Consider the following 57671-nt stretch of genomic DNA (forward strand, 5'->3'; position numbering starts at 1 on the left):
GCAGATCCGGTTCGAAATCGACCCGGTTAAACCGGTAACAGCGGGTGAGGGATTCAGTTGCCATAACAATCTCTTCTGCCAAACTATTGCCCGAACAGACTCCTTAACCAGTCTGGCAATATACACCATGGGAGAACCTGCGGGGCTGAGCCGTCATCGCATTCCTGTGTTCCGTGACAGACAACACCAGCTGCAGGTCGTCGCGACCTTTTTTAAGTGTTAATGCCCTTCACATGAAGTTCAAACTTCAGGGGATGAAAAGTGTCTGAAAAAAGAAACCCCGGGCACAGAGATGTCCGGGGCCTTGAAAATAGCGGAGAAGATCAGACGCTTACCTTAATGAGCTGCGTCTGCTATCGTGCAGAGTCTTTACACCAGACTGCCCACGTATTCGTACACAGATTTCAGAATTTTCATCTTCCGCTCGTCACTCTGGTGCTCCATCGCGATTGCTTCCAGGTTTTGCATGTAGGCTGGCAGCTTCGATTCGAAGTAATCCTGACAATGGTACTTCCACTGTTGCTGTTCCTGATGATCCAGAGTCAGCGGGAAGTTTCGCGCCCGGTAACGAAACAGGAGCGGCTTCATCCGTTTGTCATCGACTTGCAACGCCAGCTTGCCTAACTCTTCCGGGGCGGTTTCACGAATAATGTCCATCGCTGATTTGTCTGCCGCCGAGAAGAACCCGCTGTACAACTGGGTATCAACATTGTCGCTCGGTGCAAACTCTCTGTCCTGACTGAACACTGTGAGCAGTTTTTCACGGATCTGCGGTTGCGCCTTCAGCGCTTTCAGGTTGACCAGACATTGCTCCCGGTCGATTCCCAGGCGGTCTGCATCGTCAGCCGTCAGTGTTTTTGCAGGCGCCAGCACAGGGCACTTATTGATATGTACCAGCTTCAGCGGCACCGGCAGTTCATCCGGGCCTAAATCAGCACGTTTGGTGTACAGACGCTCGCGCAGGCTGTCGGCATCCAGCTCAAACAACGGCGCCGGGTCCATCGCCAGATTTACACAGATGACGGCATTCTTGTTATCCGGATGCCACGCCATGGGCACAATCCAGCTGGTGTTGCCGCATTCAGAGCCGAACATGCCTGAAATATGAACCAGCGGTGTCATCTCCACGATATCAATGAGTTCCTGTAACTTGCGTTTATGGCGCAGGTTGAACAGATAACTGAACAACTTTGGCTGACTGGTTTTCACTTTCTTCGCCAGTTCAATCGTCGCGTAAACGTCCGCCATGGCATCGTGCGCATTGCTGTGCTCAATGCCGTTCGCGACAGACAGATCTTCCAGCTTAAAACTCGGGAAGCCGTCTTCATTGGTCGGCCAGTTCAGACCGTCCGGACGCAGCGCATAGCAGGTACGCATGATATCCAGCATATCCCAGCGCGAGTTGCCGCTCTGCCAGCTCCAGGCATAAGGATCGTAGAAGTTGCGGTACAGGGTATAGCGCGTGACTTCATCATCAAACCGCACATTGTTGTAGCCAATCACACAGGTATTCGGCTTAGATAACTCTGCATGGATGCGGGCAATGAACTCGTGTTCCGGCAGACCTTTTTCCATGGCTTCCTGCGGTGTGATACCGGTAATCAGACAGGCTTCCGGAGAAGGCAGGTAATCGCTGGGCGGCTGGCAGTAAATCACCAGCGGCTCACCAATCACATTCAAATCCATGTCGGTTCTCACCCCGGCAAACTGGCAGGGCCTGTCTGTCGCCGGGCTGGCACCGAACGTTTCGTAGTCCAGCCAAAACAATGTTGGCATATTTGTATCATTCATCGTTGTTTCCTGAAGCCGCTGAATTCATCGTAACTGTTTGTTCTCTCAGAGGCTTTTCTGTGCTGTGCAGTTTCTCTGCACAGTCGTTCATTCCAGAGCAATCTCGGATTGGGTTTGCATTTGTGTCCAAACTGCGTCCAAAATTTTGCTCTGTGTGTCCAAATCGAACGCTTTCATGATTGTTCAATGAGGGCATGTTCAAGGATGACACCTGACGATTTCAGACTGCCGAATCAACGGAAACAGCCTGTAAATCAAGATAGGTAAGTATCCCGCAACTCCCCTGAAGGAGGCAAGGCGGATACATCAAATCATGACGGAATTGCGGGAATCGGGGAGCAATTCTGCAATGACGAGGGGCGGTGGGAGGGAAATCGTGGTTCTGGAGGATGATTCTGTCTGTATTTTCCAGCAACGGATCTGTCTGAATGATTGGAAAAGCAAGTTCAATCAACAAATGAAAGATAGGGAACATTCCAGACTGTTTAAATTCCTGTGGGCAAGACTGGCTATGACCTATTTCGATTTCTTCAGGCATAGCCGCTTAGGCTTCTCTTCATTTGGATCAATTGAAGATCCTCCGATAAACCTTATAGGATGATTCAAAAATGGAAAAAAATGCTCAAATCGGGCAGATCGACGCTCGTCTGATGCAAGCTGCACGCCTGGTACCGCAACAGGTTGGACAGGTAAAGCTCAGTAAAACACAGCTATTTGTATTACGATCTTTAAGAGCTAGTGAAAATGTAACTGCAGAACAAGTCGCAGCTAGGTGCGGACTGTCAAAAAGTTGGGCTAGTACCCTCTTGAAGCGTATAAACGAAAAAGGGTACTTGGTTCGCGAAAGCTATAGTAAAGATAGTGGCGGGATTGGGTTTATCTATACTCAGCGTTAGTACTTATGGCCATGATATTGGATGTTCATGCCATTAGTATCTACATAGTCAATGCTGAAAGAAATGAGATTCATGTTGAAGTTTGGCTCTTGTTTGTTAGCTTCTACAAGCTTCCTAAATGTTGGAGCGGCGAAATAGAAGCCAATAGCAGATGATGTTAGGAAAGTGAAAAATGCCACTTCAGAATAGTGACCAATCAAAAAAACGAATGCAAGAAACACGCTGTAAAATGCAGTTTTAGTCATTTTGTCAGCAATTGAAGTTTCAGTTAATGCCTGAACGATTTCAGGTGATGTATTGCTTTCTTCAACAAGAATATGGAACAAAGCTAGGATAAAAAACAAAGGAAGGGCAATAGAGAATAGGATGGTGCTTATGGTAAGCATTTTCGACTCTGAAAGCTGCACATAACCACTTAAAAGTACTAAGAAGTATGAAGCAGAAAACCCTAGCATTCCTGAGTATAACCACTTGAGATGCCTTAACGTATTGGTATTAAAGTTGTTGTTAGACATAGCAATCCATGATGTTGTTAAATTGATGTAATGTTATCATGATGTAACTGGCATTGCACAAGAATAGGTTCTTCCTGGGTTCAGTGGTGAACAAACGAGGGCGACCCCCGCGATAGAAAAATTTTTCGGCCGCTATGGTCATCACCAACAGGTGTCCAGAGTGGCCGATTTTGCCATGTGCCTCATAAGCGTTATGCGTAACGTGAGTTGGATAACGTTTTTAACAGATAGGGTTGAATTAGCAGGTTCGTATCCTAAATTTGAAGAAAAGTGGAATAGGGTTTAGATGGGCAATTTCTCAGTATTTATCGTTAAAATATGAGTTGAAAATTAACTCAGTTTTCTAATGGTATTTTTCCTTCATAAAACTTATATCAAATGTGTGAAATGATTTTAATTATTTAACTCTTATGCTGTGGTTATAATGTGCGTGTTTCTATTTAAATGTGGAGTGAAAAAATGAGTGATCAAGTGGTGATTACATCTCAGAGTCAAGTCACAATAGATGTTGATCAATTTTCAAATGGGCTGACAACTTTTCTTGGTGATCTAGGTCTACCTATAAATCAAGTTCTAGTTCCTGTAACGGAAAGAGCTAGAGTTATAAATAATTTACCTGACGTTATTACTCTAATTGAAAACGGGCAACGTGAAAATTCAATTTATCTCTCGAAATTTATTGCTGCTTGTGGAGCGGGGTTATTTGATGCTGCATTAAACTTCATTTGGGATGAAACAGTCGTTAATCTACGTAATAAAGTTATACGGTTTGATATTCAATACTTCTATGATAGTGTAGTCACTGATGAAAGTCGGCGGAAAAAACTCAATGATGAAAATGATTTAGTTAAAATTGAAGAGTGGGAACTAGTTAGAGGATGCCACCTTACAGGAATACTGTCTGATATAGGTTTTAAGCACTTAGATTATATTCGTGATATGCGTAATTGGGCTAGTGCTGCTCACCCTAATCAAAATGAATTAACTGGTTTGCAATTGATAACCTGGTTAGAAACTTGTATCAAAGAAGTTATTGGAAAGGAGCCAGAGGGTGTTGCAATAGAAATTAAAAGATTTCTAGGTAATATCCGTAATAATGTACTTTCCTCTACAGACGCAGATCATATTATAGTTGCTTTAGAGCATATGCCTCAGGATTTAGGAACATCCTTATTAAGAACACTATTTGGTATGTATACAGCCCCAAATGCTTCTGTACAGGTTAAAAGCAACATTCGTCTAATATGCAAGAAATCATGGAGTATAGCTCAAGATTCAGTTCGTTTTGAATGTGGTTTAAAATATGCGACTTATGCATCAAATGGAGAGGTATTAAGGAAGGATGCTGCAAATGATTTTTTAACTATTGTTGGTGGTTTACCATATCTCCCACAAGATACCATATCTCCCACAAGATACCTTATCTGTGGAGTTATCTGAAAAAATTGATAATCTTTATATGGCACATATTGGTCGGAACAACTTCTATAATGAACCAGCACATGCAAGAATTTTAGATTCTTATGTTTCCTCTACAGGTGTGGTGCCTGATCCCGTTCGTAAGAAATACGTAAAAACAGTTGTAATGGCAAAAATAGGCAATGGTCATGGAATTTCCGTAATGTCAGAACAATATTATGACAATATGCTAATTAAGTTTGGGGATGATGAAATTAAGGAGTTTGTTTGTCTTCTCTCTGATAGTGAGTTTTCTTCAAGGGTGTGTTTAAATCCATGTAACCAAGGTTTTAAGAATTTAGCTGACTTTTTTTGGGACAGAACCACAAATCAAATTTCATTGCAAGCAATTGGGTTTATTCAACAGGCTACCAATCAGCAATTACCTAATTTGGGTAAGGATAGTCGTTATCAAGCAATTTTGTCATCATTTTCTTAAATGAAAATTGTTATTTTGTTTGTTGTGTAAAATTTTTCATAAATAGTGTTATTTTTTTATATGAAGCTCATCTAAACACATTGTTCTAGATTATTTCTTTAATTTTCCTGTTTAAGATAAGCCTTAGGTTTTCAGTGTTGACTTAATTGGATTGCATTAAGTAGATAGAATTTTATCTTGTAAGATTCTATCTACTTACCACTATAATTTTATTTCGTATAAAGTGGTTATCGTCCGGCATGGAAGTTTGCTGGTGGAAGGTTTAAAATTTCAGAAATTACATTAATTTAAAGTTGTTTTATGTGTTCAATCTGTGTCCTATCTATTCACTCAATAGCATGATTTTTCCTTTAAAATAATGGGTTGTGGTTGGACTTTTATAGTCCAGCTAGTTAATGGACGAAAATCCTCTTTAACATAAGCTCATTCAGTTATGAATTAGAAAGCCTAATGGGTGTAGACTGTTATTTTTGATCCTGGTGGACCTAAAATTATAGGGGTAATAAAGGTACAAACGTTTCGAAAAAAAACGTTCAAATTTGGCTGATGGGGACAAAAAAGGGCAAATTAAACGGGTGCTAACAATCAAGAACGAAGGGGGAATTCATTTTATATAAATGACTTACGATTAATGCTTTATATCATGCGGCTTCAAGGAAAGTTACTAAGGTATTCAGCCCAATATTTGGGGTACTGTCTATATTATCTTGATATACGGTAGTTCTTATTTTCACTCTCATCAGTTCTGCAATGTGTTTTAAGGTTTGCAATTATGGAAGCTTTGGCAGTTGAAGATAAATCAAGTGATGTCAGCATCGATTGAGTGACAAATTTACGGTATTGGCTCTTCGCAGATGAATGGCCTGTGATCTTCCCAAATCGTTAAGGAGAAAACCGTGCCCATCAAGGATGAACAAGGTAAACAAAACAACTGGCGTCAATTTTACGAGAAAGCCATCGCAAGGAAGCATGCTTTCGCAACTGAACTTGCGGTGAAGCAGAATGAATCGGGTTTGAACGTTGCGGTTGATTGTGGCTGTGGTACAGGAAGTGATATGGCCTTTCTTGTGCAGCAGGGGTATCAGGTGCATGGTTTCGATATCAATGATGAGTCAGTTGCTATCTGCCATGAGCGCTTCGAACACACGCCACAAGTGAATGTTTCACAATCGACCTTTGAGCAATTTATTTACCCGCAGGCTGGGTTGATCATTGCGCATGCCAGTTTGTTTTTTGCCGACCCCATACAATTGAAAGACACCTGGCAAGCAATAACATCGAGCATCGTAGCAGGTGGTGTTTTCTCGGGTGATTTTATGGGAACGGATGACAGCTGGGCATCTGGTTTTCACAGTGCGACAGCGCCTTTGAGCCAACAAGATATACTTCATTTGTTCAAGGGATTTGAAATCGTTCAGTTTCAGGAACGAAATGAACCGGGGACAACGTTGATCGGGAAGGAGAAGCACTGGCATACGTTTTCTGTCGTTGCAATCAAACCACGGTAATGCTGCTGTCATGACGATGTCTGAATCTATATCGCGCAGCGATGCCCCGAAGGTTCAGGTTCACCTGGCTGTTTGAGTTTGATTAGACTTGCTCAAAAATCTCCTTTGGTTGCATTGACCCGCAGCGCTACTCAATATGACTCACATCGAAGTCAATCTCCTGAAATTCGTCTTTATCTGTGTGGTGTACTTTCAGCGTTAAAACTTCGCCAGCCTGGAAAGGCGGTTCATTTTTGTTGGGCCGGAAAAGCAACATTACACGTTCAGAAGCGCTTGAACCTTCACCACGACCATAGAGAACGGCCTGGCTGACAGGATGGTTTTCATCCTGACTTTTGCCTGAGCGGAAGGCATAGACGATCTGGCTTCTGACAGGGATACGGCGCAGCCAGATACGAAGCGCGCCATCCCGGGCGGCATGAGGGGGCACAGTAATTTTCATAAGATCCTGAGTATAGCTCCCCGTGGTTGTGAAACGCTTCAACCACGGGGAAGAATTTTATTGCTTCGCAAATGTCCGTAAGGAGCAGCCGTCATATTTGATGCTGTCCGGGGCAACCACCTTGCCTTTGCCATCAAGTACGATGAGATAAATTTTCAGATCTTCCACCGACTTCTTCCTGCCGATATATCGTCGTAGTCCACGGGTGAGGTCGATCGTGTAGCGGGTATGCTCATACCGTAAGGGATGTTTGGGGCGGATATCGTATTCATCTCTCAGCGCTTGTGCCGGGTTGCAGTGACCGGGAGCGCCGTGGCATTTACCGTGACCAAAAAGCACCAGGCGTCCTGAATAACTGTCATCGTCATAACCTGTTCCAGCGTTGCAGGCTGGATTGTCGATATAAGCACGAATTTCATAGCTGTCTTTCGGCGGATGAAGCCGCAGAAAATCAAGCTGAGCCCGGACAAAGCCGCCTTCAACCAGACCAAACGAAAGCTCTTTCGCATGGCTGGCAGCCGCGGAGAGGGATCGGGCAGGCAGCGTATTGGTGGTCCCCGTGGCTGCAACGGCAGATTCGACGGAGTTCTCGGAGTAGATGTATTTCAGGGAAGTTTCAGCATCGATCAGATCCTTGCCGACTCTGCCGTCGTACACAACTTTTTGCAGCACATGGGGAGGAATATTGGCATCCGGGTGCAATGTCTGCCAGTCGAACCAGACTTTGTCGACCATGCTGTGATGCAGCCAGAATAATGGATCATAGGCGGCGGAGATGACGGCCCACATGTCGCCATTGTTGTCGGGCAAAGGCGAATCGTCGATACCCCCGACGAGTACGTGAATCGCACCATGGGCGCCAAAGTTAAAGTCATCCTGAAAACTCACAAAGTTGGGGTTATCCATATAGCGGTCAACATCATCCTTTAATTGGTTGATGTTGTGTTTAAACGCTGCAGGGAATCGCTGGGTGTATTGTTCTTCACCGGCTAAACCTTGCGAGAGGGTACGATACAAACTTTTGGCACGGTTCAGCGGGTTTTCGACAGTATCGCCGTTCTGATTCTTGTAGCTTGTGTCATTGAGTAATTTCGGCAGTCCATTGGCAGCATGAGTGGATTTGTTGAACTGTGTCCAGTCCCAGTAGGGAAGCGTCAGCTCCAGCTCCTTGTCTTTACGTTTCCACTGTAATGCGGTGTTCAGGGCTTTCTCAAAAGAATAGAGGTAGGAACGATGCCAGGTCAGAAATGTCCGGCTGTCATCGTGACAAAGGTCCTGATCGTATCCATGGCCTCTGGCTAAAGCGTAGTAACCCCGTCGGTCACCAATGGCGAGGTCTGATATTTCATACATGGCTGCGTAAGCATCGCGTAGGTCCTGAACATCCTCCGGATTCAGGCGCAGCAAATTGAAGCGGATAAGCGGAAGTCCTGCCAGCTTTCTCCGGTAGTTGAGTTTCGCGACAGTCGTCATGGTTCACTCCTGCAAGGTGGAATGGGTTGAAATGCAAAATGACTGGTTTGCACAAAAAATAATGCTCGTGTGTAGTTAATATAAGACATGAAAAAGAGGTCTGTTGCCGAAGGTGGAAAATTAGAGGGCAAGAGCAAACATGAAACGGATATTTCAAAGGCGGATCAGCTTGATGGGTTCAGACGGCAAATTGAAAGTGATGAAGTTTCAACTTCAATTCCGGGAAAGAAAAATTGTGAGGCAGAGTGAAACGGGCAGGTGCGTGTTTATTGGCATGGAAAACAAAAAGAGCGCCACAAAGGCGCTCTCAATCATGTTCTTTTACGAAGAGGGCTTATACGCGCTCAACGTTAGCAGCTTGAGGACCTTTTTGGCCTTGCTCGATATCGAACTTCACTTTCTGACCTTCAGCCAGAGATTTGAAGCCTTCACCAGTGATAGCACGGAAGTGAACGAATACGTCAGCACCGCCGTTGTCTTGAGTGATGAAACCAAAACCTTTCTCGTCGTTAAACCACTTAACAGTACCAGTTGCTTTAGACATAGGATGTCTCCTGAAAATATTAGGAACAATAACGCCCAGGGGCGTGCTTCATGCCAACATAATGGATTGCTTATGGACAAGGATGTAGCTCTTCAGGACAACGGCGCTTAAGGTGAAGCGGGTGTAACGAAGTATACTTTTCACTTTGTTGCATAAATAGCGTTGCATTATAGGCAGGCCCATTAGGCCATATTGCAAGGTCGACGGCAAGGAAATAGTGAGTTTCACCTAAAAAAATCTGAGTAATTGTGATGTTAGCTTCACTTATGGTGGATTTTGAAAAGGGATTCAAGTGGTTAGCAGTGATATGAATAACGTAAATTGGTCGGATGACTGACCGGATAACGTGCAGGTACAAAAAAAGGGCCAGTCAGCCCTTTTGGTCGCTAACGTTCTGTTAACTTATATTTTTTCGACATTCGCCGCTTGCAGACCTTTCTGGCCTTGCTCAACGTCATAGGTCACTTTTTGGCCTTCGGCCAGTGTCTTGAATCCATCACCAATAATCGCGCGGAAGTGTACAAATACGTCAGCGCCACCGTTATCCTGAGTGATAAAACCAAATCCTTTTTCTTCGTTAAACCACTTAACGGTACCTGTTGCTTTAGACATGTTGTCTCCTGAATCTCTAACTCTTACGTAGCTAACCAATAATTTTTTAACGTGAATGCCAACGTACTGCTAGCTTCAGGACAACAGCCTTCAGAAAAAACCTTGACGAGAAGTGTTGCACGCGTATTGCATCTTGCCAAATCACTACTGGTATCTGGAAAGAGTAGGCTCTGATATACCAAAAGCAAATAATTAAGCGGAAGTTTGTGAGTCACCTAACAAGAAACTATGCGCATATTTGTTTTTTAACTCCTTGTCTCATAAATGAAAAACAACTGTCATCACATTGGCAAGCTATGATGACATCATTGTCTGGTTAAATATGCGATTCAAACAATGAAGTCCTGAGTGAGATCAATGAAATGAAGGGGGAATTGATTTCATTGAGATCTTACTTGAGAAGCAAGAGGGGTTTCTGATATAACCCAGATTAATTAAGGCTTTCAAGTTTCATAGTAAGGACAAAACATGAACAATATCCTGGAATTGGTTCGGCTTGCCAGACGCAGAAATAAGCTAAAACGAGAAATTCTGGATAATGACCGTAAAATCAGAGACAACCGCAAGCGTGTCGAACTGCTTGAAAACCTGATTGACTATATTCAGCCTGAAATGTCACATGATGAAATTGTCAGCATCATTGAGACAATGAAAGGCGATTATGAAGATCGTGTTGATGACCACATTATTATCAGTGCCGAGTTGTCTAAAGAGCGCCGTGAAGCCAGTAAACTGCTCAAAGAACAAAAACGAACTGAACTGGCGAGTCGCCCAACCAAGTAAATGGGTGAATAACGCGGTTCAAATGAATCATGAAGGAAGCTGCGCTCAGGCGCAGCTTTTTTTATGGCACTTGATTAAAAAGAAAAGCCGCAAAGGCGGCTTTTTTTGAAAAGGCAAGTACGCGTACAAGGACGGTGCTTAAACAGCTAAGGTTTCAATTTGAGCTTTGGCTTGATTCAGGCCTTTGCTTGCCATTTCATCACCCATGTTCAGCGCTTCGGCGTAAACGAACTCAACATCGGTCATGCCAACAAAGCCCAGAATCGTTTTCAGGTAAGGGACCATTGTATCCGTTGCATTCCCTTGGTGCATGCCACCGCGAGAGGTGACAACAATGACTTTTTTGTCGGTCAGCAGGCCAACAGGGCCATTTTCGGTGTAAGAGAAAGTCACACCAGCACGGGCAATTAAGTCAAACCAGTTTTTTAACTGCGTCGGGATACTGAAGTTGTACATTGGCGCACCAATGATCAGCGTATCACTGGCTTCAATTTCTTCAATCAGCTGGTTTGACAGGGCAATGGTCTCTTGCTGACGCTGAGTCAGGTTATCACTGCCGCGTAAACCGCCAGCCAGTTCGCCATCCAGTACAGGCAGTGGATTAGCAACCAGGTCGCGTTCAATAATGGTTGAGATGTCGTCTGCTTTCGTATTAACCAGATGGTCGATCAGTGCATTCGATTGAGAGTAACCACCAAGGATGCTGGATTTCAGAACAAGAATTTTAGACATAACACGCTTCCTTCAATAAAAATGCTGGGGAGTTGCTGAACTTGGGACTCACTATAAAACTTGAAGTACGCAGCTAAAAGCTGAAAAAGTTGTGTAACTTGTTCAACAATTTTGAAGGAAAGGAATATCTGTACAAAGAAGACGAATAACCTGAAAGGCAAGTCTCTGAAAATCAGATAAAAAATAGCCCGAAACGACTCCTGTTTCGGGCTTAGGGGAATGGCTCGTGAGAGCCTTGCGCTAACTGGTTTGTAAATGGAGATCAATTACAATATCAATCTTAGTTCACACAGTATTTTTTGCCAGTTTTAGCCCTGAGACAGCCAAGGCTACTGAGATAGAACCATTAATTAATCATCTGCTCCGAATTTAACAGCGATTCCCAGATAAACCCGTATCTCGGACCAGTTCTCTGGGCATGCCGTTTTTAATGCGGCTGCCGACCCATTTCCCCAATCCGAACGGGAAATCCTGATAGGTAACAATGACTTCACCTTTGCCTGTCATCGTTTCCGGTCGGATATCGCGGCCCATGATCCACTCATTGGCTTGGGCCTCAGTCAGAGCAATACATTGCGGTTCTTTGCCTGTTGCCAGTGTCATGATGGCTTCATGTTGCCAGCGGTAACCTTTTTTATGTTGTTCAGCCAGTTTAATGCCAATACGCTGAAAACGAATATTGTCCAGTAGCGGGCGAAGCCGGGCAGGGAAGAGCCAGATTTCCTGATCACGAAGCCAGAGTTCCCGGTCATCCGGAACCCGGAGTGAAAGATCCTGATTTAACTGGTTCAGAATCTGCTCACTTTCTTTGTGGGAAGCCGGGGAAAAAGGGAATTTGGCTTTCCGTTTTTGGGGCTGCTCGGTTTCAACGGGGGCGAGTTTGCGGATGCGTGCCACGAAAAAGCCTTCACTGTCGTAAACCTGCGGGAAAACATGCAAAAAGCCTTCTTCAGTACAGGTTTTTTCTGCGCCCTCGAAGAGTTCACTCAGCGGTTCAAACGCAACGGCCTCACCAAAGGTCTCTTTCAGATAAAGGCAGACACCCTGGTTTTCTGTCCGGTTCAGGGTACAGGTGGAATACACCATAACCCCCCCAGGTTTCAACGCCTGAAAAGCACTGACAATTAAATCACGCTGGATTGCTGCGATTTCCTCGATATGTGCCAGGCTCCAGTTCGCCATTGCATCTTCATCTTTCCGAATCGCGCCTTCGCCTGAGCATGGTGCGTCCAGCAGGATGCTGTCGAAAGCTTCTGGCGTCCAGCTGCCAAACACTTTGCCGTCGAAATGAGTCAGTGCCGTGTTGGAAACGCCACAGCGTTGCAGGTTTGCATGAAGAACCTTGATGCGGCTGGCAGACAGCTCATTGGCAACCAGCGCTCCCTCATGCTGCATTGCTGCCGCGATCTGAGTGGTTTTTGAACCGGGCGCTGCAGCCATATCGAGCACGCAGCCAATCTGGTCGTTATCCGTCAGCAATGCGGTGACGGGCAACATGGAACTGGCTTCCTGAATATAGAAAAGTCCGGCCAGATGTTCGGGGGTATTGCCGAGTGATTCAGTTCTGGTTTCATCGTAGTCAATCCAGAAGCCTTCCTGACACCATGGGATTGGCGTGAGCTGCCAGTCTTTGTCCCGGATACGCTCCAGAAAATCGGACACTGAAATTTTCAGGGTGTTAACCCGGATACTGCGCCGAAGCGGGGTGCGGCAGCAGGCGAGAAAGCTGTCCATATCCAGACCATCTGGCAAAATCTGGCGAATGTGGTGAATGAAGTCGTCTGGAATATAAATGGACTGATGCACTTGCTTTATCTCAGTTAGAATGCAGAGGCGGCAAGTCTATAACAAACCGGCGGTTGGATATAGCCCGGTCTGGCTGAGATCCGGCAGATACGAAACAGGCAAGCACACCGGCTTGCCTGTGAGGGATGGGTTGTTGACTCCTTACTCAGCTGGAATGGCAGTGCGCCATTTTTTCCACTCAGGATTGGCTTTCTCGTGCAGCAGGAAATGGGTGCCTGTCTGAGCCGGAGCAGAGAGCGGCTGTCCCTCTGGTGTTGCCAGGGCAATCCCGCCCCGAATCAGCGTATCCACTGTTCCTGCCTGAATACTGGCGCCGGTCAGTCCCAGGCTGACATCTAATCCGGAAGTATTCCAGAACACAGTATCGGCCCGGACCAAATGGCGGAAATCAGGTTCGATTTGCGCTTCAATCAAAACCCGGTCTGCCAGCTCACCCAAGGCCACATTACTGACCTGGCCCACCTGAATGTCTCTGAATAACAAGGGCGTGCCGGGACGCACGGATGCGCGGGCAACGCTTTCCAATATGACGGTCAGGCCATTAAAGGTTTCGCTGGCTTGTTCGGAAAGTGTAAACGTCTGGCGATAGTTTCCTTCTCCGGGTTCTACTTCGATATAACTGCGAAGGATACTGTCGAGATTCTTCACTCCGGTGAGGTCAATCTTCGGTGCCACCAGCCAGAAGTGCGTTTCGGTTCGGGTCAGTGAATCTGCAAATTGCGGGAAGAGTCGGGCATTGATGGTCACCAGTCCGGTTTTAAAATCAGGTGTCAGCGTCAGGACTTTACCGACCACAACCCCCTGAAACTGAATATTGGTACCGGCCGAGATGCCTTTTGCATGGCTGGCGGTCAGGCTGATCTGAGTGCCGAATTCCTTGGCATCTTTCAGGCTGGCAAAGAGTTTGAACTGCTTGCCGACCCGGTTTGGAATGCCGCTCATGCTGTCAAAAGCAATGCCGCCTTTAATCAGGGAAGCCAAAGGGCTGGCTTTGATGTTGACGCCGCTCAGGCCAGCCTCAACTTCCACACCAGACTGATTCCAGAATACACTGCTGGCTGTAATTAAATGGCGATACTGGTTTTGAATTGCCAGTTTGATTGTGACACCGTCACGGGTCAGGGCGTATTGCCTGACTTTCCCAACCGGCAGGTTGCGATAGAGAACCGGGCTGCCTTCACTGACTGAAGGCAAGGCATCAGCAAAAAGCTGAATGGTTGTACTGCCTTGTTGCTGATTGCCTGCAAGCCGGGCCAGCGACTGATTTTTGAACAATTGATAATGCCGGCGCATTGGGCTTTGGCCTGCGCTGGTGAAAGCAATGCTGTTGCTGATCAGTTGCTCTGCCGGCGGGACTGACACATTAATCCCTTCCGGGCTGATATCAGCCTGGATGCCACCATCAATATAGAATCGGCTTTGACTGCGGACCAGTGCGGTATATTCAGGCTTGATAATGATGTCAAAACGCACCTTGTCTTTATCCAGAATGACCTGTTTTACGCTGCCGACTGTCATGCCTTTGTGCGTGACTTTGGTGCCTCTGCTGATGCCATAGCTTTGGTCTGCACTCAACTGGATACTGGCTGCACCGGGACGTTTTTCTTCCAGCTGTTCCTGAGTGAAAGCTTGAAACTGACGCGACGGTTCGCCTTCCCCCGGGAGCAGGGTGAGGAAGTTCCCTTTAATCAGATTCCCGAGGTTTTTGACGCCACTCAGGGACAGATCGGCTTCTTCCAGCAGCATGCTGGTGCCCGTTGTGAGCAGGTCGCTCATGCTGGGTTCGATGGCTGCACTGGCAATAATGCGTTTTCGTTGACGATCAAGACGCAGGTCGGAAATCTGACCAATCTGCAATCCCCGGTACACAATGGGTGCACCACTAGCACTGATATTGTTGTTATCCGGTAATTCGATGGTAATGGCGATCCCTCGTCCGGCGGTATTCAGGTCCGGATAGAGCCGAAACAGGTGATTTGGCTGGATCGGTAAACCTTCGTCAGGGGAGTCAAAAGCGATGGCGCCTGCAATCAGCGCAGACAAGCTTTCAAACTGAACATCCACGCCATTTAAGCCAATATTGGCGCTGACACCACTGACGTTCCAGAAGCGGCTTTTGTTCGTCACCAGATTGGCATACTGAGGCTGAATCAGCACATCAATCAGAACACGTTTCTTATTATTACTCAGGGTGTAGTTATAGACTTCACCCACCGGGATTTTTTTATAGTAAACCTGCGCGCCCACTGACACTGAGCCTAAATCGGGCGCCTGAAGCTGAATCGTCAGGCCGTCCCCAGCCGGTGTTTCTGCGGGCTGGCTGTCCAGAGCCGTGAATTCATTGGTTGGTTCCCCTCGTCCGGGCAGCAACGCAATGTAGTTGCCGGAGACCAATGCATCCAGTCCGCTGATACCAGTAATGGAGGCTTTCGGTTTCACCAGCCAGAAACGGGTGCCTTTTCGCAGGATCTGCACCGCTTCCGGGTAGATGTCGGCCGTGACATAGATACTGTGCAGATCTTCAGACAGTTTGACATCCCGGACAATCCCGACTTCCAGACCCTGATAACGAATTGTTGTCCGGCCTGCAATCAGACCGGCGGCATCTTCAAAGTGAATTGTAATCCGCTGTCCGGCTTCACTGACTGCCTGAAAAACAAGCCAGGCGGCCAGTCCCAGCGCCAGAAGCGGGAGAATCCACAGCGGAGAGATTTGCCTGTCTCTTTTGACATTGACCGGCTGTGGTTGCTGCGGGCCGACAGGCGGACCAAACGGAGACTGTGGAGGGTAGTTATTTTTTGTCATAGTTATCCCAAATCAGACGAGGATCCAGACTTTCTGCGGCTAACATGGTCAGTACCACAACCGTAGCAAAGGCAATCGCGCCAGGGCCTGGCGTGAAATCAAGAATTTGGCCACGGTCAATCAGTGCGACCATGATGGAAATGACGAACAGGTCCATCATGGACCATTTACCAATCCATTGAATAATACGGTACATCCTCATTCGGTAAATATGATTGATATTTCTTTTGAAATGAATACACAGAAGGATGAATGCCAGTCCGAGTATTTTCGCGATCGGAACAACGATACTGGCAAAGAATATCAGCGCGGCAATGCCTTCCATGCCGGTATTAATCAGGGTGGCAACTCCGGACAGAATAGTATCTTCGAGACGTTTGCCATTATTGAGGAAAATCGAAATCGGGTAGACGTTGGCCGGGATGATAAAAATTGCACCCGTGATGAGAAATGCCCAGGTCTTCTGAATGGAATGAGGGGCGCGATAGTGAATCGGGCTGTGACAGCGCTGACAATATTCACCTTCGGCCTGACTCATGTGGCAAGTGTGACAATGTAACTTTAGTCTGGTTCCCCGGTGTTCGGTTTCCGGCTGCCAGAGCTCCCAGTACCGTTTCACGTGGATGCGGGTCAGCATGATGACCATGAGCAGTTGCATGCTCACCAGACAAAACAGTCCGGGGCCAGCATAAATGTCGGCGTAATCTTTGACTTTGAAACAGGCAATCCCGAGGCTGACGAGATAAACATCAAACATGGCCCAGTGTTTCAGTTTTTCGATACACCACAATGAACGTTTAAAGAGTGTGAGCTGTCTTTTCGCCAGACCCAGCTGGACGCCGAGTACAGCGAGAAAGACCAAAAAAGGCGCGATTGTACTGCAAAACAGGATCAGAGCTGCCACGGCAGGAAAGTCAGCCGCAAGCGTGAAAGTGCCTGAAGGAATGGTTGCCGGAATCATCACACCGAACAGGCGTATTGTAATCAAGGGATACAGATGGGCTGGCAGAAACAATATCAGCCCAGTGACGGCAATCGCCAGGTCGCCACGCAGGGAGGGCATGCCTCCCCGGTACAGGCGTGATTCGCAGCGAGGACAGAATGCACTTTGGCCCCGGGGTGTCACCATCGGGGTTAAAGGCAAATCACAGCAAGGGCAGAGTCTTACTGTCGACATGGATGGTTCCGTCCTCTTTATTCCGGTTAACTGCTTGAACTGGCGACACTATATTATTTTGTATTGATCCTGGCTACTGTCAGGCCCGCGTTATTCAACGGTTGTTCAGTCTCGCTGGATTGGGCTGAGCCGTACAGGGTCTGATATAGACCGGCTGTATTGACCAGTTCGGAATGCGTACCGGTCTGACTGACCTGTCCGTCTTCCAGAACATAAATGATATCAGCCTGCTTTACTGCCGACAGACGGTGCGCCACGATCAATGTGGTTTTGTCATACAAGAAATCGTTCAGGGCTGTATGCAGGGCAGCTTCTGTGGCCGTATCCAGTGCAGACGTTGCTTCATCCAGAATCACGAAATCCGGGTTGGTCAGGATCATCCGCGCGATTGCCAGACGCTGACGTTGTCCGCCGGATAAGCGAATTCCCTGACGTCCGATCTGAGTTTCCAGTCCTTCACTCAGACGTTGTGTCACATCCGTTAACTGCGCGATTTCAAGCGCCTGCCACAATTGTTCATCTTTGTAATCAGCGCCCAGAGACAGGTTGTTCCGCAGTGTGTCATTGAACAAAACCGGTTGTTGTAACACAACAGCCATTTTTTCCCGCAGCGCTTCATAGCTGACGTCTTCTACCGGATGGCCGTTAATCAGAATATCGCCGCTGTCTTTCTGATAGATGCCAAGCAGCAACTGAATCAGCGTCGATTTACCACCACCGGATGCGCCCACCAAAGCAACTCGTTTCCCGGCCGGCAAAGACAAGTTCAGACCATTCAAAACCTTCTTATCTTCATCATAGGAGAAATCAAGGTTATTGATCTCTATGGCAATGTGTTCACCTGCGCTGAACGGGTCTACTTTCGCAACCGGACGTACTTCTTCTTCGAGAGCAATCAGATGATTCAGCCGTTGCATCGCCGCAGAAGCACCGTACCAGGCAAATTGGATCCCCAATAATTCCTGCACCGGACTCAGCATAAACCAGAGGTAGCCAAAGACGGCGAACATCTGGCCGACGGTTAAATCACTGAACAGGACCATCAGCATCGCAGCGGCCCGAAACAGTTCGAAACCAATCAGAAACAGCAGGAAAGAGACGCGTCCGGCGGCTTCAGACTGCCAGGCATACTTGTCAGCATTGTGGCGGATACTGTTGGCATGTTCTTTCAGATTGGCCAGAAAGTCCCGTTCACGGTTTGCTGCCCGCAGCTGATAAATCCCGTCGAGGGTCTCGACCAGTCGTTGCTGAAATTTTTCAAACGCCTGGTTTTCTTTGCGTTTCAGGTGTTTGACCCGGTTCCCCATTTTTCGCGAAGTATATATGACCACCGGATTGACCAGAAGGATGAACAGCCCGAGTTCCCAGTTCAGCCAGAGCAGCACAACGGCTGTACCGGTGACGGTCAGGATACCAATCAGGAATCGGCTGAGTGTGTCACCGACAAACTTATCAATTGTTTCGACATCGGTGACCAGATGAGACGTGATCCCGCCGCTTCCTCGTTCTTCATACTGGCGCATGCTGATCCGGCCCAGCTTATCAATCAGATGGCGTCGCATCTGATAAGTGATATTTTTCGCGACCAGGGTGAATTGCCGGCTCTGCAAAATGTTCAGTGCCTGGCTTGCGGAACGCATCAGCACGACCATCAGCAGGACCAGTACAATGTAGGCCGCTGATGTTTGCCAGGCTTCAGGAAGAAAGTTGTTGAGGAGAGCGACACCTTTGCCGGGTTGTTGCAGGAGAACTTCATCCACCATCAGCGGCATGAGCAGTGGAATCGGGACGCTGATCAGCGTGGCAACAACTGCGATGATATTGGCAGCGATTAACCTGTTTTTATGATGTTTTGCTTGCTTTATCAGCCATGACCAGTTAATCATTTGATTCGTTGAGTCTTTCACTATGATAATGATTCCTATTTCTATGAAAGGGTGCCATTTTAGCGGCTATATAAGGAGTAAGCCATGGAAAATAAATCTGCATTCTACCGGCGTTTAACCCAACAGGCAGTGGCACTGGTTGACGGGGAAACCGATATCATTGCTAATATTTCTAATATTAGTGCCTTACTCAACATGGAGTTAGAGGATATTAACTGGGTAGGTTTCTATTTACTGAAAGATAATGAATTGGTGCTGGGCCCATTCCAGGGCAATCCTGCTTGTGTTCGTATACCTGTGGGGCGGGGTGTTTGTGGTACCGCAATCGCTGAGAATAAAGTGCTGCGAGTGAGTGATGTTCATCAATTTGAAGGTCACATTGCATGCGATGCGGCCAGTAATTCTGAGATCGTGATTCCATTCTCTGTGAAGGGCCAGTTGTACGGCGTGTTGGATATTGATAGCCCAAGTCTGTCAAGATTTGACCAGGAAGATGAAGACGGACTAGTTTCATTCATTGAGGAACTACAAATTAAGCTCTAATTGTATGCTTTCGGTGGTTTTTCAGTATTAGGTAATTATAATAGCCCGCACTTATTGGTTTTAATTAAAAAGCACTAACAGCGAGATACTCTCGCTTTGTCAGGAAATTCCATGGAAAACTCTGAAAAGTTAACGAACAGTAAAGAAGTGATTGCCTATATTGCTGAGCAATTTCCAAAGTGTTTTACTGTTGAAGGTGAAGCTAAACCATTAAAAATTGGTATCTTCCAAGACCTCGCTGAACGACTGAGTGACGATCCTAAAGTCAGCAAAACTCAGCTGCGAGCAGCGCTTCGTCAGTACACTTCTTCCTGGCGTTATCTTCATGGTGTCAAAGCCGGTGCTAGCCGTATTGACCTTGATGGCAATGAGTGTGGTGTGTTAGAACAGGAACATGTCGAGCACGCACAGAAAGCGCTTGAAGAAAGCAAAGCTAAAGTTCGTGCCCGTCGTAAAGAACAGGCAGCAGCGAAAGCCGCCTCAGAAGGTGACGCTAAGCCAAAGAAAGTTCGAGCAAAATCGCCTAAAGCTAGAAACGTGAAGCCAAAAACGTCTAAGCTAGATAAGAAGCCGGTAGAAACAACTCGCGCTTTGTCTTCTGATGAAGTGAAAGTTGGTAAGGATGTCAGTGTCAATATGGGCAATGGCAACATGCCGGCAACAATTGTGGAAATTAATAAGGACGATGTGCGTGTCCGTCTGACTAATGGCCTGACCATGGTTGTGAAAGCGGAGCACCTTCGTTCGTAAAGGAGAATGCTCGACGTATGAAATGTCGATTCCGTTTCTCACTGATCGCTGCCGGCATCGTGCTGGCAGCATCAGCCCAGGCCCTGGAAGCCACACATACTCAAAGTGAATTGCCTGTTTTAACACCTGAAAAACAGCATGCGACCGCCAGTAAGCGAGTAGCCTCACGGTTTACTCGATCTCACTATCGCCAATTCTCACTTGATGACCAATTCTCAGCCCACATTTTCGATCGTTATCTGGAAATGCTGGACTACAACAAAAGCTTTCTGACAAAGTCTGATATTCAGCAGTTTGACCAATGGAAGTTTCAGCTGGATGATCAACTGAAGCGGGGGGAAACCACCGCAGCCTACGATATCTTCAATACTGTCCTCAAACGTCGTTTTGATCGTTATCAATATGCATTAAGTCTGTTGGATAAACCCATGTCTTTTAGTGTGAACGAAGATATGGTGATTGATCGATCTGAACTGGCATGGCCAAAAGACCGGGCTGAGCTGAATGAGATTTGGCGTGAGCGGGTTAAATCGGATGAACTGAATCTCAAACTGGCGGGCAAAGACTGGAAAGACATCCAGGAGACATTGAGTAAGCGTTATAACAACGCACTGAAGCGTCTGACTCAAAGCCACAGTGAAGACGTATTCCAGCTTTACATGAACGCTTTCGCGCGTGAAGTTGATCCGCATACCAGTTATCTTTCACCTCGCAGCGCTGAGCAATTCCAGTCTGAAATGAACTTGTCTCTTGAAGGGATTGGTGCGGTTCTGCAAGTCGATGACGAATATACGGTGATTCGTTCACTGGTTGCTGGTGGCCCGGCGTCCAACTCGAAAAAACTTGCTGCCGGAGACCGGATTATCGGTGTTGGCCAGGAAGGGAAAGAGATGATCGACGTTGTTGGCTGGCGCCTTGACGACGTTGTGCAGCTGATCAAAGGCCCGAAAGGCAGTAAAGTTCGTCTGGAGATATTGCCTGAGGGCAGTAACGCCAAGAGTTACAGTGTCACAATTGTTCGCGATAAAATTCGCCTTGAAGACAGAGCAGCGAAATCTTCAGTCGAAGTTTATCAGGGACGCAAGATCGGCATTCTTGAAATCCCAAGTTTCTACGTGGGACTTTCCGAAGACACCAAGAAAGAACTGGCCAAGCTGAACAAGCAGCAAGTTGACGGGATCGTGATTGATCTGCGAAATAATGGTGGTGGTGCACTGACTGAAGCCACGGCATTGACCGGACTGTTTATTGACAGTGGTCCTGTGGTGCAGGTTCGCGATAGTTACGGCCGGGTCAAAGTGAATGGCGATTCTGACGATCGTGTGTATTTCGATAGTCCGCTGACGGTTCTGATTAACCGTTACAGTGCTTCTGCATCTGAGATTTTTGCAGCAGCAATGCAGGATTATGGCCGTGCCGTCATTATTGGTGAGCAGTCCTTTGGTAAAGGAACCGTTCAGCAACACCGTTCTCTGAATCATATCTACGATCTGTTTGATAAGCCGCTGGGTCATGTTCAGTACACGATTCAAAAGTTCTATCGCATTAATGGCGGTAGTACTCAGAATCTTGGTGTTGTCCCGGATATTAGCTTCCCGACTGCAGTTGATCCTGCGGATACAGGTGAAAGCGTAGAAGACAATGCTTTACCTTGGGATAGCATTAAGCCTGCGGGCTATCAGAAGATGTATGACTTCTCGCCATTACTGCCTTCTTTGCGTGCGAAGCACATGCAACGCATTAAAAGCGACAGAGAGTTTGGCTTTATCTTTGACGATATTGCGAAGTATAAAGCTGAAAAAGACAACAATACTTTATCGTTGAATGAGAGCAAACGGCGAGCAGAGCAGGATAAAGAAGAAAGAGAACGTCTGGATCGTTTGAATGTCCGTCAAAAAGCACTGGGCAAAAAACCATTCCTGGCACTCAAAGATGTACCGAAGGATTATGAAGCACCTGATGCTTACCTGGACGAAGCAGTTGCCATTACTGCTGACTTAGTCAAGGCTGAGCAGAGTTAATGCTTCACTGATCCGACGCAACATCCTATCAACGGCACACATCAGTTGTGCCGTTTTTTTTGTCTTCTGAAAAGACGAGACATCCATCAACACTTTCTTTCCTGTCAAGGCCTTGTCATCCGCATGCTGTCGTCTCAGATTTGAAACAGGGTGAGGAATACTTGTGACGCTTGTCATATTCTTGCGCGAGAAACAAAAACGAGGGCTAGTTTGAATAGTAGGGGCTGGTATTTGTCAGGGGTACTATCATGCTGCGTTCCATCTTTTTATCATTCATATTGAGTCTGTTTACATGGAGTTACACTGTCACTGCGGATGATCTGACAGAGTTTGACTATCCGCTGTTATTGGGAGACTGGTATTGGTTCAGTACCACGGATGAAGGCGTCGAAAGTGAGGGGATTCACTATCGTGCAATGAATATCAAGTTCAATTCTGCATACCATTTTAAGGTGCGGCTGCTCCGTACAGACGGGCGTATTGATGAGTGGGAAGGGAAGTACGATATTGACGAAACAACACTGACGATGAACTCAGCCGGCCAGCCTGCACAGCAGCATGAATATGTACTCAGTTATAACCAGTTCCTGCTGGATGGGGCCCGTTTTACAAAATTAGCCCCCGAAAATCTGCCGGGCCGTTGGCGCTCGTCCATGATTAAAGGCCAGGATGTCGATAAACGGGTATCGGAACTGAAGTTATCGTTACGGCCTGACTTTCTGTTTTCGGCTCAGGTGATTGGTAAGGACGGGAAGCAAATCGAGCACAAAGGTATCTATTATCTTGAGGACGATCGGATCGTCCTGATTTATGAAGATGGTCAGCACGACAGTCATTTCAAGTTAGGGGGAGATAACACACTCACCCTGACGAATAAACAGTTTGGTATGGAAGCAGTCATGCAACGTCAGTAAGTCAACTTCATTTATCAGAAAGCAAAGAGAGGCTGAAATAGCCTCTCTTTTTTGGGAACGATTTAAGTGCAGTTAATCGTTGGCAATTTTAAATGCTTGTCTCAGCTGATCAAGATAGGCTTCATCATGACAAATACTTTTACCCGGTTCATCTGAAATTTTGGCCACCGGCCGTCCTTCACATTCAGTCAGCTTCAAAACAATGTTTAAAGTTTTCACACCCGGTAAATCACACGTCATGCTGGTGCCAATCCCAAAGCTGACGTTGATACGCTCATAGAAATGCTGGTAAATGGTCAGTGCACGTTCCAGTGTCAGGCTGTCTGAGAACACCAGCGTTTTACTCTTCGGATCCAGACCCAGTGCTTCATAGTGGGCTATGGCTTTTTCACCCCAGGCGATCGGATCGCCACTGTCGTGACGAAGTCCGGTAAATCGCTGGGATAAACGCAGGTCAAAATCGCGCAGGAAAGCATCCATGTTGATGCAGTCGGTGAGGGCAATCCCCAGGCTATCCGGGTATTCCTGTAACCAGCGGTTGAGGGCCAGCTGTTGTGAATCTGCAAGTTCACCCGCCAGTTGCTGATGTGCCTGGAACCATTCATGGGCCTGTGTACCAATGGGTGTCAGGTTGAGTGTCCGGGCAAGATGGTAGTTTGACGTGCCGCTCAGGTGAGGAAAATGCTGTTTCAGGTAATTCACGACTGCGTAGTGCACATCTTTTGAAAAACGGCGCCGGGTACCAAAGTCAACCAGTGAAAAATGACTGGTATCTGTATCACGGCCAAGCTCATCAAAATGGGCCAGTTTATGTTTCAACTGCTCAATGGCATCAGTAACTGACAATTGAGGATAATGGTGATGACAGCGGAGCTCGCAGATGATGGCAAGTAAAGGAACTTCCCACAAAATCAGATCCAGCCATTTACCTTGAATGCGTACCGTGAGTTGTTCATCGTCTTCCCCAACTTCAACCTGCGAAGGATTCAGACGAAAGTCTTTCAGGTAATCCAGATAGTCCTGTTTGAAGAAAGGCAGTGAAGCAAGGTATTCAATTTCTTCCTGGGTAAATTTCAGCTCACCCATATGTTCGATTTGTCTTTTGATTTCAGCCTTGAATGGCCGGAGGTCCTCGCCACTGCGACAACGAAACTCGGCGGCGGCGTCTACATCGGGATAAAGGTGGAAGATTGCCTGCTGCATATGGAGTTTGTAGGCATCGGTATCAAGCAGTGAATCAATGATCCAAGGTTGCATAATGTGGTTCATATTGCAGAGTAATTCCTGTTAAAACGGCTAAAATCAATCTATTTGGGCAGTGTGCATAGGTTGGAATTTTTCAGACTTGCCATTGTTACGCGACATGAGATGGGTAACAAGTAAAAAGATAAGATTTTCAGCTCAAGTGCTATCTGCTAACATTTTGTCTTAATTCAGAGAAAAGACCAAATGTGATCATGCTTAGCTATTACTATTAAGTATAGTTGACGCATTTTTAAGCAAACTTGTCTGCCTTTTTTGTATCACAGGCAGTAAGGATGCAATGAGACTTGTCTTTATCCGCTGAATGGCCAGCTATCATCATCATGAGCTGGTTTTTGTAATGTTTCAGTTTCGCTGCTGGTGTTTCAATGACTGAAACGCATCAGGGCTGATGGCCTTGCATGATTTTGGAAGGCTTCCCCCTGACGGCGAGACTGCCAATATGGATGACTAAGGAAGAATAGAAATGGCTGATCAACCAACTGCCGCACAACCGATTGCAAAATATCGTGCAGATTATCAGGCGCCGGATTTCACAATCACGGATATCGACCTGACATTTGACCTGCACGACACTGCCACCCGCGTGATTGCTGTCAGTCAAGTGAAGCAACAAACAGAAGGGGTGACTTCGCTGGAGCTGGACGGTGATGAGCTCGTGTTGCATCGGCTGGAAATTAACGGCGAAAGCTGGCAGCACTTTGAGCAGACCGAAAGTGGTCTGATTCTTCGCGAACTGCCCGCCGCATTTGAACTGACCATTGAGACCGAGATAAATCCGGAAGCGAATACCTCATTGGAAGGCTTGTACAAATCGGGTGGCGGCTTCTGTACTCAGTGTGAAGCTGAGGGTTTCCGCAGAATTACGTATTACCAGGATCGTCCGGATGTACTGGCCCGTTTTACAACCAAAGTCATCGCCGATAAAGCCAGTTTCCCTTATCTGCTGAGCAACGGAAACAAAGTTGGTCATGGTGATCTGGACAATGGCCGCCACTGGGTTCAGTGGCAGGATCCGTTCCTGAAGCCTTGCTACCTGTTTGCGTTGGTTGCAGGTGATTTCGACGTGCTTCGGGACAGCTATCAAACGGTTAGTGGCCGGGACGTCGCGCTGGAAATTTTTGTCGATAAAGGCAATCTGGATCGCGCAGAGCATGCCATGCAGTCATTGATCAATTCCATGAAATGGGATGAAGAGCGATTTGGTCTTGAGTATGACCTGGATATCTACATGATTGTTGCCGTTGATTTCTTCAACATGGGCGCCATGGAAAACAAGGGGCTGAATATCTTCAACTCCAAATTCGTTCTGGCGAACCCGGCAACAGCGACAGATACCGATTACCTGGGTATTGAGGCCGTGATTGGTCACGAATACTTCCATAACTGGACCGGGAACCGTGTGACCTGCCGCGACTGGTTCCAGCTGAGCCTGAAAGAAGGTCTGACGGTCTTCCGTGATCAGGAGTTCTCTTCAGATCTGGGTTCTCGTCCGGTGAACCGAATCAATAATGTTCGTATCATGCGTGGTCCTCAGTTTGCTGAAGACCGTGGCCCGATGTCTCATCCAATCCGTCCTGAAAAAGTGATTGAGATGAATAACTTTTACACCCTGACCGTTTACGAGAAGGGCAGTGAAGTAATTCGGATGATGCATACGTTGCTGGGCGAAGACGGCTTCCAGGCGGGAATGAAATTATACTTCGAGCGTCACGACGGCACGGCTGCAACCTGTGATGATTTCGTTCAGGCAATGGAAGATGCTTCCGGAGTTGATCTTGGCCAGTTCCGACTGTGGTACAGCCAGTCAGGCACACCGGTGTTGAGCGTCAGCACAGAGTATGACGCTAATGGAAAACGTTACCTTGTCACGGTGAAGCAGCAGACTGCACCGACGCCGGGTCAGAAAGAGAAGCTGCCGCTGCACATTCCGTTTGATATTGAGCTTTACGATAGCAAAGGTGATGTGATTGAGTTACAGCGTAACGGTGAAAAGGTGCACCATGTCCTGAACGTTACTCAGGCTGAGCAAACCTTCGAGTTCGAGCAGGTCAGCGAAAAGCCAGTCATCTCAATGCTGCGTGAGTTCTCTGCGCCGGTTGTGCTTGAATATGATTACAGCGATGAAGAGCTGGTCTTCCTCATGACACATGCCCGCAACGAATTTGCCCGCTGGGATGCTGGTCAGATGCTGCTTGCGAAGTATATCCGCAGCAATGTCCTGGCCGTTCAGGCAGGTAATGCCATAGTCTTCCCGGAAAATGTGGTTGATGCATTCCGTGGTGCACTGCTGGATGAAAAACTGGATCCTGCTTTCATTGCTGAAATGCTGACACTGCCGAGTGAAAATGAAGTCGCCGGCTGGTATGAGCGGGTAGATGTCGATGCGATCCACACAGTGCTGGCTCAGATCGAAGAGATCCTTGCCTCAGCGCTGGAAGATGAGTTGTCTGCTATCTATCACTCTCTGTCACAAAGCGGGTACAACATTACTCATGATGCGATAGCAAAACGTTCGCTGCGCAATCGCTGCCTGGCTTATCTGGCTTATACCGAGCAGGGTGAAAAACTGGTGTCTGCTCAGTACGCTCAAGCCGACAATATGACGGACACAATTGCTGCGATGAGTGCTGCGAATGAAGCGCAACTGGCTTGCCGTGAAGCTCAGATGGCCGATTTCAGCAGCAAATGGAGTCATGATGGTCTGGTCATGGATAAGTGGTTTATTCTGCAGGGTAAAAATCCAGCGGCTGATTCACTGGTCAATGTTCGTGAAACGATGAAGCACCCGGCATTCAGCCTGAAGAACCCGAACCGGACGCGTAGTCTGGTTGCAAGCTTCTGTGCGAATAACCCGGTTCGTTTCCATGCGAAAGACGGCAGCGGTTATCGTTTCCTGACTGAGATTCTGACGGCACTGAACAGTTCGAATCCTCAGGTGGCTTCCCGACTGATTGAACCTTTCCTGAAGTATCGTCTGTACGACGAGGCTCGTCAGGCGCTGATGCGTGCCGAACTGGAACAACTGGCGAAACTGGAAAATCTGGCGAGAGATTTGTTCGAGAAAGTGGAAAAAGCTCTTGAACAATAAGCCTGATTTGCTTTAATCAGAAAGCTCCCCCAAAAAGGGAGCTTTCTTTTTATCTGTCTGATGGCCTGTTTACATGAAGAGATACACCTTTTCAGTCAACATTCCTTACCAAACCTTCCTTCAGCATTACTCTGGTGCTGCCAGTGCTGTGCTGGTGTATACGGATGAAGGCCTGCGTCTTCAGCTTCCAGCCAGCAGACTGCGACCGTTTCTGAGTCAGCTTGGGGTTCGGGGGCGTTTCAGAGTGAGTGTCAGCCTGGAAAATCGCTTGGAAAAATTGGAGAAAATCGCTTAGAACCTTGCTTTAGTCAGAAATTAACAAAAACACTACATAATTATGCGAATGTAGATTTTTTATCTGTTTTGAATAAAGCATATTCTGACGGGAATTCAGTTTTGCTATTTAGTTTTTTTGCTGTGAAAAACCATTGATTTCTAGATGGTTAGACCAGATTAAAGGGTTAACAGCAACAGAGTGCGTCATATTATCCCTTGGCCGTGTCCCCCCGAGCTAAAACATCTACCTTAGTCACATATTCGATTTTTTCTTCTGATTACAGAGTAATTATCGTAACCATTTGGCAACAAAACGCCCTACAATAGCTTCCGAATCAACTATACCTCGCCAGAGAGAAGTTTTTAGTGCTGAACTCGGGGCGTCGTTATCAAACCCTATACTAGATTGATAAAAGTAATAACGATGGAGCATCTGCTATGACCGCACCTGACCCAATAGTGCCGGTACTACTTGAAAAAGTGTATGGCTTAATCCAGGACAAGATAGAAACCCCTCAGCAGTCATTAGTCGAAGTGTTTGCTCAACGATTGTTAGGACAACTGGCAGAAGACGATCTGCTTCAACGGAATGAATCTGATTTGTATGGTGCTGTTCTGAGTCTCTGGCACCATCTCGTGCAAAACCAACCGGACCAGACTTCTGTTCGTGTTTATAACCCGACATTAAGCCGCTATGGCTGGCAGTCAACCCACACGGTTGTGGAAATTGTGACGCCTGACCATCCGTTCCTGGTCGACTCAGTACGTATGACACTCAATCGTCAGGGGATTAACAGTCACCTGATGTTTAATGGTCCTTATTATTTCAAGCGCGATGAACAAGGCACGATCATCGAAGCCTGTGGCGAAGATGGCGACTTACAGACGCTGTTCCACATTGAAGTGGATCGTTTGTCCAGCAAAGAAGAAATGGAAGCGCTGAAAGTTGAACTTGAGCAAGTCTTGCAGGACATTGAGCTGGTTGTGAATGACTGGCAGGCAATGCAGAGCAAGATGATTGCAATTGCTGAAGAATTAAAAACTGCCAGCCTGCCGGTAGAACAGAGTCATTGTGATGAAGCGATTGAATTCCTGGAGTGGGTCACTCGTCACAACTTCACCTTCATGGGTTACCATCAGTATGATTTGATTCCTGTGGAAGGGGACTTTGAACTGCGTCCTTGTGATGAACAAGGTCTGGGTCTGCTGAGTAAGCCGGGTAAAGCCCGCACATTAATGTTGTCCGAATTACCTGAATCAGCTCGAGTTGAAGCAAGAAAACCAAATCTGCTGATTCTGACGAAGAGTAATGCGAGATCAAAAATCCACCGTCCGGCTTATACCGATTACATTGGTATTAAACGCTTTGATAAAGACGGTAATGTCATCGGCGAGCATCGTTTTACCGGTTTGTATGCTGCAACCGCTTATCATCAGACGGCGATGAACATCCCATTGATCCGCAATAAAGTCGTTCGTATTCTCAAGAGCAGCGGCTATTCCGAAGGCTCTCATTCTTGGAAAGCGATGAACAACATCCTGGAAACTTATCCGCGGGATGAGCTGATCCAGGCCAGCGAAAAAGAAATGCAGGAAGTGGCCAGCGGCGTTGTACGTATGCAGGATCGAGATCTGCTGCGTTTGTTTGTCCGCCGGGATCCTTTTGGCCGATTCTTCTCTTGCATGGTGTATGTAACCCGCGAGCGTTACAACACCGAACTGCGTATTAAAACGCAGCAAATTTTCAAGGAGTACTTTGGCTCCGACCAGAACGTGGATTTCACCACTTCTTTCTCTGAAGGCCCACTAGCGAGAACTCATTATATTGTGCGTGTAGATAACAATAACTTTGATGTAGATGTAAAAGCGATCGAACGTAATCTGGTTGAAGCAGCTGTTTCCTGGGAAGATCGTCTGAGTGATTCACTGATCTCCAACTTTGGTGAAAATAAGGGAACGCCGCTGGCGAAGAATTACGCTCGTGCATTCCCGCGTTCATATAAAGAGCAAATGCTGCCAGGTTCTGCAGTTGCAGACATCGAATTGCTGGAAGGCCTGAGTGAAGATAACAAGCTGGGCATGCTGTTCTATCGTCCGCAGGAAGTTGCGACCGATTCACGTTTTGTGAAGCTGAAACTTTATCATCGTGATGAGCCCATCCATCTGTCTGATGTGATGCCAATGCTGGAAAACCTAGGTCTGCGCGTGATTGGTGAATCACCGTATGAGGTTGTTACAGCGAACGGTACGGTTTACTGGATCCTGGACTTCGCTATGCTGGTTACCGGCACTCGCGAGATTGATCTGAGTGATGCACGTGATCGTTTCCAGGACGCATTTGCTGCAATCTGGCACGGTGGACTGGAAAGTGACGGATTTAACCGTCTGCTGCTGTGTGCAGGACTGACCGGCCGTGAAATCACGATTGTCCGGAGTTATGCACGCTACATGCGTCAGGTTGGTTTCCCGTTCAGTCAGCAATACATTGAAGATACGCTGGCAAATCATACGGATCTGGCCCGTGATCTGGTTGAGCTGTTCGCACTGCGCTTTGATCCTGCACGTAATTTCAGCAATAAAGCAGAAGAAGCGCTGATTGCAGACATGCATGCCAAGCTTGAAGAAGTTGAAAGCCTGGATGACGACCGTATCATCCGCCGTTACATGGAAATGATTCAGGCGACACAACGCACGAACTACTATCAGCTTGATGAAAGTGGTCTGCCAAAACCATGGCTGTCTCTGAAACTGCGTCCGTCTGAGATCCCAGAAATTCCTGCACCAGTGCCATTCTTCGAAATTTTCGTGTACGCACCGGATATCGAAGGTGTTCACCTGCGTGGTGGTAAGGTCGCCCGTGGTGGTCTGCGTTGGTCTGATCGCCAGGAAGATTTCCGGACTGAGATCCTGGGTCTGGTGAAAGCGCAACAGGTGAAGAACACCGTGATCGTCCCTGTGGGTGCGAAAGGTGGTTTTGTCTGTAAGCGTCAGCCACAAATGACCACTCGTGAGGAAATTCTGGCTGAAGGTCAGCGTTGCTACAAACGCTTCATCCGTGCGCTGCTGGATGTGACAGATAACATCCATGAAGGTGAGATTATTCCGCCTGCCAGCGTGGTTCGTCATGATGAAGATGACCCGTATCTGGTTGTTGCTGCCGATAAAGGAACGGCGACGTTCTCTGATCTGGCAAACTCAGTATCAGCTGATTACAACTTCTGGCTGGGGGATGCATTTGCTTCTGGCGGTTCGAACGGTTATGACCACAAAGCCATGGGTATCACAGCGAAAGGCGGCTGGGAATCTGTGAAACGTCACTTCCGTGAGCTGGGTATTGACTGCCAGACCACAGATTTCACGTGTGCCGGTGTGGGTGACATGGCTGGTGACGTATTCGGTAATGGTATGTTGCTGTCGAAGCACACCCGACTGGTTGCAGCATTTAACCACATGCACATCTTCCTGGATCCGACGCCGGATGCGGCATCCAGCTGGGAAGAGCGTAACCGCCTGTTTAATCTGCCTCGTTCAAGCTGGGAAGATTACGACAGCAGTCTGATTTCTGAGGGTGGCGGTATTTTCTCCCGTCGCAGTAAGTCAATCAAACTGAGTCCTCAGATCCAGAAACTGCTGGGCACCCGCAAACAGACGCTGACTCCGAATGAAGTGATCAAACTGATCCTGACCATGGACGTGGATCTTCTGTGGAACGGTGGTATCGGAACATATGTGAAGTCCGGAACTGAAACTCACACGGATGTTGGTGACCGTGCGAACGATGCACTGCGTGTGAACGGTAGTGAACTTCGCGCCAAGATTGTTGGTGAAGGCGGTAACCTGGGTATGACTCAGCTGGGCCGTGTTGAGTATGCGAAGAACGGCGGACGCGTAAACACCGACTTCATTGATAACGTGGGTGGTGTTGACTGTTCAGATAACGAAGTAAACATCAAGATCCTGCTGAATGGCTTGGTTGCTGCCGGCGATCTGACCTACAAGCAACGTAATGAACTGCTGGAGCAGATGGAAGATGAAGTGGGTGAGATCGTCCTTGATGATGCGTACACCCAGAGTGAATCTATCTCTGTGACTCAGCACCAGAATGTACAGTTGCTGAAAGAGCAGATCCGCTTTATCCATCACCTGGAGAAAGAAGGCAAACTTGATCGTGCGCTGGAATATCTGCCGGATGATGAAACACTTGCTGAGCGTGAAAAAGACGGTATTGGCCTGACGCGTCCTGAACTGGCGGTACTGGTTGCGTACGGTAAGATGGTTCTGAAAGAAGAGCTGGTGACTGAAGAGATCACTGAAGATCCTTATCATAACCGCTTGCTGCCAGCATATTTCCCGAAAGCACTGCAAGAGAAGTATCGTGCACAGATGGAAAATCACCCGCTGAAAGGTGAGCTGATTGCAACTTCTCTGGCAAACCAGATGTCGAACGAAATGGGCTGCAACTTCGTGACCCGTCTGATGGAAGAAACCGGCTCTACTGTAGCGGAAATCTCTTCTGCATACTCTGTTGGCCGTGCTGTGTTTGGTTTTGAGCAATTCTTCGAGCAGATTCGTGAACTGGATAATCAGGTTCCGGCTCATATCCAGTACGAAATGATGTACCGCTGCCGTCGTATGCTGCGCCGTATCACTCGTTGGTTCCTGCGCAACCGCGACCGTAAGATGGGCATTGAAGAGCAAATTGCTTTCTATCAGCCTACGCTGAACATCCTGCGTGACAACCTGGAGAAATACCTGGTTGCAGAGGAAGTGAAGGAACATGATGATCAGGCGAACAGCATGATCAAAGAGGGTGTTCCGGCTCAACTGGCACACAACATCGCACGCCTGAGCAGCCTGTATTCAGCAATGGATATTGCTCAGATTGCGAAAGAGCTGAACAAAGAGGTTGGTTTCATTGCCCGCGTTTACTTTGTTCTGGGTGCTCAGCTGTCTCTGCACTGGTTCCTGCAGCAGGTACATAACCAGCCTGTAGAAAACCATTGGCAGGCACTGGCTCGTGCTTCTTTCCGTGAAGATCTGGACTGGCAGCAACGTCAGCTGACTTCAGCGGTGATTGGTGCAGGTCAGGGCAGTGAAGCGCCGGAAGCATTGATTGACCTGTGGGTTGATCACCATCATCCTGCGATTCAGCGCTGGGAAAGCGTTCTGACCGAATTCAAAGTGGGGACGACCCATGAATTCGCGAAATTCTCAGTCGCAATGCGTGAATTAGTGCTATTAAATTTGAATTGCAAACCAAATCAGTGAATAATGTGGCCCCGTTTATACGGGGCTTTTTTTTAAGGAGGTATAATGTTTTACCGCCTCGCGCGTTCGGCCATGTTTCAGCTAGACCCTGAAAAAGCGCATGATTTGGCTATTAAGAACTTCTCTCGCATCACCGGTACTCCTCTCGATATTTTTTACCGTCAACACCTCCCGGAACGTCCTGTTGAAGTCATGGGACTTCGCTTTAAAAACCCTGTAGGTCTGGCCGCCGGCCTTGATAAAAACGGCGAATGTATCGATGCTTTTGGTGCAATGGGCTTTGGCTTCGTTGAAGTCGGGACCGTGACTCCAAAACCTCAGCCAGGTAACGATAAGCCGCGTTTATTTCGGGTAAAGCCGGCTGAAGGCATCATCAACCGCTTTGGCTTCAATAATAAAGGGGTTGACCAACTGGTTGAAAACGTCAAGAAAGCCAAGTTCGACGGCATTATTGGTATCAACATTGGTAAAAACAAAGACACGCCACTGGAAAAAGGGGTAGACGATTATCTGATTTGTATGGATAAGGTCTATGATCATGCGGGTTATATTGTTGTCAATATCTCTTCTCCCAACACACCTGGGCTGCGTAACCTGCAGTATGGTGAAGCACTGGATGATCTTCTGACTCAGTTGAAACACAAGCAGAAAGCTCTGGCGGAGAAATTTGGCAAATATGTACCGTTGACACTCAAGATCGCGCCGGATCTTGAGGATCACGAATTGATCCAGATTGCCGACTCTTTGATCCGAAATGAGATCGATGGTGTGATAGGTACCAATACAACCCTGGATCGCACTTTGGTTCAGGGGATGCCGCATTGTGATGAAGCAGGGGGCTTGAGCGGCCGGCCACTGCAGCATCGCAGTACAGAGGTGATTCGAATGCTGAATCACGAGCTGAAAGGGCAGATTCCGATCATTGGTGTCGGTGGTATTGATTCAGCGATTGCAGCGCGTGAGAAGCTGCTGGCTGGTGCGAGTCTGGTACAGATATACTCAGGCTTCATTTACCATGGTCCGCAACTGGTGAAAGACATCGTGATGAATTGCGATATGCGCTAGTGGGTGACACTGTCACTTATCAGTAAACAGCTTCCAATCTGAACGCTCACATTTTATGTGAGCGTTTTTTCATAGATAAGCGTGATAAAAGTAGGAATGTTGTCAAAATTACATTCCTTAAGCGCATGATCTTCTGAGTCTTTTCCCCTTTTAATTTATCACTTGATTAGTACAATTCATTGTGCGTACTCAATTTCTTGCTTTGATGACTGTCCATAGAAGGACATTGGAGCTTATCGTGTTAAAACCAAATAATTCATGGACGTGGTATTACGACCAGAAGAATGACTCTTTGATGCTCGATTTGGGCGAAAAGATGGTTTTCCGCGTTTCCATTCCATGTAAACACCTCATCACCTGTGCGTTCAACCGCAGTGAATTCACTGTGGATGATGCAAGTACCTATCAAACATTCCTGGAAAACATCGCGACGCTGGAGCTGTCAGCCCCACGCAAAGTCGAGTTGGCACTGAATGCGGTCGCTGCAAGCCGGTTTCATAAGCCAATGATGCCGAAAAGTTGGTTCTTCACTCAACAAGATGGGGGATATGAGCCACGAAATGGTGAAATTATTGCTCTGGACACTGAACTGGCCACTGGGAAATACCTGGTGATTGAAAATAGCGGCTGCGCAAGTCTGTGTATGCTGGCCGATGTTGAGCCACACCAGCTGGCAATCGGTAAGGATATCGACTTTTGTGGTGTTATTAAGGTCATGAATGACAGAATGCAGTCTGTCCGCATAGATGATGAATTAGGCTTTGCCCTGGTCGGTTAAACCGGGGCTGAACCTTCCTTTTCTTCCTTCGTAATCCTCGCTCCAGATTCTCTATTTTTCGAAGCTGTCACTGCTCGCGTTTTCACTGAACAGCAGCAGTTTGATGTCTGTTTCTGATTCACACTGACGCATAGGATTGTGAAAGCAATTCGTGTTATCAGGCCTGAACAATCGTTGAGCAGGGGTAGTGTTCTGCTGTGCCCAACGGGACAGTTGACTTCCGCAAAATGTTAAAGGATGCTGAACCTCACCACTACAATGACTGATTTTTCGACGTATGGCTCATTTTCAGGGCATATCGGCGAATCTAAAAATCGGTACCAAGGTCAAAAGACCGTAAAAATTTGCATTTTTTCGTGCCTCTTTTTGTCTTTTTACAGCAAAAAAATACAAGCTTCATCACAATAAATATCGTTCACTCTCATCAATATTTCCCCATTTTCCTCCATTATGAAAGTCCGTAACAGTGATGAAAATTACTCTGCTATAAGTGTTTCCTGCTGGGAAATAATGAGGGTTTCCTTTCCGGAAAGAATGAATCCTATGTTGAATGAGCCTTGCGGAGAGAGCGAGTATTCACCTGCAAATAATGACTAAGCTGTAGCAAAAGAGAGTGCCTGTAGTTGATTTAAATTAATTAAGATTCTGATTTATTTGAATTTATTCTGGTTGTTTCCATGGGGAAACAAGCGATATATGTGAATGTTAGCGCTTCCACACAATCAAAATTCATCGAGGTTTCAGATGGGTACGCATTTTTGTTTCCCCTGGGAAACGGTCTTTTTTGTCTGAACATTAGAGGAGCATTGAATATGCAATGCGGTCAGCTCACTTTTGAGCTGGTGAATGAAGGCAACTGAGCAGCAACTGAACATGAACGATTGTGGTCGCCTGACAGGGAAAATGTGCAAAAAAAGGGCGTCTGATACCCGGGATACAGGTGTTTAGCGATGATTTCAGGTATAATCGCCCGCAACATTTGTATGAAAAGAACCTCATGAATCAATATCTCGCTATTACTTCCCGTGGCCTGGAAAATCTCCTAGCCGATGAACTGTCACAATTGGGTGCCTCACAAGTGAAAGTGGTGCATGCTGGCGTGCGTTTTTCAGCTGATCAGCACACTGCTTATCGTTGTTGCCTCTGGACTCGAGTAGCATCGCGCATCATTCAGATTCTGAGTGAATTCAACGTCAGAAATGATTTGGATCTTTATCTGGGTGCAACGGCTATCAACTGGGACCAGTATTTCAGTTCCAGTACACGCATTGTTGTGGATTTCAACGGTACGAACCGAGAAATACGAAATAGCCAGTACGGGGCCATGAAGGTCAAAGACGCCATTGTTGATCGTTTCGTCAAAGGTAATCAGCCTCGTCCTACCATTGACCGTGAACGCCCTGATTTGCGTATTCATGTTCGTCTGTCCAATGACAGAGCCATTGTGGGTCTGGATATGGCGGGAAGCGGCCTGCATCAGCGTGGCTACCGGACTGAAGCCGGTCAGGCACCATTACGTGAAACACATGCTGCGGCCCTGGTGATGAAAAGTGGCTGGACGCCTGAACAACCATTGCTCGATCCCATGTGTGGTTCAGGTACGTTATTGATTGAAGCCGCCATGATTGCTGCGGAGATTGCTCCCGGCCTGAAGCGTAAGCACTGGGGCTTTGAAGCACTGAAAGATTTCGATGAGCCGGCCTGGCAGGAAATCCATGCTGAAGCATCCGTGAAGGCTCGTCGTGGCGTGAGTAAAGTTACGGTTAAGTTTTATGGCCGTGAAATGGACAGACGTGTCCTGAGTATTGCCAGAGATAATGCCGGCCGCGCAGGTGTGGTTGAGCTGATGGATTTTGAATACGGTGATGCAGCGCAACTGGTTCGCCCGAAAGATTTCGAAACCGGGGTGATTTTGTGTAACCCACCGTATGGTGAACGTCTGGGAACGACACCGGAGCTGATTGAACTTTATACCGAGCTGGGTAATCGCCTGAAATTAGCATTTGCCGGTTCCACTGCCTCGATTTATTCATCTTCAAACGAATTGTTAAGCTGTATGCGAATGCGCGCAGATAAACAGTTTAAACTTCGCAATGGTGCGCTGGACTGTGTCCTGAAGACCTACAAGATCACCGCTGGCGGTGTGAAGCAGGTGGAAGGTGCTCAGGAAGGTGAGTTGGAAGAGCAGCAGGTTGCCCCGGATTTTGCGAACCGTTTAAAGAAAAACCTCGCGAAGCTGGATAAATGGGCGAAGAAGGAAAAGCTGGATTGCTATCGCGTCTATGATGCTGATTTGCCGGAATACAACGCTGCGGTCGATAAATACAAAGACTATATCGTGATTCAGGAATACGCGGCGCCGAAATCCGTTCCTGAAGAAAAGGCCCGTCGCCGTCTAATGGATATCATGCGTGCAACGATTCAGGTGACTGGTGTAGACAGCGATAAAGTCGTGCTGAAAGTACGTGAGCGTCAGAAAGGCAAAAGTCAGTACCAGAAGCTGTCCAGTGCTGCCCGTTACATGACCGTCGATGAATACGGTGTGAAACTTCAGGTCAATCTTTTTGATTACCTTGATACCGGTCTGTTCCTGGATCATAAAATCACCCGCCGCCGTTTAGGTCAGATGGCCAAGGGCAAAGATTTTCTAAATCTGTTTGCGTATACCGGTTCCGCGACTGTCCATGCGGCTTGTGGGGGGGCCAAATCGACTACAACAGTCGATATGTCGAATACCTATCTGCGCTGGGCTCAGGAAAACATGGCGCTGAACGGACAGGTGGGTCAGCAGCATGAGTACATTCAGGCAGACTGCCTGCAGTGGCTGCAGGAAGTGGATGACACTTTTGATCTGATCTTCATTGATCCGCCAACGTTTTCCAACTCAAAGCGCATGAAGCAAAGTTTTGATGTTCAGCGTGATCACATCATGCTGATGGAGAACCTGAAGCGTATGTTGCGTCCGGGCGGCCAGATTGTTTTCTCCAACAACAAGCGCCATTTCAAAATGGATGAAGCAGGGCTGCTGGCGTTAGGCCTGCAAGCGAAGAATATTTCGTCTGAGACATTACCTCAGGATTTTGCACGGAATAAACACATTCATAACTGCTGGATTATCACGCATAAGGAAGGCGGCCTCTGAGCCGCCCATAACATAGAACTAAGGATTGTTACTTGCCTATCATCCTCTACAGTACGGAAGGGTGCCACCTCTGCGAACAGGCTTATGCGCTGCTTGCAGAGGCGGGTGTTGCCGGACAGGTTGACGTTGTTGATATTGCTTTTGATGACGGCCTGTTTTCTCGTTACGGTGTCACGATCCCTGTGGTGTCCATTGAAGCGAATGGATCTGTTTCTGAGCTTGGCTGGCCGTTTGATGCCAGCCAACTGACTAATTGGTTAAAGAGTCATGGCGTTAATTAAAATTAGTAATGCGCAGCTGGCCTATGGCGATCATCCTCTGCTGGATAACGCTGAGTTTTTGCTGCAGCCCAATGAGCGGGTGTGTCTGGTTGGCCGGAACGGTGCCGGTAAATCTACCCTGATGAAAGTCATCGCCGGTGATGTGCTGCTGGATGACGGAAGCATTCAGCGGATGAGCGAGCTGAAAGTATCGCGTCTCGAACAGGATCCGCCACGCGATGCAGACGGCACTGTGTTTGATTATGTTGCGGAAGGGCTGTCGGATGTCGGTGGTCTGCTCCGTGAATATCATCATCTGCTGGACAGTATTACCACTGACCCAAGTGAGTCGAACTTCGCAAGACTGGCCAAGGTGCAGGAGAAGCTGGATCACGCAGATGCATGGCAGTTCGATAATAAGATCACGTCGGTGCTTGAACATCTGGAGCTGAAACCGGAAATTTTGCTGACCGATTTGTCGGGTGGCTGGCAACGGAAAGCAGCACTGGCGAGAGCTCTGGTGAGTGATCCTGATATCCTGCTGCTTGATGAGCCGACGAACCACCTGGACGTCTCCACGATTGAATGGCTGGAAGGGTTTCTGAAAGACTTCCGCGGTTCCATTATCTTTATTTCGCATGACCGTGCCTTTATCCGTTCCATGTCGACCCGGATTGTGGATTTGGATCGGGGGCAGTTGAATTCTTTCCCTGGGGATTACGATAAGTACTTGGACGCGAAAGAAGAACTGCTGCGTGTTGAGAGCGAACAAAATGCTGAGTTTGATAAAAAGCTGGCTCAGGAAGAAGCCTGGATACGTCAGGGGATTAAAGCCCGTCGTACCCGTAATGAGGGGCGTGTTCGCGCGCTGAAGCAGCTTCGTGTTGAGCGAAGCGAGCGTCGCGAAGTGACGGGTAAGGCTGATATGCAGCTCCAGGAAGCCCGCCGTTCTGGAAAAGTGGTCTTCGAAGCGGAAAACATCAGTTATCGCTATGATGAAAAGCCAATTATCCAGGATTTCAGTTTCAATGTGATGCGTGGTGACAGAATTGCACTGATTGGCCCGAATGGCTGCGGGAAAAGTACATTACTCAAGTTATTGTTGGGTGAACTCCAGCCGACAGAGGGGCATTTCCACTGTGGTACGAAACTCGAAGTTGCTTATTTTGATCAGTATCGTGAAATTCTGGATCCGGAAAAGACGGTTCTGGATAACCTGGCTGAGGGTAAGCAGGAAGTCGTGGTCAACGGTCGTAGCAGGCATGCGCTGGGCTATTTGCAGGATTTCCTGTTTCATCCCAAGCGTGCCCGCACACCGGTGAAGGCACTTTCCGGAGGTGAGAAAAACAGGCTGCTGCTGGCTAAATTGTTCCTTAAACCAAATAATTTGCTGGTGCTTGATGAACCAACAAACGATTTGGACATCGAAACTCTGGAACTTTTAGAAGATATTCTTGCCAATTATCAGGGCACTTTGCTCTTAGTCAGCCACGATCGACAGTTTGTTGATAATACTGTGACCACAAGCTGGATTTTTGAAGGTCAGGGTGTCATTAATGAGTACGTTGGTGGTTACCATGATGCTCAGGCCCAGAGAGAAAATTCTGCATCTCAGAGAGCAAAAGCGCAGGCTGAAGCCATTGAGGCAGAAAAGAAAAAAGCTGAGAACAAACAGCGGCAGCAGGCAAACCGTGAGAAACCGGGTAAAAAACTGTCTTATAAGCTCCAGAAGGAACTTGAAGAGCTGCCTGCTCGTTTAGAAAATTTGGAAAATGAGATTGCCGGTCTGCAGGAGAAAATTAATGATCCTGCCTTCTTCCAGAGTGCGCCAGATGATACTCAAGTGACGCTGTCACGCCTTGCCGAGGCGGAACAGGCTCTTGAAGAAGCATTTGAGCGCTGGGAAGAGCTAGAAGCAATGCAAAAGGAATCCTAATGCGACATAAGACGTTCACGTTTTCTGCACTGGCGGTGTTCATCGCCAGTGCTACACAGGCTCAAGCGGCGGTTTATGATGTCATCGAAATTACGGGTGACACGAGCGGTGTAGAGACACTGCAGTACTATGATAAAAACACGAGTACGCTGGCTGAGAAGGTACAGTTTTACGGTCAGGGGATTGAACCGTCGGCAAGCGGTGTGAACTGTTTTGAAACCAGTTGTGCTTCTACGGATCACAAACTCTACGGTGAAAGCCGTTTTGGCAGTGATGGTGTCGATATTCGTGATGAAGTCCCATTCCAGTTGGATAATTTTCAGCAGATTAACGATCAGTGGTCTCTGGAAAGGTATTGTAATTCAGCATTAGGTTTCAACACATGTGATACCTGGGCGAAGATCCGTTACTTCGGCACGGATTACAATTCAGATAATCCGGAAAACGGAGAAAGCTTTGGCGGTTTACGTCGTGAGCAGTTTGCATGGCAGAACAACTATTACGCGAATACCTTACCATTGCTTGATAATGGGTCAGATAACCTTGAACGAGTAACGACCTTTGCCAATACGGCTGCTGGATATGACTCTAGCGTGACACCGTCACTGGGTTCGCTGGTGGACAGCAGTGATCATGTCACGACGAACGCTGCCGTGAATGCGTTAGGAAGCTCGACGTTGGGAGATTTTACCCTTGGTGTCACGAGCTCTGCCTATTTCGCCAACAATAATCACTACGCACGCCAGTTTAACAAGCGTGGCTTCGTGAATGTTAATGGCAATCAGGTGTCTTTGTTGCCTGTCACCGGAAACGATCTGGTGAAGAATATGGGCCAGACGTTAGCCTGGGATGCCGTGGAATATCCTGAAAACAGCGGTAATCTGCTGGTGGTTGGCAGCGCAGCATTTTCGCCTTCTGAACTGAATAACAACATGAAGGTGCCAGATGATGTGTCTGTGAGTCGAAGCGATCTAACGAATTGTAAAACGAATGGTGCCGACCCGAGTCAGATCTTCAACTCTTGGGCATGTCAGTTTGTTGTGTTTGCGAATGATGCCGTGTTCTGGAACGTTGACGGCAGTGCAACGAATCCTGAGGCACAGCTGTTGTCTGAAAGGGCTTCGAACCGTCCTGCACTTGATCCGGATGATAAGAACCGTTCTTTCCAGGCTTCAGCTCGGGCTGTTGCTTTAGTGAACCAAAAGCCTGTGATGGTGGGTTATACAACCGACTCTGTCGGCAATGACTATTATGCAATGCGCGCCGCTGTCTACAAGCTGAAAGACGGCGTCACAGGAACACCAACAGCTAAAGACTGGACAGTATCCTATATCCCGAATCTGAATATTGAATCAGGGGATGAGCGTGTCTATCGCTATACGCTCGCGACGGACATTAATGAAAACGGCAAGGTTATTGGTGTTGCGAAGTCAGCACGCTCCGAAGAGCGTTCATTTGCTGAAAAGTTGTATGTATACGACGTCAACACACAAAAGTTCTCCTGGCTGGATTCTTCCGTGAGCAGCTTATTTTTTAAAGGTGCGAATGGTTTTGCCAGTGAGATTAATAACAATGACCAAATCGTTGGGTGGGTTGATACGGAGACCGTGAACCAGGTGAATGGCCGTCAACGTCGTCAACGCGCATTCACTTATCTGGCTGGCAGTGACACTGTCACAGATGCATTGCCAGCGAAGTCCGCATGGTTGCTTGATGATCTGACGAACGATGATGTCCTTAGCGGTAATGCCAATAAATTCCGTATTGCGCAGGCGACCGGGATCAATGATGCCGGAGTGATTTCTGCAACGGCACTTAAATGCGAGAATGGTTTTCAAAACCTCAGCAAAGATGCCAAGTGTGAAGGCGAAGAGCGTTTGGTCGCGGTACAGCTTGTTCCCAAAACGGATGCAAAAGTACAAGCACGTTTGGATGAAAAAGAGAAGGTCACCCGGAAAGGTGGTTCACTTGGGCTAGTGACGCTGTCACTTCTGGTGTTTTTTGGGTTACGCCGGAAACAGTAATCTTGCAAACTTTGTTTAAATTTTAATCAGGCTCACAAGTTGTGAGCCTGATTTTTTATGAAGGTTGATATCTTTCTCTAAATATCCAATCCTTAGAAGTGGAGTCACAAAAGCTCCATCATTATGTAATGGTAATGATGAATATGAATAAGGATGAGGATCGAACTATGAAGAGACAAAAGCGGGATCGTATGGAACGCGCACAATCTCGAGGCTATCAGGCTGGTTTAAATGGTCGTTCCAGTGATTCATGTCCATATCAAACAATGGACGCCCGTATGAATTGGCTAGGTGGCTGGCGTGATGCAAGAGAAGAGGTGCAATCTGGCCGCGCGAAATAAATAATAGTCTTTCACCCTCATATCCACAACCATGCAGAGCCCCTTTGGAGTAGGGGCTTTTCCTTTTCTGGATGCTGAAACGTAAAAAAGCCGCATGAATGCGGCTTTTGAAAGATAAATAACTGAATCAGATTCAGAAATTAGAAGTGTCCTGGAACAGACCAACTTTCAGGTCTTTGGCGACATAAATTTCTTTACCGTCAACCAATACACGGCCATCTGCAACACCCATGATCAATTTACGGTTGATGACACGCTTCATCTGAATTTCGTAAGTGACTTTTTTAGCCGTCGGCAGGATCTGTCCGGTAAATTTCACTTCACCCACACCCAGTGCGCGGCCTTTACCTTCGCCGCCAATCCAGCCCAGGAAGAAACCTACCAGCTGCCACATTGCATCTAAGCCCAGGCAGCCAGGCATGACTGGGTCACCAGGGAAGTGGCAGTCAAAAAACCAAAGATCCGGATTGATATCCAGTTCAGCAGTAATCAGACCTTTACCAAACTCACCACCTTGATCGGTGATTTCGGTAATCCGATCCATCATCAGCATGTTTGGTGCTGGTAATTGAGGACGGCCAGGACCAAACAGTTTGCCCTGGCTAGATTCGAGGAGATCGTCACGGTTATAAGAATTGCACTTCTTCATTGGATGCTTATTTCTCTTTGAAATTATTGGGGCAATTTAGCTTACACCTGTACGCTATAACAACTCGGATCAGTGGTGGCCCAACCAGTTCCTGAAAAATGACAGCCAGCCGCGGTCATCACTGTGTCCGCTATGTACATGCTCAATACGATCTGCAATGACGTCCAGCAACGTGTCTTCCTGACCGTCTTCTTTGCTTGCATCACGACTGAAAGCTTTACCCGTCAGCAGAGGCAGGGCGTCGTTCACGCTCTCTACAGCCCAGATATGGAAACGACCTTGCTGAATCGATTCCAGTACCTCATCGGAAAGACACAGATTACTGAGGTTTGTTTTCGGTAATATGACACCTTGCTGACCAGTTAATCCGCGGTACGCACAAACCTTGTAAAAACCTTCGATTTTTTCATTAATGCCACCCACGGCCTGGACACGTCCGAACTGATCGACGGCGCCGGTAACTGCAATTTGCTGATTGATCGGTTGCTGAGACAGTGCTGAAACCAATGCGCAAAGCTCTGCCAGAGAAGCGCTGTCACCATCTACTTCACTATAGGATTGTTCAAAAACAATCGAGGCAGCATAAGGCAGCGGTTGGTCCAAATTCAAAGCAGCACTTAAAAATGCCTGCATGATCATCATCCCTTTGGCATGGATATTACCGGCGAGCTCTGCTTTACGTTCGACATCGGAAATATCGCCGTCACCGAAATGCACGACACAAGAGATACGGGCGGGTTCACCGTAGGCTGTTGGATGGCCTGGCATCTCAACGACGGTTAAACCGTTCACCTGGCCGACTTCCTTGCCCTGGCAGTCAATGATCACCTGGCCATGATGAATATCTTCAATAGCCCGTTCAGGCAAATAAGCGCTGCGATATTCTTTGGCTTTGAGCGAACGTTGAATGTGCTCAGCATGAATTAACTGGCCTTCGGACTCGATGGCTGCTTCGCAAAGCAAACTTAAATACCAGATTGGGCAAAGGGGCAGGCGATTCTGATCTTCTTCATGGCGAGCACCTGTTCTCATCAGCAGTTTCAGTGCTTCGGTGTCTGCAATATCGGGAAGCTTTGCTTTTTGAATCATCGATTTCAGATAACCCAGATAATCCGGCAGGTTATCCTGAGCCAGGCGCATATCCTGTTCGAATTCCCCGTACATACTGAATCCGGAAGCAATATCAGGCTCAGCATTTTCAAGCTCAGCCATCAGGTATCTGTCACCAATCAATACGAGTTTTACATTCAGCGATTCTGGCGTAGGAAGTGGGTATAATTTCTTCTGAGTTACTGGTTGCCACTCAAGCTGTCCATTCATCAATACGGCTTTTAATCTTGGCCACAGGCTTGGATTCGCCAGGATACTCGCTACAGAGAGGACCAGGTAACCGTTGTTGGCTTGATGAAGTAACCCGTGTTTGACCTGAGGTTTGGTCAGTTTTCCGTCTTCAAGCGGCGGGTAAACTGCACCAAATAAGTTGATTTCAGTGACGTTGTCACCTGCAATGATGACAGAGGATTCTTCAACTGACGTTTGAGGTGCGCTGTGGAAGTGATGAATTAAATCAATCACATAATCACGGTAAATTTTGTTGTCCGGAGCTGTAACCCGAAGAACTCTGGGTTGAATAGTAACTGCTGTGAATCGGCGTACAGCATCGCACAGGCGATCTTGTAAAATGCCTGTCGGTGCAGGGGGGAGTTGTGCATATTGCGCCAGAACTGATTCATACTGCGAATAGTCTGGAAGCATGGTACGCCAGGATTCTTCTTGCATATCTCGATGTAAATTCCGTTACTGTGAAAAAGACAGCAGTATAAAGGAATCGCTGTCCGCATAATAGAAGACGTTTGGATTTTGCTGGTCAGGTGAAAACGGTCAGCCAGGATTTGTGTTAGCTGGGCCTAAAAAACAAAAGGTTACTCACTGCATCATTGTGCTTCATGGGTAACTTGGTTACACTGTCACTCTATACTAATTGTAGTCTTTCACAAACTCAGATAAGCAGCGGATTATGAAATATCAGCAATTGGAAAACCTGGAAGCTGGCTGGAAGTGGGGTTATCTCGCAAAGAAATATAAGGAAGGAGAGGCTATCACTCGATACATTGACACGAGTGAAGCAGAAGCGGCTGTGCAGTCTTTTCTTGCGCTGGAACACGAGCCAACAAAAGTGCTGGAATGGATTCAAAACCATATGTCTCCGGCATTGGATAACAAAATGAAGCAGGCGATTCGTGCAAAACGAAAACGTCACTTCAATGCTGAACAGGTCCACACCCGGAAGAAATCGATTGATCTGGATTATCGGGTTTGGGAAAAGCTGTCTGATAAATCCAGAGAGCTAGACTGTACGCTATCCGATACGATTGAGTATCTGCTGAGTGAGAGTAGTAAGTCGCTGGAAGCCAATAAAAAAGTTCAGGACATCAAACAAGACTTAAGTAAATTGCTTCAGCTTGATTGATTCGCTATACCTAATATCAGGCGCTGTTTGTTAGAGGATGGAAACAATGGAATATGTGTTTTTACTTGCAATCGCAGTACTTATCCTGGTTTTTAAAGATCGTCCGGTGATGGTGTTAACCTTTGAGCAAGGGGAGTTGGTCAAAACGAAAGGGAATATCCCAGCTGGCTTTTTAAATAGCTGCAAAGATATTGCTCATAGAGAGCCTTTTAATGGAAAAGTCAAGGTGTATAAAAACCGTTTTACGACGAAGTTGATTTTTTCCAGAGATGTACCGGTCAAAGTAAAACAGAAAATCCGTAACGTGTTCCCGTTTACAAACAGTAATAAAAAGGTGGGGCATAAACGCGCATGAATTGAATCTAAGGTCTGAATACCCACCAGACCTTTTTTGCTCCACCTTAGCGCACTATAACTTTACTTTCTATCTAACAATATAAATGACATTCACACTGAACCGCTAGCCTTGAGCACTCATTTGGCGACTTTGATGTACTTTCTCCAGGCATTGGTTCAGTTTCTTCATTGAAAGTGGTTTTACAATATAGCCGTCAGGTTTATGGGATATCACTTTTTTCACGGTCTCTATTTCACTTTCTCCTGTAACAATGATCACCGGTAAATGAGGGAAGTCCTGTTTAATTTGTGTCAGCAGGGGAATGCCGTCGAGGGGAACGTTAAGATTCAGGTCAAGAAATACACAGTCGAGTGAATGACCAACCAATTTGGATTTAGCAAAGATGGCTTCGGCCTGGCTAGTTGAACCTGCATAAAGAAGCGTTTTGGGTTGGGCGCTGTTTCTCAGAAGTTGTGCTAAAATCTGCGCCATCACTTTGTTATCTTCAATAATCAGCACATTCTTCATCCACAGCCATCCTTTTCTTTTTATGGGTTTTTATTTACTTAGATACTAGAAAAGATTTCATCGACAATCTAGAAAATTTAGGCATTACTTATTGCATCTAATGCACCATAACTTATTTTTTAGCAAAAATATAAACAAGTTCACAATACAAAATGATACAAACATTAATTACATCATTATCTAGCTTAAACAGGGAACATCTCTGCTGAACTGAATGATTGCTGAAAGTTTAGATATTCCTCACGATATCTATCAACCCAAGAGAAGGGCATCCCAGTAAAATGGTATGTTTGTCATAAACATGGTTTCAAACTCAGCCATCATCACTCAATGTATCAGGTGTAACCTTGTCAATGCAGGCTTCTCCACTCGCTTATTTGAAATATTATCGGCGCTGTTATCGTGAAGACAGTCATGATCTCTCTTTGTCGAATGTCTTAAAAATTCGGCAGGATAGAAGGCTATGGATTCGAGAAGAAGAAAACCTGCTCAGCGGTAAATTACCCAGGCAACCTGTCGTCGATAAAGTTGCGGAAGAGATGGCGAAGCAGGTCGATTTGTATCGAAGAGAAAAGCGTTTGATCTACGGTAGTTTGATGATCAAAGGCCAGATAAATATTACGAATGGTATTACTGCACAACGACAGCTGTTTTCGCCATTAATTTATTTGCCGGCTGAACTGATTCTTGATGATGTCGAACACAGATGTGTTCAGGTTGATGTGACTGACATTCGATTAAACAACGCGCTCCTGAGGCAAATACTTAACCCTGAGATTGATCCGCAGGTGATTGATACATTTCCAGAACCAGTGTTTCCGCTGACCGACATTTATATTGCCCAAGTCGGACACTGGTTGGGGACACATTGCCAGGTACAACGCCTTGAAAGTTTAGCCAGATGGCCGTTTTTAGAATGCGCATCAGAGACAATGAAAATTTCCGGCACGGATAACATTGAGCTGGTGTGTGCCAGCGGACTCTTTCTTGCAGACAGAAGCCGAGGGAGTCGGGGCGTTTTACATGAATTGAATCTGATGCAACAACGGCAATCGCTTTCTCAGCCATTAATGCAATTGTTTCATTTAGAAAGCCATCGTGAGAAGCAACAAAGAAAAACAACATCTCACGCATGCCATTTACCATATCAGTTGAGTTTGCCTCAGCAACAGGCCTTGAAAAATGCTGCGCTCCAACCTTTAAGCATCCTGTCCGGACCTCCAGGCACTGGGAAAAGTTTTACCATTGCTGCGATGGCTATTGACCGTATGATGCATGGTGAATCTGTTTTAATCGTAGCTAAAACAGATCAGGCCATTGATGTGATTGCGGAAAAACTCCGGGATGGTTTTGGTCTTGAAGGTGGCTTTGTTCATGCTAACAGCACATCCTTTAATAAAACGATGCGCCAGTATCTGGAGAGTATTCTGCTGTCCGGTCAAAGAGTGACGGCGTCACAAAATGACAACTCTTCACAGCAGCTGAAACAGACAGGTGCTGAACTCGCAAAGGTTGAAAAAGAGTTTTCACGAGCTTTATGGATTGCCCGTTACGCAAGCGGACATAACTCCGGAACCTGGTTACAAAAACTCAAAGCAAATTTTATGAGTCGTTTTATTAAAGGAAACGCCTTATGGGAAACACAAGAGACGCTGCAACGTGCCACACAAGTTTATAACAGCCTGGCGATGTCAGAAATTAACCGGACCAGGAATGAACAACTGGCTGATGTACTTCAGACACAGCGCAGGACAATGCATCAGTTCTGGGATGCATTGAAAGCAAGGAACTCAAAGACTCAGGAAGAACGTTTCAGGGATACCGATTTTACAACGATAACGACAGCATTACCGATTTGGCTGGTTACAGTAGATGAATTGAGCCAGTCTTTACCGTTGCACGAATCCTTATTTGATGTGGTCATTTTTGACGAAGCGACCCAATGCGATATCGCAAGCGCGCTGCCGGCACTTTATCGTGCCAAGCGGGCGGTTGTTGCAGGTGATGTGAAGCAACTCCGTCATGTTTCTTTTCTTTCTCGCGGCCAACAGAACAAATTCTGGCATGAAGAAGGCTTACCAGAACATTTGTTAGAGAACTTCGCTTATCGCGATAAGTCACTGCTGGATTGTGTGTCTGCCAGTTTATCCAATCAAAGTGCTGTGACGTTTCTGGATGAGCACTACCGGAGCCAAGCCGATCTGATCAGATTCAGCAATCAATACTTCTATGGTAATCGTCTGAAAATCATGCAGGCACGCCCGGGGGGCTCACAGCAACCTGCATTAGAATTTATTTATTTGCCAGAAGGCCAACGTACTAAAACAGGGCGTAACTCAGCAGAAAAAGAAGCTGTGATTACTTTAATTCAATCTTATCTTGATGCTTTTCGTAACGCGGTGTACCCACCAAAAATCGGAGTCATCTCTCCGTTCAGAGAACAGGCTGCTTTTATTGAGAAAGCGGTAGAGAAAGAGTTTTCGTATGAAGTAATACAACGGCATGCGCTGCGGGTCTCAACGCCTTATGGATTTCAAGGTGAAGAGCGTGACATCATGATTCTGTCGATGGCTGTAGATGAAAACAGTGCTCGGGCTGCAGCATACTTAAATCGGGAGGATATGTTTAATGTCATGGTGACCCGCGCAAGGAAGTCACAGGTCATCTTTCATTCGTTCATTCCCGAAGTGTTGAGTCATCAGAATTTGCTCCGCCAGTATCTTGGCTTTTCTCATGACGATAAAGCTACAACGACGCAGCAAAACGCGGAATCATTTATCTGTGATTTCACTAACCAGATCAAACAAGCGCTGGAACGGGCAGGGATTCAGTATTGGGTCGGCGCTTTTGTTGCAGGCGAAAATATTGACGTGATCTGTCAGCATGGAGAAAGCACGCTAGGCCTCGATTTAATCGGTTACAGTGGCGATTTTGAAGGATACTTTGACCTCAATACTCACAGAACCTTCCAGCGCGCCGGACTGCAAGTACTCCCGGTACCTTTCCAGCTATGGCAATCTGACCCTGAACGTGTTCTTCGTGAAATTAAAAATCGCTTAAGTATAAGCTAGCCAGGTTACCGCGTAACTTTTTGTGTGAGGTTCCGTCCAGTATTGGCTGATGCTGATAATATCGGAAATGATCGCGTGGCGGATTCCTTGGAGCATATTCAAATACAGAATGAGTTACAATGTAACTTTATTAGGATATACGCTGGTATGCAGCACCTAATTTAATGAAGCGTTTGACCAAACGATAAACTTGGCGCGACTCAGTTTAAGTAAACCGGCAGCCTCAACATCGGTGAGCCGTTTGTCACAGATGTCTTGGATAAGCTTGATTCTCAGTAATTCATTGTCAGTCATGGTTACCAACATCATTTAAAGCTTACATCAACCAAACAGATGTGAATTAAGATAGGTAAAAACAGGACATTTCAATCTGGCTCAAACCTGACACTTCTAACTAGATCTTACACCCTCGGTGCGCATAACATAGATTATGTTAAATAATGTGTCCGGAGGAAGTTATACTTTTTATATCCTGCGTACTCCTATTCTCAAATGGCTTTGGTTCTGACATGTTTGAGTAGCAATTTAACCATAATCGGATTTACCATAAAATAGGTAATTCACACTATGATTTAAGCTCTGCTGCAAATGTTAGTTTGCCTGGTCCTTCAATCTTAAGTGGAATAACCTGACAGACAAACGCCTAGCGTTTGTCTGTGGAAAGATGAGAATTATTCTGTCACCGAGACAATTTCAGCATACTCACTTAACATTTTATCAAGTTCCGGAACGCGGATTGGTTTTGCTAAAAATCCATCCATTCCAGCTTCCCGGTACTCGACCTGATCAGAATGCATGGCGTTTGCCGTCAAAGCGATAATCGGAAGCTCGCACTGTTTTTCTCTGAGCTTTCGGGTTGCTTCCATACCGTCCATAACAGGCATAGAAATATCCATCAAAATCAAATCAAATTGCGTTGGCGATGCCATAACCATATCCAAAGCCATCTGGCCATGATCGGCAACCTGTACTTTGTGTCCTCGCTTCTCAAGCATTAGTTTTGCAACCATCTGGTTTGTCTTGCTGTCTTCGGCCAACAAAATAGAAAGCGATCGACTCTGAGTGCTTTTGGGCTTCAGTGTCTGTTCTTCTTGTTGTGTTTCAACCACAGTGATCGGCAAGAAAACAGTAAAGCAGCTTCCTTGCCCGAGCTGACTTTGAAGTGAAATTCTTCCCTGCATTTTCTCAATGAGATGCCGGCTAATTGCCAAACCAAGACCCGTGCCGCCGTAACGCCGAGTGATGCTGCCATCTGCTTGCACAAATGGATTGAACAGATTCTTCTGTGCTTCTGCAGAAATACCAATGCCCGTATCAATCACTTTTACCGTGACTTCATTATTCTCTGTTGCGACAGCAACTTTGACTGAACCCTGATCCGTAAATTTAATGGCGTTCCCGATCAAATTGAACATGACTTGGGTGACACGGTTTTTATCACCAAGCATCCTTGCCGGCACAGCTGGATCAACACTGACACTCAGAGTGATATCTTTCTTCATGGCCTGATCTTCAAGCTGCTCAACCACAAGACTGACGCAATCCGTGACAGACATCGGCTCCAGATATAAATCGAATTTGCCAGATTCAATACGGGACAAATCCAGAATGTCATTAATAATAGTCAGAAGAAGCTGGGCAGACTGCTCCATCTGATTGATCCATTTCAATTGATTAGCATCGAGGCCTGAATCAGCCAGTGTATCCATCAAACCAAGAACCGCATTCAACGGAGTACGTATCTCATGGCTCATCATCGCCAGAAATTGTGACTTGGCTGCGTTCGCTGATTCCGCTTGTTGCCGGGCCTGTTGTAACTCAACCAGACGTTGCTTCTTGCTGGTAATGTCTTTCGCCGTACCCCGGTAACCTCTTAACTCACCATGCTTATTGAAATATGGACTGGCACTGAAACTAATCCATGCCCCACCCTCAATGCCTGGTAACTGCCATTCAAGATCTTCAAAATCTTCATTTTTAAGTAGCTTATGCCGCAGCTTAGTCTGAAAATCTTTGTCGTCATCAAATAAATCCAAAAGACTCTTTTTATCAATCACGTGGTTGGACAGATCAGGAGCCGAAATGTAGGTAAAACGAAATTCTGTGTCGATCTCCCAAAACCAGTCACCAACTGTATTCGCAAAGTCTTTGAATCGTTGCTGGCTGTGTAGCAGTTCTTGTGTTCTGACCGTGACCAGAGTTTGCAGTCTTTCCCGGTAATCGATATCAATGATGGCACGCTCAAGTAACGGTCTGAAACGCGCGAGAACCCTTTTACAGGCGGAACCAAATTGTCCTGGTTCAGAATGAATAAACAGGAGTAACGCATCTCCGGAGCTGACTTTGACGCCGGTCATCAAAACGGAACGACATAAGGCAAGTTTATCTTTTGATAACCTCTTGAATTCAGAAACCTGTGCAGGATCAAACAGCGCGATACTTTCACCATTAATCGCCCGGATAAAGGTTTGATTGACTTCCCAGTTGCAGCCTTCGAAATGAACACAGGTCGTGACGAGCTCTTCAAGTTGAGAGGATTCATCTTCACGAGTCAGAACCAGGGCGTGTTCAAAACCAATATACTTACGCAAAACGGCCAGCAGACTGTTAAATACCTGACGCTTATTATTTGCGCCAGCCATTGCAGACATGCCAGCCAGAATTGCCGAGTATTCGTCTCTGAGTTGTTTTTCCCGTTCCTGGCTTCTCAGCAATGCAAGCAGGGTTTCCTGTAAAGTCTCTGTTTCTTTCCCTGTCATGCTTTTCATTCCCGGTAAAATAAAACTTTAGATATCATCAAATTGCCGTGCTCATTCTCACCACCAACAAACTGCCCCTGCTCGCCGAAGGTAAATGGACAAATGTATGGCGCGTCACACATAGCCTGCCGCATTTTTTCAGCAACCTGTGCCATTCTTGGCTTCACCTGAAGCATACAGCCTGCACAATAAATACTGATGCCACCAATCGCCTCAATTTGATGATGACTTTCTACCAGCCCGCCAACATCACGACCGGCACGGTTCACCAAATTGTCTTCTGTGCCCGTCATCAGATAAAAACGTTCTCCTTCCTTTATAGAAGCAAATAACGTAATTCCGCCACGTTCAGTAACTGAATTGGGATGAGCCAGTTTAAAATAAGGTAAATCATGTAAGATTCCGGCAACCCGCCCCAACGGGTACAAGGCCGAAAGAGACATGATCGATTCGTTGTAGCTTAACGAATGCTCTATCCATTCCTCATAGACTTCTTTAGCAGGACGGTGATCAAGTTCGATCAGTTCCCTGCCGTCAACCTTAGTCGCAACCGCAGACAGCCCTGTTTTCGCATACCCGGAATGAAATGAAAAACTGACTTCGCAAGTTGGATAGAAGACACTGACTGCGACCCCTTCAGAAGAGGTATGGTCCTGAGTAAAAAGCTGCCATTGACCTGCAACATTTGCATCGGCTGCACTGCCGCCTATGATGGGAACCGGGGTACCGAACTCCTGAGAAATTGCTTCGATCGCTTCTTCTTCTGCGCCAGGGCTGGCGTGCAATAAAATCATTGAAGGCAGCTCGCCTAAACGGCCCGTGTTTTGGATTGCTTTTAATACGGCTTGCCGGGCCATTTGCCCTGGCCTTTGGTGTGTGGAAACCAATGCCGAGCCATAAGCGCCGTTAAAATCAAAAACGGCCCAAAGACCAATCACGGTATCAGGAAAATATCCTAATTCTGTCAAAATGCCCTGGCAGGATGAACACCCTAAGATCTGAGTATCAGGGAAGTCGGCAACGAGCTGCTGCCTGATGAGATTGGCATCTTCATGTCCGGAAAAGTAAACCAGCAGAAGGCTGGGACGAACCAGCCTGGCTTTGAGTTTTTCAACGGCTTCGCCAATTGCTGACTCTGTATCACCCAAGGTGGAGTAACTGGTAAGGATTTCCATGCTTCATTCGCGGCTGTTAGTGTATCTTCCTCATGATAGACAGTTTCAATTTGAGGATCAGCAGACGATTGAATTTTTATTAAAAAATCTCTTAAGTCTGCGGACAAGCTACCGTTATTACTAGGTAGCAATTCTTCACAGAGCAGATACGGACATGACAAAGCAACCAGTAATCATCGTAACAGAAGGAACAACAGCGTTAGGCAAACGTATCTGTAAAGAGATCGCTGCGACGCAGTCGATTGTCATCGCGTTAAGTAATGATGAAAATGCAGGTTTTGACCTCGTGGCAGAGGATCCGAGAGTGCGGTTTCGAAAGGCTGATTGCTACAAAGAGTCTGATATTCAATCTGTGGTGCAAGAAATTCAGTCGCAGTTTGGTCGACTGGATGCATTAGTAAATAACCCGCCACTGACTCCGCCAGGTCATGATATCTCGTTCACAGAGCTGGATCTGTTCGACTGGAATCAGGCCTTACACCAACAGATAACTGCCCCCCTATTTACAGCCAGACTGTGTTTTCCCTTACTCAAAACAACCCAGGGTGTAATTGTCCATGTCGTTCCTACCCCGCAGGACACAGCAGTGAACAATGAAGTACTCTCCGTCTGCAGTCATGGTTTGATCGGCCTGACTGAGTCGATGGCGAACAGTTTGTCGCCAGATGTGAGGGTACATGCTGCATGTTACTCTCTGAACAGTAAAAAAGATGATAAAACTGATGCAAATCAAATTAGTGATGTCGCGGCTATGGTACGTTTTTTAGTTAGCAAAGAAACTGCTCACATGAATGGTCAGGTCTTTAAAGTATCAAATCGAGTTTCTGATAAAAAAGCCATTTAAATTTATTATCAGCAATCAAATCATGAAAAGTTGATTAAAATAATCATATCTACATGTTTAATATGAATTATTTTGATCTAAAAAATCAATATATAAACACCTTCGTCAGACTCAATTCTGACTTTCCATCCTGAGGTCATCGCAGAGCTTTCAGGCAGAGAAAAGTTACCTTGTATGAAATACTTAGTAACATTTAAAACAATAGTCTCTGCCTGAGTGACATTTGCGGGGGAAATCAGCACCGCATGAGACACAACAAAGTCCAAAGGCAACTGCAACTGGTATTGATTCCCCCCTTTTTCAGGAAGCTGAATTAAGCGAATTTCCATCTTCCTTTTTGATATATCTTCAACACATTCTCCCGACTCCTTTTGGCACAAAACAGAGACTTCCTCTGCAGGCCTCACCTCTTTATATGTAATTGTTCTCCATACAAATGCTGTGATCAGCACAGCAAGTAAGACCAGAATTTGAATCAGTCGGGCTTTTGTTAATTTTTGAGCTGCCATGATTGTATACATTTCCCATGTTACAGAGTTCAAACTTTTCACATAAAAATAGTGAGCGATAACAAGTGCGTTGCCATCGCACTGTCATTCATTTCTCATCTCAAGTATTATGCGTGCTGAAAATGCCACTTTTACAACAAAATAGCAATTTCTGTGTCGAATTGGTTATAAAAACAACACAGCATATAGCTAAGCTTTGGGTGGCATTGCGAAATGAAGTTGTTCGCAAAGAAACAAGAGTGTAGTTGAAAATTTTTAGTGGAAGCATGCAACATGAGCCAAGTAAAGCAGCTTGATCAAAACTACAACTATACGGTCGTTCGTCAATTCACTATAGCCACCATACTGTGGGGAATTGTCGGAATGAGCGTTGGTGTATTTATTGCCGCTCAGTTGGTATGGCCGGCACTTAACTTTGACACCCCTTGGTTGACATACAGCCGTCTGCGTCCGCTGCATACCAATGCAGTGATTTTCGCATTCGGTACCAGTGCGCTGTTCGCGACATCCTATTATGTCGTTCAACGTACATGTCAAACCACGTTGTTTGGTGGCAAGTTAGCGTCGTTTACCTTCTGGGGCTGGCAAGCCGTCATCCTGTCAGCAGCGATTTCGCTGCCAATGGGATTCACAACCAGTAAAGAATATGCTGAGCTGGAGTGGCCAATCGATGTGCTGATTGCTGTCGTATGGGTTGCTTACGCTGTCGTATTCTTCGGGACCATGATTAAACGAAAGACCTCCCACATTTATGTGGCAAACTGGTTCTTCGGTGCCTTCATCCTGACAGTGGCTGTGCTGCACATTGTAAATAGTATGGCAATTCCGGTCTCTATGACGAAGTCATACTCGGTTTACTCTGGTGCTGTCGATGCCATGGTTCAGTGGTGGTACGGTCACAACGCAGTAGGTTTCCTCCTTACTGCCGGCTTCCTGGGAATGATGTACTACTTCGTTCCTAAGCAAGCTGGTCGTCCTGTTTATTCCTACCGCTTGTCTATCGTGCACTTCTGGGCACTGATTTCTCTGTACATCTGGGCAGGCCCTCACCACCTGCACTACACCGCTTTGCCAGACTGGACTCAGTCTCTGGGTATGGTGATGTCTCTGGTACTGTTTGCACCATCCTGGGGTGGTATGATCAACGGTATCATGACGCTGTCAGGCGCATGGCATAAACTGCGTTATGACCCAATCCTGCGCTTCCTGGTTGTTTCTCTGTCGTTCTACGGCATGTCAACCTTCGAAGGCCCAATGATGGCAATTAAGACAGTCAACGCCCTGTCCCACTATACCGACTGGACAATCGGCCATGTACACTCCGGTGCATTAGGCTGGGTTGCAATGGTTTCCATTGGTTCGGTTTATCACCTGATTCCAAAACTCTTTGGCCAAGAACGTATGTACTCAATCAAACTGATTAACGTGCATTTCTGGCTGGCAACTATTGGTACAGTTCTGTACATCGTTGCAATGTGGATCTCTGGTGTGATGCAAGGTCTGATGTGGCGTGCGGTGAATACTGACGGTACGTTGACTTATAGCTTTGTTGAAGCCCTACAAGCATCTTATCCGTTCTACTTCGTGCGTTTCTGCGGTGGTTTGGTCTTTGTAACAGGCATGCTCTTAATGGCTTACAACGCATATAAGACGATTGTCGCACCCAAAGACAGCCTGAAAGCCGTAGAGCAACCAGCTTAAGGAGTACAACAGATGAGCTTTCGTCACGAACTTGTAGAAAAAAATGCTGGTTTGCTGGCCATTCTGATTGTCATTGCAATCAGCTTTGGTGCCCTGGTTGAAATCACACCGCTGATTTATCAGGAGCAAACCACTGAGCCTGTTGAAAACCTGCGCCCATATACCGCCCTGGAAATGGAAGGCCGTGATATTTACATCCGTGAAGGTTGTACCGTATGTCACAGCCAGATGGTTCGTCCGTTCCGTTCAGAAACAGAACGTTACGGCCATTATTCCGTTGCCGGTGAAAGTGTTTGGGAACACCCATTCCTGTGGGGTTCAAAACGTACAGGTCCTGACCTGGCGCGTGTTGGTGGTCGTTATTCAGATGAATGGCATCGAGTCCACCTTCGTAACCCACGTGATGTCGTTCCTGAATCTAACATGCCTGGTTTCCCTTGGCTGGAAACGAACACGTTAGATGGAAAAATCACCTCTAAAAAGCTGGCATTATTCCGTGATAAGTTCGGTGTTCCCTACACTGATGAGCAAATCGCAAAAGCTGGTGATGATGTGAAAGGCAAGACTGAAATGGACGCACTTATTGCTTACCTTCAGTCGTTAGGTCACGCGATGAAATAAGGAGGCACCATGGATATTGGAACCATTCATAGCATTTGGACAGTCATCCTGTTCGCTAGCTTTATTGGTATTGTCCTTTGGGCCTACAGTAAACGCCGTAAATCTCAATTCGACGAAGCTGCAAACCTTGTGTTTGCCGACGAAGAACTGGATATGGCCACGCGTGAAAAAGACAGGAGCAAATAAGAATGTCTACGTTTTGGAGTATATGGGTCTCAGTCATCACGCTTGGCACCTTAGCCGCGATGGCAGGTCTTCTGATCTGGTGTAGCCGCGACAAAATGGGTGTAGAAGAAGGTGAAGACATGGGACACGAATACGATGGTATTCGTGAAATTAACAACCCACTGCCTAAGTGGTGGTCTTACATGTTTTGGGGGACCATCATTTTCTCACTGGCTTATCTGGCGCTTTATCCAGGCTTAGGTAATTTCAAAGGTTTGTTTGGTTGGCAGAGTTCAGATCAAA

General features: G+C 46.7%; 48 protein-coding genes (2 of these 48 cut by a window edge). 28 read left to right on the forward strand and 20 right to left on the reverse strand.

From position 1 onward, the window contains the following. The 3 genes from SPK40_RS03795 to SPK40_RS03805 form a co-directional block, all read right to left on the reverse strand. Positions 1-64: the start of a winged helix-turn-helix domain-containing protein gene (locus SPK40_RS03795; RefSeq protein WP_330959484.1), read on the reverse strand. It extends 479 nt beyond the left edge of the window; only the first 64 of its 543 coding nucleotides appear in the window; the start codon lies at positions 62-64; its stop codon lies off the left edge, out of view. Positions 65-369: 305 nt separating this feature from the next. Next, a complete protein-coding gene (gene sbcB / locus SPK40_RS03800; RefSeq protein ID WP_330959485.1) occupies positions 370-1791 on the reverse strand; it encodes an exodeoxyribonuclease I in 1422 nt (473 codons plus the stop codon). Between the two features lie 220 nt (positions 1792-2011). Beyond that, positions 2012-2329: a hypothetical protein gene (locus tag SPK40_RS03805; RefSeq protein WP_330959486.1), complete on the reverse strand. Its 318-nt coding sequence runs from the start codon at positions 2327-2329 to the stop codon at positions 2012-2014. Between the two features lie 70 nt (positions 2330-2399). On the opposite strand from SPK40_RS03805, the gene SPK40_RS03810 reads away from it, so the two are divergent. After that, positions 2400-2687 carry a helix-turn-helix domain-containing protein gene (locus SPK40_RS03810; RefSeq protein ID WP_330959487.1) on the forward strand — a complete coding sequence of 96 codons (288 nt, stop codon included), beginning with the start codon at positions 2400-2402 and terminating at the stop codon, positions 2685-2687. Here SPK40_RS03810 and SPK40_RS03815 read toward each other — a convergent pair. Then, the gene (locus SPK40_RS03815) at positions 2684-3202 is read right to left on the reverse strand and encodes a hypothetical protein (protein WP_330959488.1); all 519 of its coding nucleotides are present in this window, start codon (positions 3200-3202) and stop codon (positions 2684-2686) included. The two genes, SPK40_RS03810 and SPK40_RS03815, sit on opposite strands and share 4 nt — an antisense overlap. 459 nt (positions 3203-3661) lie before the next feature. Here SPK40_RS03815 and SPK40_RS03820 point away from each other — a divergent pair, with 459 nt between their 5' ends. The 3 genes from SPK40_RS03820 (at position 3662) to SPK40_RS03830 (ending at position 6607) form a co-directional block, all read left to right on the forward strand. Next, complete coding sequence (locus tag SPK40_RS03820) at positions 3662-4642, forward strand: hypothetical protein (protein WP_330959489.1); 981 nt, start codon at positions 3662-3664, stop codon at positions 4640-4642. Then, positions 4629-5099, forward strand: a complete 471-nt coding sequence (locus SPK40_RS03825; protein WP_330959490.1) for a hypothetical protein — start codon at positions 4629-4631, stop codon at positions 5097-5099. The genes SPK40_RS03820 and SPK40_RS03825 overlap by 14 nt, the downstream gene beginning before the upstream one ends. An 896-nt stretch (positions 5100-5995) precedes the next feature. Continuing rightward, positions 5996-6607, forward strand: a complete 612-nt coding sequence (locus SPK40_RS03830) for a class I SAM-dependent methyltransferase (RefSeq protein ID WP_330959491.1) — start codon at positions 5996-5998, stop codon at positions 6605-6607. 127 nt (positions 6608-6734) lie between these two features. Here the strand turns inward: SPK40_RS03830 and SPK40_RS03835 are convergent, their stop codons facing one another. Together SPK40_RS03835 and SPK40_RS03840 are read right to left on the reverse strand one after the other, a co-directional pair. Next, on the reverse strand, positions 6735-7049 hold the full coding sequence (locus SPK40_RS03835) for a hypothetical protein (RefSeq protein ID WP_330959492.1): 315 nt from the start codon (positions 7047-7049) through the stop codon (positions 6735-6737). Between the two features lie 57 nt (positions 7050-7106). Then, positions 7107-8522: a tyrosinase family protein gene (locus SPK40_RS03840; protein ID WP_330959493.1), complete on the reverse strand. Its 1416-nt coding sequence runs from the start codon at positions 8520-8522 to the stop codon at positions 7107-7109. A gap of 87 nt (positions 8523-8609) precedes the next feature. Here SPK40_RS03840 and SPK40_RS03845 point away from each other — a divergent pair, with 87 nt between their 5' ends. Continuing rightward, entirely contained in the window at positions 8610-8771 is a 162-nt protein-coding gene (locus SPK40_RS03845) for a hypothetical protein (RefSeq protein WP_330959494.1), read from the forward strand. 85 nt (positions 8772-8856) lie between these two features. Here the strand turns inward: SPK40_RS03845 and cspE (SPK40_RS03850) are convergent, their stop codons facing one another. Beyond that, positions 8857-9066, reverse strand: coding sequence for a transcription antiterminator/RNA stability regulator CspE (cspE, locus tag SPK40_RS03850; protein ID WP_036752693.1), 210 nt, complete (start codon positions 9064-9066; stop codon positions 8857-8859). A 402-nt stretch (positions 9067-9468) separates the two neighbouring features. Then, a complete protein-coding gene (gene cspE / locus SPK40_RS03855; protein ID WP_036752690.1) occupies positions 9469-9678 on the reverse strand; it encodes a transcription antiterminator/RNA stability regulator CspE in 210 nt (69 codons plus the stop codon). Positions 9679-10146: 468 nt separating this feature from the next. On the opposite strand from cspE (SPK40_RS03855), the gene SPK40_RS03860 reads away from it, so the two are divergent. After that, a complete protein-coding gene (locus tag SPK40_RS03860) occupies positions 10147-10461 on the forward strand; it encodes a DUF496 family protein (RefSeq protein WP_248140256.1) in 315 nt (104 codons plus the stop codon). Between the two features lie 138 nt (positions 10462-10599). Here SPK40_RS03860 and SPK40_RS03865 read toward each other — a convergent pair whose 3' ends face one another. The 5 genes from SPK40_RS03865 to SPK40_RS03885 form a co-directional block, all read right to left on the reverse strand. Beyond that, complete coding sequence (locus tag SPK40_RS03865) at positions 10600-11193, reverse strand: FMN-dependent NADH-azoreductase (RefSeq protein WP_248140258.1); 594 nt, start codon at positions 11191-11193, stop codon at positions 10600-10602. 369 nt (positions 11194-11562) lie between these two features. Continuing rightward, positions 11563-12999, reverse strand: coding sequence for a 16S rRNA (cytosine(1407)-C(5))-methyltransferase RsmF (gene rsmF / locus SPK40_RS03870; RefSeq protein WP_330959495.1), 1437 nt, complete (start codon positions 12997-12999; stop codon positions 11563-11565). A gap of 141 nt (positions 13000-13140) precedes the next feature. Further along, positions 13141-15804 (reverse strand): MlaD family protein, encoded by a 2664-nt coding sequence (locus SPK40_RS03875; RefSeq protein ID WP_330959496.1) that lies wholly within the window; start codon positions 15802-15804, stop codon positions 13141-13143. Next, positions 15791-16981, reverse strand: a complete 1191-nt coding sequence (locus SPK40_RS03880; protein ID WP_248140265.1) for a paraquat-inducible protein A — start codon at positions 16979-16981, stop codon at positions 15791-15793. The genes SPK40_RS03875 and SPK40_RS03880 overlap by 14 nt, the downstream gene beginning before the upstream one ends. Positions 16982-17034: 53 nt before the next feature. Beyond that, on the reverse strand, positions 17035-18867 hold the full coding sequence (locus SPK40_RS03885) for an ABC transporter ATP-binding protein (RefSeq protein ID WP_330959497.1): 1833 nt from the start codon (positions 18865-18867) through the stop codon (positions 17035-17037). Between the two features lie 84 nt (positions 18868-18951). Here SPK40_RS03885 and SPK40_RS03890 point away from each other — a divergent pair, with 84 nt between their 5' ends. From SPK40_RS03890 to SPK40_RS03905, 4 genes are all read left to right on the forward strand, one after another. Further along, complete coding sequence (locus SPK40_RS03890; protein WP_248140268.1) at positions 18952-19410, forward strand: GAF domain-containing protein; 459 nt, start codon at positions 18952-18954, stop codon at positions 19408-19410. Between the two features lie 111 nt (positions 19411-19521). After that, a complete protein-coding gene (gene proQ / locus SPK40_RS03895) occupies positions 19522-20160 on the forward strand; it encodes an RNA chaperone ProQ (protein WP_248140271.1) in 639 nt (212 codons plus the stop codon). 17 nt (positions 20161-20177) lie between these two features. After that, positions 20178-22181, forward strand: a complete 2004-nt coding sequence (gene prc, locus SPK40_RS03900; protein ID WP_248140273.1) for a carboxy terminal-processing peptidase — start codon at positions 20178-20180, stop codon at positions 22179-22181. 248 nt (positions 22182-22429) lie between these two features. After that, positions 22430-23095, forward strand: coding sequence for a lipocalin family protein (locus SPK40_RS03905; protein WP_330959498.1), 666 nt, complete (start codon positions 22430-22432; stop codon positions 23093-23095). Between the two features lie 72 nt (positions 23096-23167). Here the strand turns inward: SPK40_RS03905 and pncB are convergent, their stop codons facing one another. Next, the gene (pncB, locus tag SPK40_RS03910) at positions 23168-24364 is read right to left on the reverse strand and encodes a nicotinate phosphoribosyltransferase (RefSeq protein ID WP_371929385.1); all 1197 of its coding nucleotides are present in this window, start codon (positions 24362-24364) and stop codon (positions 23168-23170) included. 460 nt (positions 24365-24824) lie between these two features. Here pncB and pepN point away from each other — a divergent pair, with 460 nt between their 5' ends. From pepN to rmf, 10 genes are all read left to right on the forward strand, one after another. Beyond that, on the forward strand, positions 24825-27449 hold the full coding sequence (gene pepN, locus SPK40_RS03915; protein WP_330959499.1) for an aminopeptidase N: 2625 nt from the start codon (positions 24825-24827) through the stop codon (positions 27447-27449). A 73-nt stretch (positions 27450-27522) separates the two neighbouring features. Beyond that, positions 27523-27744 carry a DUF2835 domain-containing protein gene (locus tag SPK40_RS03920; protein ID WP_248140281.1) on the forward strand — a complete coding sequence of 74 codons (222 nt, stop codon included), beginning with the start codon at positions 27523-27525 and terminating at the stop codon, positions 27742-27744. 419 nt (positions 27745-28163) lie between these two features. Continuing rightward, complete coding sequence (locus SPK40_RS03925) at positions 28164-32993, forward strand: NAD-glutamate dehydrogenase (RefSeq protein WP_330959500.1); 4830 nt, start codon at positions 28164-28166, stop codon at positions 32991-32993. A 45-nt stretch (positions 32994-33038) separates the two neighbouring features. Then, complete coding sequence (gene pyrD, locus SPK40_RS03930; protein ID WP_330959501.1) at positions 33039-34058, forward strand: quinone-dependent dihydroorotate dehydrogenase; 1020 nt, start codon at positions 33039-33041, stop codon at positions 34056-34058. Between the two features lie 235 nt (positions 34059-34293). Next, on the forward strand, positions 34294-34836 hold the full coding sequence (locus SPK40_RS03935; RefSeq protein ID WP_330959853.1) for a cell division protein ZapC: 543 nt from the start codon (positions 34294-34296) through the stop codon (positions 34834-34836). 997 nt (positions 34837-35833) lie between these two features. Then, positions 35834-37978 (forward strand): bifunctional 23S rRNA (guanine(2069)-N(7))-methyltransferase RlmK/23S rRNA (guanine(2445)-N(2))-methyltransferase RlmL, encoded by a 2145-nt coding sequence (gene rlmKL / locus SPK40_RS03940; protein ID WP_330959502.1) that lies wholly within the window; start codon positions 35834-35836, stop codon positions 37976-37978. A gap of 32 nt (positions 37979-38010) precedes the next feature. Further along, on the forward strand, positions 38011-38259 hold the full coding sequence (locus tag SPK40_RS03945) for a glutaredoxin family protein (RefSeq protein ID WP_330959503.1): 249 nt from the start codon (positions 38011-38013) through the stop codon (positions 38257-38259). Beyond that, the gene (gene uup, locus SPK40_RS03950) at positions 38246-40174 is read left to right on the forward strand and encodes an ATP-binding cassette ATPase Uup (protein ID WP_330959504.1); all 1929 of its coding nucleotides are present in this window, start codon (positions 38246-38248) and stop codon (positions 40172-40174) included. Before SPK40_RS03945 ends, uup begins: the two co-directional genes overlap by 14 nt. Then, the gene (locus SPK40_RS03955; RefSeq protein WP_330959505.1) at positions 40174-42198 is read left to right on the forward strand and encodes a DUF3466 family protein; all 2025 of its coding nucleotides are present in this window, start codon (positions 40174-40176) and stop codon (positions 42196-42198) included. The genes uup and SPK40_RS03955 overlap by 1 nt, the downstream gene beginning before the upstream one ends. A 167-nt stretch (positions 42199-42365) precedes the next feature. After that, positions 42366-42539, forward strand: coding sequence for a ribosome modulation factor (gene rmf / locus SPK40_RS03960; RefSeq protein WP_248140297.1), 174 nt, complete (start codon positions 42366-42368; stop codon positions 42537-42539). A 133-nt stretch (positions 42540-42672) separates the two neighbouring features. Here the strand turns inward: rmf and fabA are convergent, their stop codons facing one another. Together fabA and SPK40_RS03970 are read right to left on the reverse strand one after the other, a co-directional pair. Then, on the reverse strand, positions 42673-43188 hold the full coding sequence (gene fabA / locus SPK40_RS03965; RefSeq protein WP_036751972.1) for a bifunctional 3-hydroxydecanoyl-ACP dehydratase/trans-2-decenoyl-ACP isomerase: 516 nt from the start codon (positions 43186-43188) through the stop codon (positions 42673-42675). Between the two features lie 69 nt (positions 43189-43257). After that, a complete protein-coding gene (locus SPK40_RS03970) occupies positions 43258-44967 on the reverse strand; it encodes a Lon protease family protein (RefSeq protein WP_330959506.1) in 1710 nt (569 codons plus the stop codon). Between the two features lie 238 nt (positions 44968-45205). Here SPK40_RS03970 and matP point away from each other — a divergent pair, with 238 nt between their 5' ends. Both matP and SPK40_RS03980 read left to right on the forward strand, forming a co-directional pair. Beyond that, positions 45206-45658, forward strand: coding sequence for a macrodomain Ter protein MatP (matP, locus tag SPK40_RS03975; RefSeq protein WP_330959507.1), 453 nt, complete (start codon positions 45206-45208; stop codon positions 45656-45658). A gap of 46 nt (positions 45659-45704) precedes the next feature. Next, the gene (locus tag SPK40_RS03980; protein WP_330959508.1) at positions 45705-46013 is read left to right on the forward strand and encodes a DUF3634 family protein; all 309 of its coding nucleotides are present in this window, start codon (positions 45705-45707) and stop codon (positions 46011-46013) included. A 105-nt stretch (positions 46014-46118) separates the two neighbouring features. On the opposite strand, the gene SPK40_RS03985 is transcribed toward SPK40_RS03980, so the two are convergent. Beyond that, on the reverse strand, positions 46119-46523 hold the full coding sequence (locus SPK40_RS03985; RefSeq protein ID WP_330959509.1) for a response regulator: 405 nt from the start codon (positions 46521-46523) through the stop codon (positions 46119-46121). Between the two features lie 353 nt (positions 46524-46876). Between SPK40_RS03985 and SPK40_RS03990 the strand changes: the two genes are divergently transcribed. Beyond that, a complete protein-coding gene (locus SPK40_RS03990) occupies positions 46877-49594 on the forward strand; it encodes a DEAD/DEAH box helicase (protein WP_330959510.1) in 2718 nt (905 codons plus the stop codon). A 671-nt stretch (positions 49595-50265) separates the two neighbouring features. Here the strand turns inward: SPK40_RS03990 and SPK40_RS03995 are convergent. Together SPK40_RS03995 and SPK40_RS04000 are read right to left on the reverse strand one after the other, a co-directional pair. Next, complete coding sequence (locus SPK40_RS03995) at positions 50266-52353, reverse strand: ATP-binding protein (RefSeq protein ID WP_330959511.1); 2088 nt, start codon at positions 52351-52353, stop codon at positions 50266-50268. Positions 52354-52358: 5 nt separating this feature from the next. Beyond that, on the reverse strand, positions 52359-53528 hold the full coding sequence (locus SPK40_RS04000; protein ID WP_330959512.1) for an FIST signal transduction protein: 1170 nt from the start codon (positions 53526-53528) through the stop codon (positions 52359-52361). A 154-nt stretch (positions 53529-53682) separates the two neighbouring features. On the opposite strand from SPK40_RS04000, the gene SPK40_RS04005 reads away from it, so the two are divergent. Next, positions 53683-54372 carry an SDR family oxidoreductase gene (locus SPK40_RS04005; protein WP_330959513.1) on the forward strand — a complete coding sequence of 230 codons (690 nt, stop codon included), beginning with the start codon at positions 53683-53685 and terminating at the stop codon, positions 54370-54372. Between the two features lie 77 nt (positions 54373-54449). Here the strand turns inward: SPK40_RS04005 and SPK40_RS04010 are convergent, their stop codons facing one another. Further along, positions 54450-54881, reverse strand: coding sequence for a hypothetical protein (locus tag SPK40_RS04010; protein ID WP_248140315.1), 432 nt, complete (start codon positions 54879-54881; stop codon positions 54450-54452). A gap of 273 nt (positions 54882-55154) precedes the next feature. Here SPK40_RS04010 and ccoN point away from each other — a divergent pair, with 273 nt between their 5' ends. The 4 genes in view from ccoN to ccoP are tightly spaced (at most 12 nt apart) and all read left to right on the forward strand, a layout consistent with a single transcriptional unit that may run on beyond the window. Beyond that, on the forward strand, positions 55155-56582 hold the full coding sequence (gene ccoN / locus SPK40_RS04015; protein WP_248140317.1) for a cytochrome-c oxidase, cbb3-type subunit I: 1428 nt from the start codon (positions 55155-55157) through the stop codon (positions 56580-56582). Positions 56583-56594: 12 nt separating this feature from the next. Continuing rightward, a complete protein-coding gene (gene ccoO, locus SPK40_RS04020; protein WP_036751999.1) occupies positions 56595-57203 on the forward strand; it encodes a cytochrome-c oxidase, cbb3-type subunit II in 609 nt (202 codons plus the stop codon). Between the two features lie 9 nt (positions 57204-57212). Further along, positions 57213-57389: a cbb3-type cytochrome oxidase subunit 3 gene (locus SPK40_RS04025; RefSeq protein WP_248140319.1), complete on the forward strand. Its 177-nt coding sequence runs from the start codon at positions 57213-57215 to the stop codon at positions 57387-57389. Between the two features lie 2 nt (positions 57390-57391). Continuing rightward, positions 57392-57671, forward strand: partial view of a cytochrome-c oxidase, cbb3-type subunit III gene (gene ccoP / locus SPK40_RS04030; protein WP_330959514.1) — the beginning only. Its footprint extends 698 nt past the window's final position; 280 of the gene's 978 nt are visible here — the first part of the coding sequence; it begins with the start codon at positions 57392-57394; its stop codon lies beyond the right edge, outside the window.

The organism is Photobacterium sp. 53610 (assembly GCF_036409375.1).
Classification (GTDB): domain Bacteria; phylum Pseudomonadota; class Gammaproteobacteria; order Enterobacterales; family Vibrionaceae; genus Photobacterium.

What these genes read in the sequence shown, in the direction of transcription:
- sbcB (WP_330959485.1), bottom strand. Translation starts at nt 1,791, where the DNA reads ATGAATGATACAAATATGCCAACATTGTTTTGGCTGGACTACGAAACG.
- SPK40_RS03805 (WP_330959486.1), bottom strand. Translation starts at nt 2,329, where the DNA reads ATGCCTGAAGAAATCGAAATAGGTCATAGCCAGTCTTGCCCACAGGAA.
- SPK40_RS03810 (WP_330959487.1), top strand. Translation starts at nt 2,400, where the DNA reads ATGGAAAAAAATGCTCAAATCGGGCAGATCGACGCTCGTCTGATGCAA.
- SPK40_RS03815 (WP_330959488.1), bottom strand. Translation starts at nt 3,202, where the DNA reads ATGTCTAACAACAACTTTAATACCAATACGTTAAGGCATCTCAAGTGG.
- SPK40_RS03820 (WP_330959489.1), top strand. Translation starts at nt 3,662, where the DNA reads ATGAGTGATCAAGTGGTGATTACATCTCAGAGTCAAGTCACAATAGAT.
- SPK40_RS03835 (WP_330959492.1), bottom strand. Translation starts at nt 7,049, where the DNA reads ATGAAAATTACTGTGCCCCCTCATGCCGCCCGGGATGGCGCGCTTCGT.
- SPK40_RS03840 (WP_330959493.1), bottom strand. Translation starts at nt 8,522, where the DNA reads ATGACGACTGTCGCGAAACTCAACTACCGGAGAAAGCTGGCAGGACTT.
- SPK40_RS03845 (WP_330959494.1), top strand. Translation starts at nt 8,610, where the DNA reads ATGAAAAAGAGGTCTGTTGCCGAAGGTGGAAAATTAGAGGGCAAGAGC.
- cspE (WP_036752693.1), bottom strand. Translation starts at nt 9,066, where the DNA reads ATGTCTAAAGCAACTGGTACTGTTAAGTGGTTTAACGACGAGAAAGGT.
- cspE (WP_036752690.1), bottom strand. Translation starts at nt 9,678, where the DNA reads ATGTCTAAAGCAACAGGTACCGTTAAGTGGTTTAACGAAGAAAAAGGA.
- SPK40_RS03860 (WP_248140256.1), top strand. Translation starts at nt 10,147, where the DNA reads ATGAACAATATCCTGGAATTGGTTCGGCTTGCCAGACGCAGAAATAAG.
- SPK40_RS03865 (WP_248140258.1), bottom strand. Translation starts at nt 11,193, where the DNA reads ATGTCTAAAATTCTTGTTCTGAAATCCAGCATCCTTGGTGGTTACTCT.
- SPK40_RS03875 (WP_330959496.1), bottom strand. Translation starts at nt 15,804, where the DNA reads ATGACAAAAAATAACTACCCTCCACAGTCTCCGTTTGGTCCGCCTGTC.
- SPK40_RS03880 (WP_248140265.1), bottom strand. Translation starts at nt 16,981, where the DNA reads ATGTCGACAGTAAGACTCTGCCCTTGCTGTGATTTGCCTTTAACCCCG.
- SPK40_RS03885 (WP_330959497.1), bottom strand. Translation starts at nt 18,867, where the DNA reads ATGATTAACTGGTCATGGCTGATAAAGCAAGCAAAACATCATAAAAAC.
- SPK40_RS03890 (WP_248140268.1), top strand. Translation starts at nt 18,952, where the DNA reads ATGGAAAATAAATCTGCATTCTACCGGCGTTTAACCCAACAGGCAGTG.
- proQ (WP_248140271.1), top strand. Translation starts at nt 19,522, where the DNA reads ATGGAAAACTCTGAAAAGTTAACGAACAGTAAAGAAGTGATTGCCTAT.
- prc (WP_248140273.1), top strand. Translation starts at nt 20,178, where the DNA reads ATGAAATGTCGATTCCGTTTCTCACTGATCGCTGCCGGCATCGTGCTG.
- SPK40_RS03905 (WP_330959498.1), top strand. Translation starts at nt 22,430, where the DNA reads ATGCTGCGTTCCATCTTTTTATCATTCATATTGAGTCTGTTTACATGG.
- pncB (WP_371929385.1), bottom strand. Translation starts at nt 24,364, where the DNA reads ATGAACCACATTATGCAACCTTGGATCATTGATTCACTGCTTGATACC.
- pepN (WP_330959499.1), top strand. Translation starts at nt 24,825, where the DNA reads ATGGCTGATCAACCAACTGCCGCACAACCGATTGCAAAATATCGTGCA.
- SPK40_RS03920 (WP_248140281.1), top strand. Translation starts at nt 27,523, where the DNA reads ATGAAGAGATACACCTTTTCAGTCAACATTCCTTACCAAACCTTCCTT.
- SPK40_RS03925 (WP_330959500.1), top strand. Translation starts at nt 28,164, where the DNA reads ATGACCGCACCTGACCCAATAGTGCCGGTACTACTTGAAAAAGTGTAT.
- pyrD (WP_330959501.1), top strand. Translation starts at nt 33,039, where the DNA reads ATGTTTTACCGCCTCGCGCGTTCGGCCATGTTTCAGCTAGACCCTGAA.
- rlmKL (WP_330959502.1), top strand. Translation starts at nt 35,834, where the DNA reads ATGAATCAATATCTCGCTATTACTTCCCGTGGCCTGGAAAATCTCCTA.
- uup (WP_330959504.1), top strand. Translation starts at nt 38,246, where the DNA reads ATGGCGTTAATTAAAATTAGTAATGCGCAGCTGGCCTATGGCGATCAT.
- SPK40_RS03955 (WP_330959505.1), top strand. Translation starts at nt 40,174, where the DNA reads ATGCGACATAAGACGTTCACGTTTTCTGCACTGGCGGTGTTCATCGCC.
- rmf (WP_248140297.1), top strand. Translation starts at nt 42,366, where the DNA reads ATGAAGAGACAAAAGCGGGATCGTATGGAACGCGCACAATCTCGAGGC.
- fabA (WP_036751972.1), bottom strand. Translation starts at nt 43,188, where the DNA reads ATGAAGAAGTGCAATTCTTATAACCGTGACGATCTCCTCGAATCTAGC.
- SPK40_RS03970 (WP_330959506.1), bottom strand. Translation starts at nt 44,967, where the DNA reads ATGCAAGAAGAATCCTGGCGTACCATGCTTCCAGACTATTCGCAGTAT.
- matP (WP_330959507.1), top strand. Translation starts at nt 45,206, where the DNA reads ATGAAATATCAGCAATTGGAAAACCTGGAAGCTGGCTGGAAGTGGGGT.
- SPK40_RS03980 (WP_330959508.1), top strand. Translation starts at nt 45,705, where the DNA reads ATGGAATATGTGTTTTTACTTGCAATCGCAGTACTTATCCTGGTTTTT.
- SPK40_RS03985 (WP_330959509.1), bottom strand. Translation starts at nt 46,523, where the DNA reads ATGAAGAATGTGCTGATTATTGAAGATAACAAAGTGATGGCGCAGATT.
- SPK40_RS03990 (WP_330959510.1), top strand. Translation starts at nt 46,877, where the DNA reads ATGCAGGCTTCTCCACTCGCTTATTTGAAATATTATCGGCGCTGTTAT.
- SPK40_RS03995 (WP_330959511.1), bottom strand. Translation starts at nt 52,353, where the DNA reads ATGACAGGGAAAGAAACAGAGACTTTACAGGAAACCCTGCTTGCATTG.
- SPK40_RS04000 (WP_330959512.1), bottom strand. Translation starts at nt 53,528, where the DNA reads ATGGAAATCCTTACCAGTTACTCCACCTTGGGTGATACAGAGTCAGCA.
- SPK40_RS04005 (WP_330959513.1), top strand. Translation starts at nt 53,683, where the DNA reads ATGACAAAGCAACCAGTAATCATCGTAACAGAAGGAACAACAGCGTTA.
- SPK40_RS04010 (WP_248140315.1), bottom strand. Translation starts at nt 54,881, where the DNA reads ATGGCAGCTCAAAAATTAACAAAAGCCCGACTGATTCAAATTCTGGTC.
- ccoN (WP_248140317.1), top strand. Translation starts at nt 55,155, where the DNA reads ATGAGCCAAGTAAAGCAGCTTGATCAAAACTACAACTATACGGTCGTT.
- ccoO (WP_036751999.1), top strand. Translation starts at nt 56,595, where the DNA reads ATGAGCTTTCGTCACGAACTTGTAGAAAAAAATGCTGGTTTGCTGGCC.
- SPK40_RS04025 (WP_248140319.1), top strand. Translation starts at nt 57,213, where the DNA reads ATGGATATTGGAACCATTCATAGCATTTGGACAGTCATCCTGTTCGCT.